Source organism: Candidatus Chloroploca mongolica, from assembly GCF_004762035.2.
Classification (GTDB): domain Bacteria; phylum Chloroflexota; class Chloroflexia; order Chloroflexales; family Chloroflexaceae; genus Chloroploca; species Chloroploca mongolica.
The window spans coordinates 1-53,003 of sequence record NZ_SIJK02000013.1 but is presented as its reverse complement, the minus strand read 5'-3'; the positions used below and the strand labels follow the sequence as shown (position 1 = coordinate 53,003).

47 protein-coding genes, 1 tRNA gene and 1 pseudogene are annotated in these 53,003 nt (G+C 57.4%); 21 read left to right on the top strand and 28 right to left on the bottom strand.

What is annotated here, in order from left to right:
• A pseudogene (locus EYB53_RS09345) lies at window positions 1-324 on the bottom strand (hypothetical protein); the annotation flags it as partial.
• A 48-nt stretch (window positions 325-372) separates the two neighbouring features.
• On the bottom strand, window positions 373-2,442 hold the full coding sequence (locus EYB53_RS09340; RefSeq protein WP_503827060.1) for a putative cobaltochelatase: 2,070 nt from the start codon (window positions 2,440-2,442) through the stop codon (window positions 373-375).
• 356 nt (window positions 2,443-2,798) lie between these two features.
• Between EYB53_RS09340 and EYB53_RS09335 the strand changes: the two genes are divergently transcribed.
• The 5 genes from EYB53_RS09335 to EYB53_RS09315 all read left to right on the top strand — a co-directional run bounded on the left by EYB53_RS09335 (window position 2,799) and on the right by EYB53_RS09315 (window position 8,118).
• A complete protein-coding gene (locus EYB53_RS09335) occupies window positions 2,799-3,878 on the top strand; it encodes a rod shape-determining protein (protein ID WP_097651796.1) in 1,080 nt (359 codons plus the stop codon).
• 109 nt (window positions 3,879-3,987) lie between these two features.
• Window positions 3,988-4,896, top strand: a complete 909-nt coding sequence (mreC, locus tag EYB53_RS09330) for a rod shape-determining protein MreC (RefSeq protein ID WP_135477925.1) — start codon at window positions 3,988-3,990, stop codon at window positions 4,894-4,896.
• 38 nt (window positions 4,897-4,934) lie between these two features.
• On the top strand, window positions 4,935-5,402 hold the full coding sequence (locus EYB53_RS09325) for a rod shape-determining protein MreD (RefSeq protein WP_209949600.1): 468 nt from the start codon (window positions 4,935-4,937) through the stop codon (window positions 5,400-5,402).
• Between the two features lie 16 nt (window positions 5,403-5,418).
• Window positions 5,419-7,764 carry a penicillin-binding transpeptidase domain-containing protein gene (locus EYB53_RS09320; RefSeq protein WP_135477923.1) on the top strand — a complete coding sequence of 782 codons (2,346 nt, stop codon included), beginning with the start codon at window positions 5,419-5,421 and terminating at the stop codon, window positions 7,762-7,764.
• Between the two features lie 66 nt (window positions 7,765-7,830).
• Window positions 7,831-8,118, top strand: coding sequence for a hypothetical protein (locus EYB53_RS09315; RefSeq protein WP_135477922.1), 288 nt, complete (start codon window positions 7,831-7,833; stop codon window positions 8,116-8,118).
• Window positions 8,119-8,195: 77 nt separating this feature from the next.
• Here EYB53_RS09315 and EYB53_RS09310 read toward each other — a convergent pair whose 3' ends face one another.
• The 4 genes from EYB53_RS09310 to EYB53_RS09295 all read right to left on the bottom strand — a co-directional run bounded on the left by EYB53_RS09310 (window position 8,196) and on the right by EYB53_RS09295 (window position 11,308).
• Entirely contained in the window at window positions 8,196-8,912 is a 717-nt protein-coding gene (locus EYB53_RS09310; RefSeq protein ID WP_135477921.1) for an SDR family NAD(P)-dependent oxidoreductase, read from the bottom strand.
• Window positions 8,913-8,914: 2 nt separating this feature from the next.
• A complete protein-coding gene (rsfS, locus tag EYB53_RS09305) occupies window positions 8,915-9,247 on the bottom strand; it encodes a ribosome silencing factor (RefSeq protein ID WP_135477920.1) in 333 nt (110 codons plus the stop codon).
• Between the two features lie 201 nt (window positions 9,248-9,448).
• Complete coding sequence (glgA, locus tag EYB53_RS09300; RefSeq protein ID WP_135477919.1) at window positions 9,449-10,672, bottom strand: glycogen synthase; 1,224 nt, start codon at window positions 10,670-10,672, stop codon at window positions 9,449-9,451.
• A gap of 12 nt (window positions 10,673-10,684) precedes the next feature.
• A complete protein-coding gene (locus tag EYB53_RS09295; protein WP_135477918.1) occupies window positions 10,685-11,308 on the bottom strand; it encodes an MBL fold metallo-hydrolase in 624 nt (207 codons plus the stop codon).
• A 307-nt stretch (window positions 11,309-11,615) separates the two neighbouring features.
• Between EYB53_RS09295 and trxA the strand changes: the two genes are divergently transcribed.
• Both trxA and EYB53_RS09285 read left to right on the top strand, forming a co-directional pair.
• Window positions 11,616-11,942: a thioredoxin gene (gene trxA / locus EYB53_RS09290; protein ID WP_135477917.1), complete on the top strand. Its 327-nt coding sequence runs from the start codon at window positions 11,616-11,618 to the stop codon at window positions 11,940-11,942.
• Between the two features lie 94 nt (window positions 11,943-12,036).
• Window positions 12,037-12,321 carry a metal-sensitive transcriptional regulator gene (locus EYB53_RS09285; protein ID WP_135477916.1) on the top strand — a complete coding sequence of 95 codons (285 nt, stop codon included), beginning with the start codon at window positions 12,037-12,039 and terminating at the stop codon, window positions 12,319-12,321.
• 72 nt (window positions 12,322-12,393) lie between these two features.
• On the opposite strand, the gene EYB53_RS09280 is transcribed toward EYB53_RS09285, so the two are convergent.
• Window positions 12,394-13,455: a ParB/RepB/Spo0J family partition protein gene (locus EYB53_RS09280; protein ID WP_135477915.1), complete on the bottom strand. Its 1,062-nt coding sequence runs from the start codon at window positions 13,453-13,455 to the stop codon at window positions 12,394-12,396.
• 154 nt (window positions 13,456-13,609) lie between these two features.
• The gene (locus EYB53_RS09275; RefSeq protein ID WP_135477914.1) at window positions 13,610-14,215 is read right to left on the bottom strand and encodes a metal-binding protein; all 606 of its coding nucleotides are present in this window, start codon (window positions 14,213-14,215) and stop codon (window positions 13,610-13,612) included.
• Window positions 14,216-14,276: 61 nt separating this feature from the next.
• Here EYB53_RS09275 and EYB53_RS09270 point away from each other — a divergent pair, with 61 nt between their 5' ends.
• The 3 genes from EYB53_RS09270 to pepF all read left to right on the top strand — a co-directional run bounded on the left by EYB53_RS09270 (window position 14,277) and on the right by pepF (window position 18,479).
• The gene (locus EYB53_RS09270; protein WP_135477913.1) at window positions 14,277-15,686 is read left to right on the top strand and encodes an ATP-binding protein; all 1,410 of its coding nucleotides are present in this window, start codon (window positions 14,277-14,279) and stop codon (window positions 15,684-15,686) included.
• Window positions 15,687-15,690: 4 nt separating this feature from the next.
• The gene (locus EYB53_RS09265; RefSeq protein WP_135477912.1) at window positions 15,691-16,401 is read left to right on the top strand and encodes an RNA methyltransferase; all 711 of its coding nucleotides are present in this window, start codon (window positions 15,691-15,693) and stop codon (window positions 16,399-16,401) included.
• Window positions 16,402-16,664: 263 nt separating this feature from the next.
• A complete protein-coding gene (gene pepF, locus EYB53_RS09260; RefSeq protein ID WP_135477911.1) occupies window positions 16,665-18,479 on the top strand; it encodes an oligoendopeptidase F in 1,815 nt (604 codons plus the stop codon).
• A gap of 57 nt (window positions 18,480-18,536) precedes the next feature.
• On the opposite strand, the gene EYB53_RS09255 is transcribed toward pepF, so the two are convergent.
• From EYB53_RS09255 to lepA, 4 genes are read right to left on the bottom strand one after another with little or no spacing between them, the layout of a single operon-like run.
• Window positions 18,537-18,746: a DUF951 domain-containing protein gene (locus EYB53_RS09255; protein ID WP_135477910.1), complete on the bottom strand. Its 210-nt coding sequence runs from the start codon at window positions 18,744-18,746 to the stop codon at window positions 18,537-18,539.
• Window positions 18,747-18,748: 2 nt separating this feature from the next.
• Window positions 18,749-19,966: a nucleoside triphosphate pyrophosphohydrolase gene (mazG, locus tag EYB53_RS09250; RefSeq protein WP_135477909.1), complete on the bottom strand. Its 1,218-nt coding sequence runs from the start codon at window positions 19,964-19,966 to the stop codon at window positions 18,749-18,751.
• 9 nt (window positions 19,967-19,975) lie between these two features.
• Complete coding sequence (locus EYB53_RS09245; RefSeq protein WP_135477908.1) at window positions 19,976-20,902, bottom strand: peptidylprolyl isomerase; 927 nt, start codon at window positions 20,900-20,902, stop codon at window positions 19,976-19,978.
• A 6-nt stretch (window positions 20,903-20,908) separates the two neighbouring features.
• A complete protein-coding gene (lepA, locus tag EYB53_RS09240; protein WP_135477907.1) occupies window positions 20,909-22,729 on the bottom strand; it encodes a translation elongation factor 4 in 1,821 nt (606 codons plus the stop codon).
• Window positions 22,730-22,925: 196 nt separating this feature from the next.
• On the opposite strand from lepA, the gene EYB53_RS09235 reads away from it, so the two are divergent.
• The gene (locus tag EYB53_RS09235) at window positions 22,926-23,204 is read left to right on the top strand and encodes an acylphosphatase (RefSeq protein WP_135477906.1); all 279 of its coding nucleotides are present in this window, start codon (window positions 22,926-22,928) and stop codon (window positions 23,202-23,204) included.
• Window positions 23,205-23,218: 14 nt separating this feature from the next.
• Window positions 23,219-24,250 carry a lysylphosphatidylglycerol synthase transmembrane domain-containing protein gene (locus EYB53_RS09230; RefSeq protein WP_135477905.1) on the top strand — a complete coding sequence of 344 codons (1,032 nt, stop codon included), beginning with the start codon at window positions 23,219-23,221 and terminating at the stop codon, window positions 24,248-24,250.
• Window positions 24,251-24,297: 47 nt separating this feature from the next.
• Here EYB53_RS09230 and secF read toward each other — a convergent pair whose 3' ends face one another.
• The 3 genes from secF to EYB53_RS09215 all read right to left on the bottom strand — a co-directional run bounded on the left by secF (window position 24,298) and on the right by EYB53_RS09215 (window position 27,579).
• Window positions 24,298-25,308 carry a protein translocase subunit SecF gene (secF, locus tag EYB53_RS09225; RefSeq protein WP_254150992.1) on the bottom strand — a complete coding sequence of 337 codons (1,011 nt, stop codon included), beginning with the start codon at window positions 25,306-25,308 and terminating at the stop codon, window positions 24,298-24,300.
• A 26-nt stretch (window positions 25,309-25,334) separates the two neighbouring features.
• On the bottom strand, window positions 25,335-26,729 hold the full coding sequence (secD, locus tag EYB53_RS09220; protein ID WP_135477904.1) for a protein translocase subunit SecD: 1,395 nt from the start codon (window positions 26,727-26,729) through the stop codon (window positions 25,335-25,337).
• A gap of 142 nt (window positions 26,730-26,871) precedes the next feature.
• Window positions 26,872-27,579 carry a DsbA family protein gene (locus EYB53_RS09215; RefSeq protein ID WP_135477903.1) on the bottom strand — a complete coding sequence of 236 codons (708 nt, stop codon included), beginning with the start codon at window positions 27,577-27,579 and terminating at the stop codon, window positions 26,872-26,874.
• Between the two features lie 130 nt (window positions 27,580-27,709).
• On the opposite strand from EYB53_RS09215, the gene EYB53_RS09210 reads away from it, so the two are divergent.
• Window positions 27,710-28,387: a hypothetical protein gene (locus tag EYB53_RS09210; protein WP_135477902.1), complete on the top strand. Its 678-nt coding sequence runs from the start codon at window positions 27,710-27,712 to the stop codon at window positions 28,385-28,387.
• 11 nt (window positions 28,388-28,398) lie between these two features.
• Here EYB53_RS09210 and EYB53_RS09205 read toward each other — a convergent pair whose 3' ends face one another.
• The 6 genes from EYB53_RS09205 to EYB53_RS09180 all read right to left on the bottom strand — a co-directional run bounded on the left by EYB53_RS09205 (window position 28,399) and on the right by EYB53_RS09180 (window position 37,037).
• Entirely contained in the window at window positions 28,399-29,670 is a 1,272-nt protein-coding gene (locus tag EYB53_RS09205; protein ID WP_371879091.1) for a hypothetical protein, read from the bottom strand.
• A gap of 109 nt (window positions 29,671-29,779) precedes the next feature.
• Window positions 29,780-30,598: a ferredoxin:protochlorophyllide reductase (ATP-dependent) iron-sulfur ATP-binding protein gene (bchL, locus tag EYB53_RS09200; RefSeq protein ID WP_097655344.1), complete on the bottom strand. Its 819-nt coding sequence runs from the start codon at window positions 30,596-30,598 to the stop codon at window positions 29,780-29,782.
• Between the two features lie 18 nt (window positions 30,599-30,616).
• Window positions 30,617-31,897, bottom strand: a complete 1,281-nt coding sequence (locus EYB53_RS09195; protein WP_135477901.1) for a Coenzyme F420 hydrogenase/dehydrogenase, beta subunit C-terminal domain — start codon at window positions 31,895-31,897, stop codon at window positions 30,617-30,619.
• Between the two features lie 12 nt (window positions 31,898-31,909).
• Entirely contained in the window at window positions 31,910-33,610 is a 1,701-nt protein-coding gene (locus tag EYB53_RS09190; RefSeq protein ID WP_135477900.1) for a ferredoxin:protochlorophyllide reductase (ATP-dependent) subunit B, read from the bottom strand.
• 23 nt (window positions 33,611-33,633) lie between these two features.
• A complete protein-coding gene (gene bchN, locus EYB53_RS09185) occupies window positions 33,634-34,914 on the bottom strand; it encodes a ferredoxin:protochlorophyllide reductase (ATP-dependent) subunit N (protein ID WP_135477899.1) in 1,281 nt (426 codons plus the stop codon).
• Window positions 34,915-35,111: 197 nt separating this feature from the next.
• Complete coding sequence (locus tag EYB53_RS09180) at window positions 35,112-37,037, bottom strand: acyl CoA:acetate/3-ketoacid CoA transferase (RefSeq protein ID WP_216863620.1); 1,926 nt, start codon at window positions 37,035-37,037, stop codon at window positions 35,112-35,114.
• A 443-nt stretch (window positions 37,038-37,480) separates the two neighbouring features.
• Here EYB53_RS09180 and EYB53_RS09175 point away from each other — a divergent pair, with 443 nt between their 5' ends.
• Window positions 37,481-38,101, top strand: coding sequence for a LysE/ArgO family amino acid transporter (locus EYB53_RS09175; protein WP_135477897.1), 621 nt, complete (start codon window positions 37,481-37,483; stop codon window positions 38,099-38,101).
• 56 nt (window positions 38,102-38,157) lie between these two features.
• Here EYB53_RS09175 and EYB53_RS09170 read toward each other — a convergent pair whose 3' ends face one another.
• A complete protein-coding gene (locus EYB53_RS09170; protein WP_135477896.1) occupies window positions 38,158-39,756 on the bottom strand; it encodes a hypothetical protein in 1,599 nt (532 codons plus the stop codon).
• 58 nt (window positions 39,757-39,814) lie between these two features.
• On the opposite strand from EYB53_RS09170, the gene EYB53_RS09165 reads away from it, so the two are divergent.
• The gene (locus tag EYB53_RS09165) at window positions 39,815-40,702 is read left to right on the top strand and encodes a phosphotransferase family protein (protein WP_167857321.1); all 888 of its coding nucleotides are present in this window, start codon (window positions 39,815-39,817) and stop codon (window positions 40,700-40,702) included.
• Window positions 40,703-40,786: 84 nt separating this feature from the next.
• Here the strand turns inward: EYB53_RS09165 and EYB53_RS09160 are convergent, their stop codons facing one another.
• Window positions 40,787-41,254 (bottom strand): MauE/DoxX family redox-associated membrane protein, encoded by a 468-nt coding sequence (locus EYB53_RS09160; protein ID WP_135477894.1) that lies wholly within the window; start codon window positions 41,252-41,254, stop codon window positions 40,787-40,789.
• 225 nt (window positions 41,255-41,479) lie between these two features.
• Here EYB53_RS09160 and EYB53_RS09155 point away from each other — a divergent pair, with 225 nt between their 5' ends.
• The 4 genes from EYB53_RS09155 to EYB53_RS09140 all read left to right on the top strand — a co-directional run bounded on the left by EYB53_RS09155 (window position 41,480) and on the right by EYB53_RS09140 (window position 45,793).
• The gene (locus tag EYB53_RS09155) at window positions 41,480-43,024 is read left to right on the top strand and encodes a diguanylate cyclase (protein WP_135477893.1); all 1,545 of its coding nucleotides are present in this window, start codon (window positions 41,480-41,482) and stop codon (window positions 43,022-43,024) included.
• A 183-nt stretch (window positions 43,025-43,207) separates the two neighbouring features.
• Window positions 43,208-44,110, top strand: a complete 903-nt coding sequence (locus EYB53_RS09150; RefSeq protein ID WP_135477892.1) for a S1C family serine protease — start codon at window positions 43,208-43,210, stop codon at window positions 44,108-44,110.
• A gap of 190 nt (window positions 44,111-44,300) precedes the next feature.
• Window positions 44,301-45,203: a S1C family serine protease gene (locus EYB53_RS09145; protein WP_254150991.1), complete on the top strand. Its 903-nt coding sequence runs from the start codon at window positions 44,301-44,303 to the stop codon at window positions 45,201-45,203.
• Window positions 45,200-45,793, top strand: coding sequence for a helix-turn-helix transcriptional regulator (locus EYB53_RS09140; protein WP_135477891.1), 594 nt, complete (start codon window positions 45,200-45,202; stop codon window positions 45,791-45,793). Before EYB53_RS09145 ends, EYB53_RS09140 begins: the two co-directional genes overlap by 4 nt.
• A gap of 35 nt (window positions 45,794-45,828) precedes the next feature.
• Here the strand turns inward: EYB53_RS09140 and EYB53_RS09135 are convergent, their stop codons facing one another.
• The gene (locus EYB53_RS09135) at window positions 45,829-47,187 is read right to left on the bottom strand and encodes an 8-oxoguanine deaminase (RefSeq protein WP_135477890.1); all 1,359 of its coding nucleotides are present in this window, start codon (window positions 47,185-47,187) and stop codon (window positions 45,829-45,831) included.
• A 36-nt stretch (window positions 47,188-47,223) separates the two neighbouring features.
• Here EYB53_RS09135 and EYB53_RS09130 point away from each other — a divergent pair.
• Window positions 47,224-47,298: transfer RNA gene (locus tag EYB53_RS09130), tRNA-Met, on the top strand.
• A gap of 69 nt (window positions 47,299-47,367) precedes the next feature.
• Here the strand turns inward: EYB53_RS09130 and glnA are convergent.
• A complete protein-coding gene (glnA, locus tag EYB53_RS09125; protein WP_135477889.1) occupies window positions 47,368-48,705 on the bottom strand; it encodes a type I glutamate--ammonia ligase in 1,338 nt (445 codons plus the stop codon).
• Window positions 48,706-48,886: 181 nt separating this feature from the next.
• On the opposite strand from glnA, the gene EYB53_RS09120 reads away from it, so the two are divergent.
• Window positions 48,887-49,513 (top strand): hypothetical protein, encoded by a 627-nt coding sequence (locus tag EYB53_RS09120; RefSeq protein WP_135477888.1) that lies wholly within the window; start codon window positions 48,887-48,889, stop codon window positions 49,511-49,513.
• Between the two features lies 1 nt (window position 49,514).
• Here EYB53_RS09120 and EYB53_RS09115 read toward each other — a convergent pair whose 3' ends face one another.
• The 3 genes from EYB53_RS09115 to EYB53_RS09105 are packed head-to-tail and all read right to left on the bottom strand — an operon-like array spanning window position 49,515 to window position 52,704.
• Entirely contained in the window at window positions 49,515-50,330 is an 816-nt protein-coding gene (locus EYB53_RS09115; protein ID WP_135477887.1) for a hypothetical protein, read from the bottom strand.
• Window positions 50,327-51,676, bottom strand: a complete 1,350-nt coding sequence (locus EYB53_RS09110; RefSeq protein WP_135477886.1) for a hypothetical protein — start codon at window positions 51,674-51,676, stop codon at window positions 50,327-50,329. The genes EYB53_RS09115 and EYB53_RS09110 overlap by 4 nt, the downstream gene beginning before the upstream one ends.
• An 8-nt stretch (window positions 51,677-51,684) precedes the next feature.
• Window positions 51,685-52,704, bottom strand: a complete 1,020-nt coding sequence (locus EYB53_RS09105; RefSeq protein ID WP_135477885.1) for an AAA family ATPase — start codon at window positions 52,702-52,704, stop codon at window positions 51,685-51,687.
• Window positions 52,705-53,003 lie beyond the last annotated feature (299 nt).

Sequence of the window (53,003 nt, the reverse complement as noted above, 5' to 3'; positions counted from 1 at the left end):
GACCGCTTCCACCTCGGGCGTGGCGACCGCTTCCACCTCGGGCGTGGCGACCGCTTCTACCTCGGGCGTAGTGACCGCTTCCACCTCGGGCGTGGCGACCGCTTCCGCCGGAGCAGAGGCATCTTCAGTTGTCACAATCTGTGCGGTGTCTGCTGAGGGAGCAGACTCAGTCAGTTCAGAGGCAGGCTGACCATCAGACGCAACCGCTTCTGCTTGCTCTGATGGGGCAACTGTGGCCTCAACTGCTGGAGTTTCCACTGCGGTGAGTGGCGTCGTCAGCCCCTCATTCTCGGTGGTCTCATCGTTACGTACCTGATCGGTCATCTCCTGCGTTCCTCCTGACGTGTGGCGTCCACTGCTCTAATTATCCATTTATATTTGCATCTGGCGACGGACAGCCTGCACCAGGCCATCATCGCTCAGGTCTTCAAGCCGATAATACGATCCTTTGAGGTGTTCAGCGAGGCGACGTGAAAGCCCCCGCTCAAAGGTTGGATGCTCGGTATCAATCACGATCGCCCGAATATCGCGGGCCGCAATCAGATCAGCAATCTGATAGGCCTCTTGTTGAGGAGGCAACTGACTAATCGCAACATTGGCCTGGCCGTCAGTCAAGAGAACCATCAACGGCAAGATTTCGCTATCCTGACGACGTGCACGTTCGAGCAACTCAAAGGCGGTCAACATACCCCGTGCAAGTGGAGTTTTGCCACCCGTCGGCATAGTCTGGAGGCGTTTCTGGGCAAGTTCGACACTATTCGTGAGGGGCAAGAGCACCCGAGCATAGTCACGCTGAAAACTGACCAGACCAACGCGATCGCGGCGCTGATAGGCATCTCGCAAGAGTGACAGCACTGCGGCTTTCGTCGCCTGCATGCGTTCTTCCGCAGCCATACTCCAACTTGCATCGACCACAAAGCAGACCGCATTACGGGTACGCCGGACGCGCACCTTCTGGCGGAGATCGCGGCGGGTGAGCAGCACCCGTAGGCGGCGACGCCCGTGGGCTGAAACCAAGGCGCGGCGCTCGCGCTGATAAATCGCGGCTTCGCGCAAGGTTGCATCAAGCGCCAGATCAGTCACACGGTGTTGCTGCCGACTCGTAATGTAACGACCCTGCTTGCGGGTTGTCCGGGTACGTGTACGCTTACCCGGCGAACGTCGCTGCTTGCGATCAGAAGTCGCCTCGAGCCGACGCGTCCGAAACATCTCATCGGCATCGAACTGCTTCCCCCCCGTCTGTTTGTCACTCGTCTGTCCACTCACGTCAGCAGTCCCCGCACTGCCAGTTGGTGTCACTGAGCCATCCGTATTGCCCTGGTCATCGCCACTCTCACCATCATCACCTGGTTCACCTAAATCAGCTTTTTTTTTTACTTCATCCTGGGCCGCAGCTTCGGCAGCCTTACCATTGCGCTCGAGGATCGAGGCAACACGCTGTTCATCAAGCTTGATCTCGGCAAAGGGTTGACGTCGCATCCGATGGGGCAACGCTAGTTCGGCAGCAGTACGAATATCTTCGACCGTCAGTTGCGTACGACCACTCCACGCAGCGTGCGTGCGAGCAGTCTCAAGGATCGTCAGATCAGCCCGATGGCCATCGACACCAAGTTCGATACAGAGGCTCGCGACGGCAGCCATATCAGACCGATCCATACGCACTGCGGGTAATAACTCACGTGCAGCGACAATGCGCGCAGCTAACTCAGTTTCAGCGGTGCGCCACTCTTCACTGAAAAGGTGGGGGTTCGTCTCATAAGCGAGACGGCGCTCGATCACAGCCACCCGGGAAGCAACGTCGGTCAGGCCGACAACCTCAACCGCAAGGCCAAAGCGATCAAGCAACTGCGGGCGCAACTCACCCTCTTCGGGGTTCATCGTGCCAACAAGGATGAAGCGTGCCGGATGCGAAATACTCACCCCCTCACGTTCAACCGTATTAATGCCCATCGCAGCAGCATCAAGCAGCAGATCAACGAGGTGGTCATCAAGCAGATTGACTTCATCAACATAGAGCAGACCACGATTAACCTGGGCAAGCAGACCAGGCTCAAAACGACGCTGACCTTCGGTAATCGCATGTTCGAGATCGAGGGAACCTACAACCCGATCTTCTGATGCTGAAACAGGCAACTCAACCAAACGAATAGTTCGGGTACGAGTTGGGGGTGGCTCGCCTTCGCCGAGGGCCTGACAGGTATGGCAAAGGCCAGCGACGCGATCTGGCTGACAGGAATAGGGACACCCTTCCACGACCGTAATTGACGGCATGAGATGAGCCAGGCCGCGCACAGCGGTCGACTTGGCCGTCCCCTTCTCACCACGAATAAGCACCCCGCCCACACGCGAATTGATCGCGTTGAGGATCAGGGCGCGTTTGAGGCGTTCCTGGCCAACGATGGCAGTGAAAGGATAAACTGGACGTAAAACCGAGGTTGTCACAACAATAAAAATCTTCCAGCCCTCAGAAGAGCCAGAAGTCCTAAGCTGCAGCGCCGGTAGAGAGTTTGAAGCGAAAACGACCCAATGACGACCACCCGCCCGATGTGTACGCGTGCTGCCAGACTTCCCCACAAGGATCTGCACTGACTTCAACCACAGCAGTACGCATTCTCTCACAACCCGGCGCAAAAGTCAAATCTTGAGGCAAATGCTACGTTGTGCCGTTGCGACAAGCGACTATGCTATAATGAGGGCGAACTCTAAGGCATCGCACATTAGAGTTGCGCACGAGAAAGCTTTATTTGGTGCTGATTTCTGTTTCCGCACATGGGTTGCGGCGATTTTTGGAGTAGAACGTGGGCTTTAACCCGATCAATTCGCTGTTTGGAGCATTTAGTCGTGATCTTGGGGTTGATCTTGGCACAGCCAATACCCTGGTGCATGTACGTGGCAAGGGCATCGTGATCAGCGAACCTTCGGTGGTGGCAATTGATGCCAAGTCCAAGCAAGTATATGCTGTCGGGGCCGAGGCCAAGGCGATGGTAGGCAAGACACCAGCCAATATTATTGCCGTACGTCCACTAAAGGACGGGGTGATTGCTGATTTTGATGTCGTCGAAAAGATGCTGGCCTATTTTATCAAAAAGGCCCACGCCTATTCGGCGATGCGGCTGATGGATCCCCGTCCGCGGGTAGTTGTTGGCGTTCCCTCGGGCGTAACCGAAGTAGAACGGCGCGCAGCCCGTGATGCGACCCTGAATGCGAAGGCTCGCGAGGCCTATGTTGTTGAAGAGCCAATGGCGGCTGCGATCGGGGCGGGATTGCCAGTTGATGAGCCGATTGGCAGCATGATCGTTGATGTGGGTGGTGGAACAACCGAGGTAGCCGTTATTTCGCTGGGTGGGATTGTCGTCAACCACTCGATCCGCACAGCCGGTGACGAGATCGATGATGCGATTGTCCAGTTCGCCCGTCGTGAATACAACCTCCTGATCGGCGAGCGGATGGCCGAACGGGCCAAGATCGCGGCAGGCTCGGCATATCCTCTTGATGAAGAAATCAAAGTGGTGCTGCGCGGGCGTGACTTACTGACTGGCTTGCCCAAGGCAGTCGAGGTTAGTTCGGTGGAAATCCGTGAGGGCATTGCCGGCCCGGTCAATGCGATTATTCAAGAGGTGCGCCTCGCACTCGAAGAGACACCCCCAGAACTTGTCGCCGATGTCATGGAGCATGGCATCACTCTGGCTGGCGGAGGATCATTGTTGCATGGCCTCGACCGGCGCATTGCAGCCGAAACCCGCATGCCAGTACATATCGCCGAAGATCCGCTCTCGTGTGTCGCACGCGGTGCGGGCAAAATGGTCGAGAATTTTGAGAACAAAGTCTATCAAGATATTTTGACCCGTTCGCAAAATTCGCGCCGCGCCAAGTTTTAAAAATCAGGGTAGCCCTAACCAGCCGATAGTCACGTACTACCTTGACAAAAGAGAGCATCATGCCTATCCGGGGGCACCCATTGTAGCTGACCTGTAGTATAGTGCAGTTATGCATGATTTGCTGAACGATAAACCAATCAAACTGCGCCGCAGCCAGATCAGGCTTCCACTCGGGCTACGGTCGCTGCTGGTGGGGTTGTTCCTCTGTGGCATGGCCTTCCTGTTGATCATCCTTGATAGTCAGGGGACTCTTGCGCCGGCTCGCGCATTCGTGCAGCAGGGGCTTGCTCCCGTGGCACAGGTGTTGACCGGCATCCGTGGGCAGGTTGATGGGTTCGCCACGGCTCCTTTTGGTGACGCCGCTGTCCGGGCGCGTCTGCAAGAGCTTGAACGGGAAAATAGTCGGCTTGCCGATCAATTGCTGCGCCTTGAGCAAGCCCAGGTCGAGAACGTTTTCTTACGCCAGCAACTCCAGATTCAACGTGAGCACCCCTGGACCTTGTTGGGGGCTGAAGTCACCGTACGCTCGCCTGATGCCGGACGACGGGTGATTGTGATTGCCCGCGGGACACGTGAAGGCGTCGCGCCAGGGATGGCGGTAATCAGCCAGTTGCCCGGTGGACCAACGGCACTGATCGGGATTGTTGAGGGTGTCGGCCCAAGTACGGCCGAAGTGCTCTTGATCACTGATATTAGTAGTCAGATCAGTGCCCGTGTGATGAGCGAAGGGCGTTCAGCACTGGGGATGATGCAGGGACAATGGCAGAATGGATCACGCTTGCGGCTCAACCAGGTTGACCGGGGCTTGCCACTCAAGCAAGGGGCATCGGTAATGACAGCAGGCATGACCGCCGCCCTCAATTTGCCACTTGATCTCGCCTCGGTGCCCTCAAACATTCCTGTCGGTGTGATCGAAGAGGTACGCACAGCCGAAAATTATCAGTATGCTGACCTACGACCTCTTGTTGATCCAGACCAGGTACGGTACGTGTGGGTGATTCTCAACCAAGACGATTAGAAGAACAGGTTGTACATGAACTAGGGCGCCTTGTGGGTATGGTTGCCATGGCGCTCATTCAGGTAACGCTCCTGAATACACCCCTCGGGTTCTCTGTTTCGCTCGTTTTGATTGTGGTAATTTCAGGTGCGCTGCTGAGCATGGGCGCGGCGTTTCCTGATGTTGGCGTCCAGCGCGTTTTGCGCTGGGCACTCTATGGAGGATTGACGCTCGATATCCTGGCGGCGACCTATCTGGGGACTCACGCCCTGGCCCTGCTCACAGCAACCCTGGTCGTCGTCGTGCTGGCGCGACGGATACGCATTGAAGGTATCATGATTCCGTTGCTGGCCGTGCTGATCGCGAGCGTGATCTATGAACTCGTGCTGGCGTTGTTGATCAATCGAGGCATGATAGAATGGTCAACATACGCCCTGCTTATTATGTTGCCGAGTATTCTCGTCACCCTGATCCCAACCCTGCCGATCTTTTTTCTGGTACGCTGGTTGCTCCGCAATCAGTTGTGATCATGTGAGCAATAGTATGCCACGCTTGATTTTGTTACGTCTCCTTGTCATCATTGTTGTGACCATTATGGTGGGGCGACTCTATCAACTCCAACTGGTTGATCAGGAGAGTCAGCGTTTTGGGAGCAACCCCGATGTCATCACCCGGCGGACGTTGACCGTCCTGCCCCGTCGCGGTGAAATATATGCTGCGGATGGCGTTACCCTGGTTGCCGAGAGTCTGCCTATCTATAATCTCTCGGTTGTGCCCGGACGCTTGCCCAATGCGACGACTGATCCTGAGCGCCGTGCTGATGTGCTCACACGGCTAAGCCTGGTGGCAGGCTTGTCGGCAACACTACGGCTCGATCCATCGGTGAGTATTGCGACCCATCCTGCCCTCTATGCCAGGCTGCAACAACTCGATCCGGTGCTGGAATGGAATACCGCCGAGCCATCAACCCTCATCGTTGCTCCAGAAGGCATCCTCGAGATCCTCGATCTCGTGAGGGCCTACGCCCCCCTGTTGGAACTCGCGAACCCGATTGAGGCAATGATTGTCCAACAGAATGTCCGTGGCTATCAATATGTCCTCGTGAAAGAGGATATTAGCCCCGATCTTGCCATGGCCATTCGCGAGAATGCCAACTATTTGCCAGGTACCGAGGTGACCGAAGGCTATCGCCGCTCGTATCCGCAAAGTGAAGTGATGCAGAGCTTGTCGCATACACTGGGGTATGTTGGACGGATCACCGAATGCGAGCTCATGCTCGAAAATCCGTCTACTTCGTGGTTGACCAGCCTGGTTGATGTCGTCAGCCGGGCTGGACGGTGTGGCCTGATCCCCAAACAGATTGATCCAACAAGCATCGGTCAGTTACCCTATCAACTTGATGATCGCATTGGCAAAGAGGGCCTCGAAGGGGCGTACGAGCATGATCTTCGCGGGCGCATTGGGATCGATACACTGCTTGTTGATGCCTTGCAACGTCCGGTTGGCCCACTCCAGCAGGTACGGCCGGTGCTCAATGGCAATAATCTGGTCATGACGCTTGACCTCGCATTCCAGGCCGAGGTTGAACAGATTATGCGCCGCTGGATCGCTGAGGGCGAACGTCGACGGGTGACGGCCCCTGAACCGTATAAACAGGCCTATGATCCGATTATCGCTGGCAGTGCCGTCGTCATTGACCCGCGCGATGGGCGCATTCTGGCGATGGTCTCATTGCCAACGTACGACAATAATGTCTGGGTGACTCCAGATCGTCAGGCCGAATTGCAAGCGCTCTTGACGCGCAGCGATCCAGAAGAACTAGCCGAATTGTTGCGCCTCGCCCCACTGACAAATCGGGCCATTGCCGGTCAGTATCCACCGGGTTCAACGCTCAAGCAATTTGTCGGTGCCATCGCCCTGCAAGCAGGAGTCATTACCCCCGAGACCAGATTGCGTGACCCGGGCCTGCTGCAATTGATTGAGCGGAGCGGTGCGCTCTTTGAGTTGCCCAACTCGGTACGTAATCGCGACAATGGCGAATTAACGGTCATTGATGCAATGCGCCTCTCGTCGAATGTCTTTTTTGCCTCGATTGCCGGTGGGAATGATCAGGCATCAAATCTGAGAGCAAGCGATCTGCGGGTGAATGGCCTGCAAATAGATCGCCTGGTCGAGGGCCTCGAGTGGTTTCAACTCGGACGCCGCACCGGTGTTGATCTGGTTGGTGAGGCGAGTGGGCTTGTGCCAACCCGCACCTGGAAAGTTCAGGCAAAACGAGAAGTCTGGACGACTGGTGACACCTATAATACGGCCATTGGCCAGGGTGATATGCAGGTGACGCCGTTGCAACTCGCGGTTGCGGCAGGGGCAGTTGCCATTGATGGTACGATTTACCGACCGCATATCGTGTCGCGGATCGTGGATACCAATGGCAATCTGGTGCGCGAAATCACCCCTGAGGTGCTCCAGCGCGTCCCCATTGAACCAGATTACCTGAGTGTTATGCGTGAAGGCATGCTAGAGTCGATCATCAATGGTCTGGGTGTTGCTGCCCGTCCTGAATGTTCTGGATTGGTGATTGCCGGCAAAACTGGCACCGCGGAGTTTGGGCCATTGATCCAGCGTACCGATGGTCGTCTCATACGTCAGAGCCATGCCTGGTTTGTCGGTTTTGCCCCGTATGACAACCCAGAAGTGGTGGTCGCGGTGCTCATCGAGGGCGTGGGCGACCTGAGTGACGGATCTTCGACGATGGCCGTACCTGCAACAACCCAGATTATGCAAGCTTATTTTGGCGCGAGTCGGCCAGAAGATGCCCCGATGAGTTGCCCAGTTTTGCCCGTTGAACCGACTGAGCCTGGCCTTGACACCGTTGGGCATACCCCTTAGTGGCAGTTTGCGTTATAATACCAATAGCCAGACAGCATACTGCATCCCTAGAAGGAGCGACTTGAGATGGCAGGCAGGACGACAACGGCGATGGATCCAGGCCAGATCTTGACTGATGCCGGGGCCGACACCTTTCGCGGTGAACTGCTGAGTGCCCATGCTGTACGCTGTCAGAACCTCTGGTTGGCGACGGCAACCGTCTATCATGACGGTGCGGCAGAGATTGCTATTTTGTGCAGCCTGAATCCAGCGCATGGTCGGTGGGACGCCGAAATCTACTACTTTTCATTTGAACAGGCTGTACGTGCCTTGCGCGAATACGAAGAGACTGGGAATATCCCTGAGGGTGAGTAGGAGGGTTCTGTTCATGTGCCGAGGTACGCTCTCCGCGTACCTCGGCATATGAACGATAGAGGGAGTGCCTGGGTCGTTCAGGCGGCACCATAGACAGGGATATGCGCCCCACTGATGATGCGTGCGTCGGGGCCAACCAGGAAGAGGACGACGCGTGCAATTGCCGCGGGGGGCACCCATGCATCGTAGTCCGCATCGGGCATCGCACTCCGATTAGATGGTGTGTCGATGACACTCGGCAAAATGGTATTGGCCGTAATGCGGTGTGGTTGCAATTCGGCAGCAAGTGCTTCAGTAAGCTGCAAGATAGCCCGCTTTGATGCAGCATAAGCGGCCAGATTGGCACCCGGTTGCGTCGCCGTGCGGGTTCCCACATTGACAATCGCACCGCCACCGCGGGCCATCATATGGGGCACAGCCGCAGCACACGAAAGCACGGCTGTTTTTAAATTGAGATCAAGTTGTGTTTGCCAGATCGCCCAGCCGCTCTCATGGACTGGTTTACCCCCGGCGAAACCTCCAGCCACATTGACGAGGATATCAAGGCCACCGTAATCCTGCGCTACCTGGTGATAGTAAGCCATCACCGCCTGCTCATCAGTGAGATCGACCTGTGCGCCGATGAGGGCAGCGTGGGGCGGAAGCGCGAGGCGATCACGTAAACGGTCAAGATCCTGCTCGCGGTGGAAGGGAACCACAACCGTGGCCCCGCCAGCGAGCAATATCTGCACAATTGCACTGCCAAGCGCACCTGTGCCACCTGTGACGACCGCTATTTTTTGTTCCAGATTCATTATCACTGCACCACCACCACTGGCGGAACGAGACTCCAGAGACGTTCGAGGCGATAGTAGTCGCGCTGAAGTTGATTAAAGACATGCACGACCACATCGCCATAGTCAAGCACAATCCATCCGGTGTCAGCCGCACCCTCGATCCGAGGATTCTGGCCATATTCCTGCTGGATTTTTTCATCAACGTGTTCAACAATCGCCTTAATCTGACGATCATTGTCGGCAGAACAGATCACAAAATAATCAGCGATGGTACTCTGCAGTCGGATATCGAGCAAGACGATTTCGTGCGCCTGCTTATCCTCGGCCAGTTCAACCACGCGTCGGGCAATCATTCCAGTCTCGATGGTCTTTGCTCCTCTCTTTGCATTGCTTCCTAACGGAATCATAACATACTTTATTGTGCTTGCCAGTTACGCTGTGTCAGGGCTGTCGCCCTCCAAAATCCTGCGTATGCTGGCGCAAACGGCCAGTTTCGCTGGCCGTTTGCGCCAGCATACGCAGGATTCCTGGGGGCCTGCGGCCCCAGCTAGAAGCTACCCTTGCACCCCCTCGGCAACCAGCGACTCGTACAAAGCAACCGTCTTCTGGGCAATCGCGTCCCAGCTAAAATGCTCTTCAACGCGACGCCGTCCGGCGAGCCCAAAACGCTCGCGCAGGGCCGCATCACCTGCGATGCGATTGATGGCCGCCGCTAGATCGGCCGAGAAAGCCGCTGGATCGTCTGGCTCGAAGCTATCTGGCTTGAGACCAGGATCAACCAGCACACCGGTCTCTTCGGGGACGACAACCTCTTTGATGCCACCAACCGCTGAGGCGACAACTGCGGTCTCACAGGCCATCGCCTCAAGGTTAATAATGCCAAAGGGTTCGTACACCGAAGGGCAACAGAAGACAGCGGCATGCGAATAGAGCTGAATGACATCGGGGCGGGCCAGCATCTCGCGGATCCAGATCACACCGGGGCGACCGGCGCTTACCATAGCCACGCCTTCTTCCATCTCTTTGCCAATCTCGGGTGTATCGGGGGCACCGGCACAGAGCACGACTTGCAACTCGGGATCGATGTGCGGAATGGCGTTGACTAGGTGAATAATGCCCTTTTGACGGGTGATGCGTCCGACGAAGAGCACAAATGGACGGTCAGGATCGATCCCGTAACGCTCCAACGCATCAGTTGCGGCAGTGCGGCGATACTCTGCCAGATCGATACCATTGTAGATCACATGAACCTTTTCAGGGGCAATGTTAAAGAAGCGCAGCACATCAGAGCGTGTCTCGTTTGAGACAGCAATAATCGCACTCGCTTGCTCGATGGCCGTGCGTTCCATCCAGGAACTGAGGTGATAGCCATTGCCCAGTTGCTCAACCTTCCACGGGCGTAACGGCTCGAGCGAGTGGATGGTCAACACATAGGGAATGCCCCAGAGTTTGCCAGCAAGCAAACCACCCATATCGGTATACCAGGTATGGCAATGCACCACATCGGCAGCGAGATTATCTTTGGCCATGATGAGTGAACGGACAAACGCATCAACGGCACCAGAAAAGCGGGGGTCGGTATTGCGTTTTGTCTCCTCCCACTGGGGATAGCCACGCACCGTGAGGGCGGGGTCATCAACGACCTGATCGCCAAAACAGCGCACCTCTACCGACACAAGTTTAGCGAGGGCACGGCTCAGATACTCAACATGAACGCCAGCACCACCATAAACATTGGGCGGATACTCATTGGTAAAAAGGGCAACTTTGCGCAGCATAACTACTCCATGTCACCATTCAGCATGGCCGTAAAAATCGGCGGGGCGTTGTCGAGCGAGAAATTGCTCGATCAGCGGGCGAACTTCGCCGAGACGAAACGCGGGGCCATGGCCGGGATAGCAGTGCGCCGTATCAGGCCAGGGCAATACAACGGTACGAAGGGTCGCAAGCGAAGTCTGAAAATCTCCGGCTGACCAGGTACGTCCCGGGCCACCGGCAAAGAGGGTATCACCAACCAGGATCGCTTCGCCACCAATAACAGCGAGGCTCACCTGATCGGCGCAGTGGCCGGGGGTGGCATAGATACGCACCTGGCCTTCACCAATGTTCAGCGTCGCATCGTGATGCAGGTGCGCATCGAGTTCGAGGTGCAGATCGTTGGCGTGCGGGCCAGGGTGGGCAGAAAGAGGAACGTGCAGGAGGGCACGCATCTCTTCTAGTGCGCCGATATGATCACGATGGGTATGGGTCAAAATCAGCGCGACTGGTTGCGTACCCTGCAGCAGCGCCAGCAAGCGTTCAGGGTCGGCCCCGGGATCAACCAGGGCACTCGCACCAGTCTGCGGGCAGACCAAGGCATATGCATTCATCGGCCAGGGGCCAACTTCACAGGTACGAACAAGCAATGGCACCATTGGCAGCACCTCACGTTGGTTCATGGTATGTGAGGATAGTATAACATGGCCCTCAGCGGCTGAGGGCCATGGGTGCTTGGGTGGGACCTGCGGCACCCAGGAATCTCGCTTGTGCTGGCGAAAACGGCCAACTTCGCTGACCGTTTTCGCCAGTACAAGCAAGGGTTTTTAGGTCGCCAGGCCTAAAGTTCATGACTTGACAAGAGAAAAGGCTCCGGGTATACTATACCCCAGGGGGGTACCCCGAAGGATACTTTATGAAAGCTATATTGCGGGTCGGGATGGCCCGTCTTTGAGAGGAATTCTAATGGCAAAGCCAATCGTGGTCACGGATGCTAATTTTGCGCAGCAGGTCTTGCAGGCTGAGACGCCGGTTGTCGTTGATTTCTGGGCACCCTGGTGTGGGCCGTGTCGCGTGATCGGGCCAATCCTTGATAAACTGGCCGGTGAGTACGAGGGACGCCTGACGATTGCCAAGGTCAATACCGATGAAGAGGTTCAGAATGCCAGCAAGCTGGGTATTCAGGGCATTCCGACCCTTATAATCTTCAAGGATGGCCTTGAGATCGGGCGGATGGTTGGTTCACAGCCCGAGGCTCGCTATCGCGAGGCCTTCGATAAAATTCTCGCCTGATTGATGTCGATAGTCAAGGTTGCATGTCAATCTGCGCATGTAGATCGGAATAAGTAAGATATTTCGTTTCTATCTCAGATCGAGAGAGACTATTATGGCCGATCAGGATCACGTACATACCCTTAGTGACCCTCGGCGTGATGACGTTCTGTTGCGCCTGCGCAAGATTGAGGGCCAGGTGCGTGGTGTCCAACGGATGGTCGAGGCTGGCCGTGACTGCCGCGAGATTGTCACTCAGGTGGCGGCAGTCAAGTCGGCGCTCGCGAGCGTGAGCAGTGTAGTGCTCCAGTGTTATGCCCAGGGGTGCCTCGGCGATAGCGAGGTACCACAAGAGCAAACGATTGCCGAGTTGATCGCACTCTTTCAGGGCGCAAAGTAATGCTCGGGTGATGCGCGGCGAGGCCAGCAAAGCTGGCCTCGCCGCGCATCACGTTTTTTGAGAGCGAGGAGCTTATTCTTCGGTGGGCCAACCGCGTTGATGGGCCAGTTCACGCAGCCCACGACTGAGGCTTTCGAGTTGCTTCAAGAGGAGTCGGAGCTTGAAGGGTGCACCATCGTCGTGCTCGACCCACTTGTTGAGATCGCCCTCAACATAGGCGCGTGAAAGGCGATCAGTCTCGTCGACCATCTGGTCAAGCGAGCGAATGCGAAAGACGCGCGCTTTATTTTTGGGCTGATTCTCGACGGTCTCTTCTTCGACCCGTAGATACTGGTCATCGTCGTTAGCTTCGTCATCGTCCCAGAGATCGGCGTCACGTTCGACCTCCTCCAGGACAACCCCACTCGTTTTGGCGAGCGGGCCTCCGGCACTTCCATGCTCGGCAGGTGAAGGTGTCGTACGCAATTGCTCGCCAGCCTCGAGGGCCTGCAACGCCGTTTCAAGCGTCAGGTTAGGATTGGCCGCAAAATAGGCGGTCAGACGGCTCAACTCAGACGCCGACATGCCTTCATCGGCGGCAAAGCGGGCCAGTTCAAGCTGGGTTTTCGGACTCGGCACCCGGCGGAGATGCTGGGCTTGCGTGACATTCAACTCACCACGGCGTACCATCAACTGGACTTCTTCAGGCAATTCGAGCAAACCGAGATAGCGGCGAACCGTGCGACCCGTCATACCAACGAGTTTGCCCACGGCCTCATCCAGTTCACCTTCGGGTTGTTTGCCATGCTGCTCGATCAGATGGGCACGCAAACGCGCATAGGCACGTGCCTGTTCAAGATCATTCAGATCCTGGCGCTGCACATTTTCGATCAACTGGCGCAGCAAGAGATCAGGATCATCGGCATCCAGTACGATGCATGGGACTCGTTCGAGCCCGAGCTGCACCGCTGCCGCACGGCGACGGCCACCATAGACAACCCGATACCGTCCGGTACCAATTGCGACCACACCAAGCGGTTGCAGCAGACCACGGTCGGCAATCGTTGCGGCGAGACCAGCAATATCACCCGGATCTTCACGGACGCCCTCAGGATCGAGTTCAAGTTGTTGCGGATCAAGATAGAGGAGTTGCATACCCTCCTGGCCTTCTCACTGCAAAGTGTTCCCATAAGACGCACAAGTGTACCACAGATCGTGCCAGGGAGCAATCTGGGCATGCGTCCGTGCATCTGCCCCACCTCCCATGGCGGTTGTGGGCGGCAAAGCCGCCCACAACCGCCATTCCAACCTACCAACGCACGCGACGCTGATGGATGGAGCCGTCGTGTCCACGATAGCTGCGCGTGATGCGAATGCCAAAGATCCGGAGGAACCGCTGCCCGTTGGTGACACTCCAATCAGCAATGGTATGCGCCGCGCTGCCCGTGCAAAAACCCAACAAGACGGCAATGCTGACCTCGGGGTTGGCACTCAGCCAGGCACGCATATACTGGTACAACTGCATGTGATAATCGGGCACAACGAGACCCAGTTGTGCCATCACCCAAACCCAAAAAAAGAGGAGCAAAGTCACCACCAGATAGAAATAGGCAAGACGGAGGAGCGGAGAAAAAATCAGACTATGGCTAAAGAAGTGGCGATGAGGGATGATACGCATATACGGACGCCAGATCCAGTAGAAAACACCCCAACGATTATCAATTTTCGAATCAAGATCAAGATCTGGTGAAAAGAGGATGCCCGAAACGAGATGCGACCCGACAAGCCAGAGGGTCAGCGTAACCGCATCGGCATGCCCTCGTTGCATCGCTTCGCTCAGATAGCCATACACCACCGGTGTCATCACCGCGCCGGTGGCAACAGTAATCAGATCGTGGGTACGTGCATCAGGCATTCGCCAAACTCCTCACATGTATGCTACAATATATACTAAGCATAGCTCAAGTGTGCGTTTTATGCAAGTATTACCTGAACTGACCATGATCCTGGCCGCAGGCGAAGGGCCGCACGTGGCCTTTGCGCGTGAACGGGCGCGTGTTGATGAGGTGGCCGAGATCCTCGTGGCCTTTGCGAATAACACTGGTGGGACGCTGGTGCTTGGCGTGAGCGGGCGCATCCGGGCCAAGGTTGAAGGGCTCACTGATGCTCTCGCTGCCCGCGAGTTGTTGCTCGACGCGGCGCTCGCCTGTACACCACCCTTGATTTTGCCGTTGCCCCGCGAGGTACAGCACGACGGCAAGCACCTGCTGATCCTCACGGTGCCTGCGGGCCTTTCGCAAGTTTATGCGCTGCACGGCAAGTATGTGCGCCGCGAAGGTGCCACGAATCAGCCGCTCGCCCCGGATGCCCTGCGGCGCCTGTTGCTCGAGCGCGGCGAGGTAAGCTGGGAACGCTCGGTGCCCGACGGGGCAACGCTTGACGAGCTTGATCCGGTTAGCATCGAGGCCTATGCCCGACGGGTGGGGCTTGATGCCACCGAGGAGGCGCTCGGCTTGCTCTACCGGCGTGGGGCTGTCGTGCCGATGCAACCCCTGTCTGAGGCGCATCCGACGTGGCAGCCGACCAATGCCGGGTTCCTGCTCTTTGCCCGACGTGTCGAGGCTCGGTATCCCCAGGCTGAAATGACGCTTGTGCATTACCGTGGCTACGATATGGCCGATGTTTTTGAGCGTGAAGATATTCGTGCGCCACTTGTTGAGATGATTAGACGCGCTGAACGGTGGCTGAGCGAACATATCCGTAAAGGGAGCCGGATGGCCGGCTTTGAACGCCAGGATTGGACGCAATTCCCGCCGGGTGCGGTGCGTGAGGCGCTGGTCAATGCTGTGGCCCATCGTGATTACAGTGTGCGCGGCGAGGGCATCCGGGTCTCACTCTTTAGCGACCGGCTTGAGGTCTACTCACCAGGGCGCCTGCCCGGCCATGTGACGCTGCACAATCTGGTCGAAGAACGCTACTCACGCAACGAGAGTCTGGTGCAGGTACTGGCTGATTATGGCATGATCGAGCGCCTCGGCTATGGCATTGATCGTATGTTGCGCCAGATGGCCGAGGCCAATCTGCCGCCGCCGGTCTTCCGCGAAACGGCGGCCGGTTTTCTCGTTAGCCTTCAGGGTCAACCGCTTGAGGCCTACGGGCCAGACGGCTTTGATACCCGCGAATGGGTGCGCCTCGGGCTCAACGAGCGCCAGATTGCCGCGTTGATGCATCTGGCCGCCGAGCATCGCATCACCAACCGCGATCTGCAAGAGCAGTATGCCGAGGTCAGCCCCGAGACGATCCGCCGCGACCTGGCTGACCTGGTTGACCGTGGGCTCTTGTTGAAGGTCGGCGACAAACGGGCGACCTACTATATTCTGAAATAAGCCGATGATCATTGTCTTGCAGCGCCCACAGGATGTGCGCAATATTGGGGCCGTTGTGCGGGCGATGCTCAATTTTGGCTTTGCCGAGCTACGCCTGGTTGAACCAACCCCCTTCGTCGAAGCTGACCTGCTCGGCATTGCCCATCGGAGTGAGGCATTTGTTGCGCGCATCCGGTATGAGGCGGATCTCGCCGTGGCCCTCGCCGAAGCGCGGTTTGTCGTCGGAACAAGCGAACGCAGTCACCCTGGGAGGGTGATGCGGCATGATCTGCGCCCTTTTGCCCGTGAGCTCGTGGTGCGCAACGCAACTGCCGGGCCAGTCGCCCTTCTCTTTGGCCCCGAAGATCACGGGCTCGACAACGAGGCCCTTGACCGTTGCGATTGCGTGGTCAGTCTGCCGACGGAACCAGGCTACCCATCGCTCAATCTGGCGCAGGCTGTTATGCTCATTCTCTACGAATTGCGTATGGCCAGAGATGAATCTGTTGCAATGCCTGAACGCATGCGCAAACCAGCCACGCTTGCCGAACGCGAACGCTTTGCCGCCGTCTTGAGCGAGTTGGTCGCAACGGTTGGCTTTATCAAATCGGGCGACGGGGCAACGACACTGCGGCGGCTCCGCAATCTCATCACCCGCGCTCAACCAGAGCGTCATGAACTTGCCCTGCTGACGGCGCTCTTCCGTGAGGTACTCATTGCCTTACGGCGTAGGTAGGGGGCTACGCCCCAAATGTATGAGATTTAGGGCTGACGCCCTAACAACCCAGGTTTCTTCTGAGGGCCTACGGCCCCCAAGAATCTCGCTTGTGCTGGTGAAAACGGCCAGCTTCGCTGCCGTTTTCACCAGCACAAACAAGGGTTTTAGAATGTGCTATATACTTAGACAAATGTCACAGGCTATCAAAGGAACTGCGACCATGACAGGGCGTGTCGCAATGGTGACCGGTGGGGGAAGCGGGAGTTGAAAGGAACTTTTGTATGAGTCTTGTGGAACGTAGTGCTCTTCCTGTCGCGTATACGTGGGATACCCAGAGTGTGTTTGGTGATGATACAGCGTGGCAAGCGGCACTTGATGAAGTGACTGGTCACATTGAGGTATTGCAGGCCTTTCAGGGCCGCTTTGCTGAAGGGCCTGCGGTGGTAGCCGATTACCTTGAACTCGCCGAGCGCGTCCTGCGCCTGAGTGGCAAGGTGACGGTCTATGCGCGCATGTTTTATGCGGTTAATACGCTTGATCAGGCGGCCAAAGCACGAGTCGATCGTACGGCAGCAACCCTGGTACGCCTGGGGTCAGCGACCGCATTTACTGAACCCGAATTGCTCGCACTTGGTGCCACCACCCTGCAGCAGTGGGTCGAGCAAGAGCCGCGCCTGGCGATCTTTGCGCATCACTTCGACCGGCTGAGTCGGCGTGAACCCTATGTGCGCTCGGCTGAGGTCGAAGCGCTGTTGCGCCAGGCCAGTGAACCCTTTGATGCCGCCGCAACCATCCATGGCATCCTGACCAATGCCGATCTGAGGTTTGAACCTGCGCGCGACCAGACAGGCGAGACCTACGAGATTGCCCAGGGCAATATCAATGCGCTGGTGACCCATATCGATCCGGCGGTGCGCAAGAGTGCATGGCAGAACTATGCCGATGCGCATCTGGCGCTCAAGAATACGATGGCCGCCTGTCTCGCCACCGAGGTGCGCCGCAATGTCTTCAATGCCCGCGCCCGCGGCTATCGTTCGGCACTTGATGCGGCGCTCACGCCCAACCACATTCCGCTTGAGGTCTTTCACCAGTTGATTGCGACCTTCAAACGGCATCTGCCGACCTGGCACCGCTACTGGCGTCTCCGCCGACGTGTGCTTGGTGGGCAACCGTTGCATGTCTATGACAGCAAGGCACCTCTGACCCAACAGCCACTCAAGGTACCCTATGATCAAGCCGTGACCTGGATCTGTGAAGGCATGGCCCCACTTGGCGAGCAGTATGTGAGCACGATGCGGCGGGGCCTCGTCGAGCAACGCTGGGTTGATGTCTATCCCAACCGAGGCAAACGGGCCGGAGCCTTCTCGATGGGCTCGCCAGGGACACATCCCTTCATTATGATGTCGTACAACGACGATATTTTTGGGCTCAGTACGCTGGCCCACGAGCTCGGGCACTCGATGCACTCGTACTATACCCGTAGCACCCAGCCCTACGTCTATAGCAACTACGGGCTCTTTCTCGCCGAAGTCGCCTCGAATTTCAATCAAGCCCTGGTACGCAAACACCTGCTTGAACGTCTGACCAGCCGCGACGAGCAGATTACGCTACTCGAAGAGGCGATGGCGAATTTCCATCGCTACTTCTTCATCATGCCGACCCTGGCCCGCTTTGAACTGGCGATCCACGAGCGCATCGAGGCGGGGCAGGCGCTCACCGCCGATGACCTGATCAATCTGATGGCCGATCTTTTTGCCGAAGGATATGGCGACGAGGTCGTCGTGGATCGTGAACGCGTCGGGTCAACCTGGATGCAATTCTCGACGCACTTGTATGCCAATTTTTATGTCTATCAGTATGCAACGGGCATTTCAGGTGCCCACGCCCTTGCCGAGGGTGTCCTGGCGCAGCACGAGGGGGCTGTCGAGCGCTACCGTGATTTTCTGACAGCAGGGAGTTCACGCTACCCACTCGATACCCTGCGTCACGCCGGGGTAGACATGAGCAGTGCGGAACCCGTTGAGCAGACTTTTGCAGTGATGGAAGGGTATATCGAGCGCCTCGAAGGGTTACTTGTACCGCTGGAAAAAAGCTAACTGCGCTAGCTTTTTTCCAGCGGTACAGCTTCCTGGGGGCCTGTGGCCCCCAGCATTTCAAGCCTCATCATTTGCACGTCGCACAAAGCGTTTAATGCGGCGTTCGCATTCTGCCCGGGGGAGCATAATTTTGCGCCCACAGGTTTCGCAACGCATGCCGATATCGGCACCAAGCCGCACGATCCGCCACGTATCACCACCGCACGGATGCGCTTTGCGCGTCTGTACAATATCGTCCAACTGAAGTTCAAGCGGTGGTTTCGACACGACTATTTCACGGTTTGCCAGAGCCTGATCATCTCGTCCAGACTCAATGCGTGCATCTGGTGTCCTTGCGCAGCGACGGTTGCTTCGAGTTGCCCGAAACGACGACGGAATTTGAGGTTAGCGTCGCGTAAGGCGAGTTCGGCATCAATCTGGAGCCACGCCGCCAGACGGGTCAGGACAAAGAGGGTATCACCAAACTCTTCGGCGATGTGAGCAGGATCAGCACTGGCAGCGGCGGCCCGCAGTTCGTCCAGTTCTTCATTGATCTTGGCCCAGACCTGGTCAATGCCCGTCCAGTTGAAACCGGTGCGTGCAGCACGTTTGCCAATCTTTTGGGCTGTAGCCAGCGCCGGCAGCTCGGGCGGGACACCATCAAGCGTCCCAGCGCGTGTACGGCCTTTCGCGGCCAACTCGGTCGCCTTGATCTGTTCCCAGTTCTGCAACACCTGATGCTCGCCGTCGACCACCAGGTTCCCAAAAACATGCGGGTGGCGCCCGATCAACTTGCCTGTGACCTGGGCAAAAACGTCCTCGAACGTGAAATATCCAGCCTGTCGAGCCATTTCGCAATGCGCAAAGATCGAAATCAGCAGGTCGCCGAGTTCCTCCTTCAGCGCCTCCATATCACCCGTATCGAGGGCTTCCAGAACTTCACACGTCTCCTCGATCAATGCACTGCGCAGATCCGCGTGGCTCTGCCGGACATCCCAGGGACAGCCTTCAGGCCCAAGCAAACGGGTCATCACCCAGCGCAAGCCGTCGGCACTCCGTTGATCCTCATTGACCGGCAAGTGGTCAACGGCCAGCAAGGAGGTCTCACCGGGTTGAGCGACCAGTTCAGGCCAGGTCGTGAGCGAGCCTTCAACGAGGTCGCGCAGTCTTCCCTGGGAATCAAGGATTGCCAGACGGATCAGATGATGGGGAGGATAACGCAGCGCCAGCAGATCATGCAGAGGCACTGACGGATCATCGTGGTGCCACCAGATCAGTGCCGGGGCGACAGGCTGGAGGGGAAAGGGCATCACAGGCACACGATAGGAGCCTGCCTGCATCGTCTCGGCCCACGGACGAACACCTAACGCGTGCCCGACCTGGGGCAAGCCAGGCGGCTGAGAGGCCGCCAGCAGAGCGTGCGCCTCCCAAAACTGGACGCCAGACGTCCCTTCGAGAGCAAAGATACGCAATGCAGCGTCAAGCAACTGACCTGGTGTAACATTCATAACGAAGAATTACTGAGGAAATGGCAAAGGCACCATATTCGGATCGAAATTTTCGGCAATCTGAAGATCGCCACTTGCCTGTGCATCAAGGAGCAGGGCCTCATACCAGGGCGCAAAACTCTGCTCATAGAAGACCTGGGCATTCTGGCTCGAGCGCAGCATCTCGAAGGAGTCGAAAGGACGCTGCTCGGCACGTTCAAGAACCTCAAAGACATAGACACCGCTGGTTGTGCTGACTTTACCCGGGGTCTCGAGAGGAGCACTAAAGACAACGCTATCGATTTCGGGCGGAAAATCACCAGTGGGAACCCAGGTGATGGCCGCATCATTCATGGGAGCCCCGATATCAAGGCCACGTTCACCGGCGAGGGCATAGAAATCGCCGCCGGCGGCAAGCAGCGCCAGCACCTCATCGGCCTGCGCCTCATCGGGCACCAGCATCAAGCGCGTGCGCACCATTGGGGCGACAGTATTGCGTGCGACCACCTCGAAACTGAGCTGGCTTTGCGCGCTTTGCAAACGTGCATCGGTGGTAATCAGGAAAGGGCTATCTTCAGCAGGCTGGACAATTGCCAGCACCTCGGCATCAATTGCCGCTGCATCAACGCCGATGCCATGCTGGCGCGCATAGCGACTAAGCAAGGCATCCTGGAGCATTTGGTCAAAAATCTGTGTCCGGATCTCAGCTTCGACGGCAAGTTGCTCGATCTCAGCGGGAGTCTGGCCCTGGGCAAGCAAACCTTCAATTGCAGGCCCAATATCGCGTGTAAGGCGCTGCGAAAAATCGGCTATGGTGAACTGTTGCCCCCCAACCCTCATCATCACCGGGCTCTCAGGCGCACCGAGGTTTGCCTGGCCTTGCGCGGTACTCTGGCAAGCCACCAGTAGTGGCAAGAGCAGCAAGATCACCAGCACACCAGCATAACGCATACTCATGACAGCCTACCGACTTTCAGGCACATCCTCACCAAGCGAGAGGATAGCCATAAAGGCTTCTTGCGGGATCTCGACATTACCGACCATCTTCATACGACGTTTGCCCTCTTTCTGCTTTTCGAGCAGTTTGCGTTTGCGGCTCACATCGCCACCGTAGCACTTCGCCAGCACATCTTTCCGCATGGCCCGCACCGTCTCACGAGCGATCACCTTGCTACCAATGGCCGCCTGGATCGGCACCTCAAACATCTGGCGCGGGATCAACTGACGCAACCGTTCGACCAGATCGCGCCCGCGCTGATAGGCAAATTCGCGATGCACAATCAACGAGAGCGCATCAACAGAGGCTTGATTGACCAGCACATCAAGTTTGACCAGATCGGCCTCAAGATAACCAGCCAGGGTATAGTCAAGGGAAGCATAGCCCTGCGTACGGCTCTTGAGTTGATCATAAAAGTCAATCACAATTTCAGCCAGGGGCATCCGATATTTGAGCACCACCCGTGTTGGATCGAGGTACTCCATGGTATCAAAGATACCGCGCCGCGTCGTCACCAACTCCATAACCGTACCGATATAGCGCGACGGTGCAATGACACTAATCTGGACAATCGGCTCTTCAATCGCCACAATCTTGCTGAGATCGGGCATTTCCGAGGGATTGGCGACGGTCAGGATTTCGCCATCGGTACACAACACCTGATACTCGACGCTCGGCGCCGTAATGAGCAGATCGAGATTATACTCACGCTCGAGGCGCTCACGCACAATCTCCATATGGAGGAGACCGAGGAAGCCGCAGCGAAAACCGAACCCAAGCGCTGCCGAGCTCTCAGGTTGATACGAAAGAGCGGCATCATTCAACTTCAGTTTCTCGAGCGCATCACGGAGATCAGGGTAGGCATTGCTCTCAATGGGATAGAGGCCAGCAAAGACCATCGGCTTGGCGGGACGATAGCCGACAAGCGGCATCTCGGCGGGATTATCGGCGAGCGTAATCGTATCACCGACCTGACACTCCTCAATCGTCTTGAGACCAGTGGCGATATAACCGACCTCGCCGGGATTGAGGGCGGGCAACGCTTGCATCATTGGCCGAAAACACCCGATCTCGAGCGTCTCAGCTTTTGCACCAGTACCCATCAACTGCACCCGTGAGCCTGACAGGAAGACACCATCAACCACACGCACAGCGGCAATAACCCCCTTATAGGGATCATAGTGTGAGTCGAAGATCAGCGCACGAGCGGGCCGTGATATCTGCCCGTGAGGTGGCGGAACGCGTGCAACAATCGCCTCGAGGATCTCGGGCACGCCGAGGCCCTCTTTGGCCGACGCCATAATCGACTCTTCGACGGGGATGCCGATCACCTTTTCAATCTCTGCGGCGACCTCATCGGGATGGGCACCAGGCAGATCAATTTTATTAATGATGGGGATAATTGCCAGATCATGCTCGAGGGCCAGATAGACATTCGCCAGCGTTTGAGCCTCGATTCCCTGAGCGGCATCCACGACCAGCAGGGCACCCTCACACGCGGCAAGTGAGCGTCCGACTTCATAGTTGAAATCGACATGACCGGGGGTGTCAATCAGATTGAGCATATAGGTCTCACCGTCAGCAGCATGATACTGCATACGGACAGCCTTGAGCTTGATCGTAATACCCCGTTCGCGCTCGAGATCCATCGAGTCAAGGTGCTGCTCACGGCGATCGCGATCGGCAATCGTGCTTGTTGTTTGCAACAGACGATCCGAGAGCGTCGTCTTACCGTGGTCAACATGGGCGATAATACAGAAGTTGCGGATTTTTGCCTGATCAATCATAGAGTCTATGTTCAAGGCTATAGCCCTGAAATCTATTGCCTCGCTGAGAAACCAGCCAACTAAGCTGGCTGGTTTCTCAGCGAAGGAGAAATGCTGAAAGCAGTATACCATTATTGTGCGATGCTCGCTGCGTGCGGTATACTATTCTATGCAACGAAGCACCCTTGAACAAGAAAAAGCTAGAGGCAAAAGAGCTATGGATCTGGTACGTGCGCATGTATTTATCGCGGGGCGCGTGCAAGGTGTCAGTTTCCGCGCCTATGCCCGTGATCGGGCACGTGCAACCGGGGTAGAGGGATGGGTTCGCAACCTCCCTGATGGCCGCGTCGAGGCGGTCTTTGAAGGAACACGCCCAGCCGTTCAACGGCTCGTCACCTGGTGCTATAGCGGACCAATCCAGGCCCAGGTTGAAAAAGTTGACGTTACCTGGGAAGAACCAACCCGCAAAGAGGGTAACTTTAGTATCGTCTGGTAATTCGAGGAAGACAGATGCGTCGTACCCGCTGGAAGTTACTCACCAGTCTGCTGATCAGTCTGGCACTGCTGGTTCTCGCCTACCTGAATCGCGCATGGCTTCTCGAAGCCTTTGAGCTTCTTGATGATGCTCGTCCGGAATGGTTACTCCTGGCGATGGGGTTGATTCCAATCGGGTACCTGATGAGCGCCCAGGTCCTCAATCTTGTCCTGCGTTCACTAGGCTATCGTATGAATCTGATGCGGCTCTGGGCGATTGCCCTTGTCGCCATCATTATCAGTCAGTCAGTGCCTGCCGGTGGGGTTGGCAGTTATGCCTTTTTGATCAGTACCTTCAACCGTCGTGGCATCAGCCAGGGGCAGTCGGCCCTGATCGCCTCACTCGAGACGATTAGTTATGTCACCGCAATGCTGATGATGTTTGCCTTCAGCCTGATCATCCTGGCCCTCCAACACCAGGCTACCGGCGAGGCAAGTTATATCGCGGGGAGTATTGCCATCACGCTTGTAGGCGCGGCCTTCTATGTCCTGACCCGACCGGGGGCGCAACTACGTGCGTGGCTCGCACATTTTCAACACACCGTCAGCCGCCTGCTGCGTCACCCCTGGAAGAGCACGTGGCTCGAAGGTCTGCTCGCCGAATTGATTATTGGTCGCAGGCTGCTTGCCAGTCGTCGGCGTGATGTCATCGTGCTGGTGCTGATCCAGTTGACGGCCCTCATCACCCATAGCTTCGGGATGCTCTGCGTGCTCTGGGCTTTTGAGGTGGAAGCTAGTCTCGTGACGGTCATCGTCGCTTTTGGCATTGCCCTGATTACCTCGACCTTCAACGTGCTACCAGGGGGCGGCGGCACCGTCGAGGCGGCTCTGGTCGCAACCCTGCTGCAACTTGGGGTCGGGCCTGCTGCGGTACCCGCCGCGATCATCTTCCGGCTCTTCAACTACTGGCTGCTGACACCAGTGGCCGCAGGATGTTACTACTGGTTGACCCATGAACCAGTTGTTCCGCTGCAAGCCACCCATTCGAGCATGGGCGATACGCCATAAATGACGAAAACGACCAGCTTCGCTGGTCGTTTTCGTCAACAGCAGTGTTAGACGGTCGCCGGCTTTTCGTGATCACCGCGCCCACGACCAAACCAGTTCTTCCATTCACGGTATTCCCAGACCACCAGGATCTGAGCGGCATTGAAGATCGAAGAGTAGGTGCCTACAACCAACCCGATCAAGAGGATCAAGACAAAATTCTGGATTGTCTCGCCACCAAAGAAGAGCAGCGCAGTCAACGTAAACAACGTCGTCATCTGGGTATTGATCGAGCGCGGCAGCGTCTGCACAATGCTATGATTGACGAGATCACTAAAGTGCTGATCGGGTTGACGGGCCAGCAGATTCTCGCGAACGCGGTCAAAGACGACAATCGTATCGTGTACCGAGAAACTCAGGATGGTTAGCAAGGCCGTCAAGAAGAGGGCGTCCACCTCAAACCGGGGATTGAACGTGCTGAAGATCGCAGCTACCCCAATAATAATAACCACATCATGCACCATCGAGATAATGGCACACATCCCATACCGAAACGGATGGGGCGCCTGGCGAAAGGCCCAGGTCAGATAGAGCAAGATTATCAACGATGCACCGATCACGGCAATCACGGCACTGCGGGTTGACTCTTGACTAACTGTCGGCCCAACGCTTTCGAGGCGTTCAATCGCCGCAGCGCCGATCTGATCATTAAGGGCAGCCTCGACTGCCTGACGATCCTGCAGGGGCGACTGCTCGTTCAGAGGGCGCGTACGCACAAGGGCAGTCACAATCAGGTTTCCATCCAGGTCGACCTGACTCATCTGCACCTGGGCATTGTCGAACCCTGCGGCAGCGAACGCAGCCCCGACCTCAGAGGAACCCAGTTCACCGGGGGCGCGTTCAGCAAAACGCACCTCCCAGAGGGAACCACCACTAAAGTCAATGCTCGGGCGCAAACCAAGCCGGGGTTGCCCGGTGGTAATGAGAGGATGCAGCAAAAGAAAATAGAGCCCGGGCAAAATCATGGCGAGCGAAAGCACAAACCACCAGTAGCGGCGCTTGACAAGCTGTTCCAACATACGACGTACCACTCCACAGAAGGATATCAGATCGCCTCAGCGGTGGAGGGTGCCACCGCAGGTTTGGTGCGATCAATGCCAAAGATCCATGCCCGGTCATCCCGAAAGATCGGCGTCGAGAGGCGCAGGAAGGTACGTGTCACCACCACAGCCGTAAAGAGACTGAGCAGAATACCGAGACCCAGCGTCAGGGCAAAACCCTGAATAATGCTCACGCCAAAGCTATTGCCAAAGATAAAGAGCACGATGCTCGTGATCAACGTCGAAACACTCGAATCACGGATTGCAGACCATGATTCCTCAAAGCCAAATTCAAGGGCACTATGAATATCGCGCCCACGTCGATACTCTTCGCGTAACCGTGAAAAGATCAGCACATTGGCATCAACCGCCAGACCAATCGAGAGCACGAAACCAGCGATGCCTGGTAGCGTAAGCGTAATGGGAATGAGGCGATACAGGGCAAAGCTAATCAAGACATAGAGCGCCAGCGCCAGGGTTGCCAGCAGACCAGGAAACCGGTAGAAGGCGATCATATAGATGGCGACCAGACTCAACCCGATCGAACCAGCTATAACGCTTGACTCAACCGACTCTTGACCAAGGGTTGCCGTAACGCTGCGGCTTGTTTCGACAACGAGCGGCACTGGCAACGCGCCGTACTTCAACTGATTGAGAATATTGTCGCGGTCATTGACATCATTGACCTCAATGACACCCGAGCCATCACGGAGGGCCGCGTTGATCTGGGGGCAACTGATGACAACATTGTCGAGCACAATACACATTGGTTGGCCAACATTCTGGGCAGTAAATGCAGCCAGACGTTGAGCCGACTCACCAGTAAAGGCAAACGACACAGCCGGACGACTCCCAGCGACCCCACCCTGCGAAAAGGCTGGCTGGACGGAACTGGTATCAAGGTCAGCTCCATCAGTAATGCTCTCAAAAATTGGCCCAAGATCGTCAAGCGTCTGGACCTCTTCAACTCCCTCAGGCAACACTGGATTGGGGCTGCCCGTCGTGCGGATCAACGCACCCGGAGGTAGATACTGGCCCTGCGAGTCAATGAATTCAAGGCGTCCGGTACCACGCAGCGTCTCAACGGCCTGCTCGGGATCATCAACGCCGGGCAACTCAACGATCAGGCGATCATTGCCGGCGACCTGCACGAGCGTCTCACCGACACCGAGGGCATTGACCCGGCGCTCGATCACCCCACGGGCAATCTCCATCTGTTCGCGATCAACGTCAGGATCTGTTGCTCGCAGCAAGACTTGAATACCGCCTTGCAAATCGAGGCCCAGGCGAAAACTCACATCGCGACCAAGCGCCATCTGGTTAGGGGCCAGATTGATCCAGAGGGCCAGGGCCGCAATGATCACAATCCCTAAGATTGAAATGATTTCTCTGCTACGCACGGCGTTCAACTACTCCTCGTGCTCAGGTTTCGTAACCACGGCATTATAGACCTCTGCTGATATGATGTCAATTGCAAAGCGATGCGGTTGCCCTAAGGGCAACCGCATCGCTTTGCACAAGGTCGCTTATGCGGAACAACGCTTATTGGCCGGCAGTGCGCAGCGCTGCCTCAATGGCGCCAGGCAGGCCATTCATATCGACCAGTTGCCCATTCACATCAAACGAGGGGGTGCCCGTCACGCCCCGGGCAACCGAGCTCTCGACGGCAGCGAGAATGGCTGCATTGTGCGTACCTGCGCTCATACAGCTATCAAAGGCCGCCCGATCCAGGCCAAGCTGACCTGCATACCCCGAAAAGACATTGTTGACATTATTCAGTTGTGCCCACTGACCTTGATTGGTCATCAAGAGATGGTTCATTTCCCAGAACTGGCCCTGATCACCGGCACAGCGGGCGGCTTCCGCCGCTGAAATCGCCTGCGCATTATTGTTCAAAGGAAATTCATGAAAGATCATCTGGATTTTGCCGGTCTCAACATAGTCACGCGTAATAATTGGCGACATGTTCCGATCAAAAAACGCACAGGCAGGACAACGATAGTCGGCATATTCCACAACCGTAACCGCCGCCTCGGGATTCCCCTTAAACCAGAAGCCCTCGGGCGTCTGCCCAGTTTGCGCATTGATCGTTGGCACTTCGCCGCCACCGAACCCACCCCGCACCGCAAAGGTGATCAAAAAGGCCGCCCCTACAACAACCAGAGCACCGATCGCCCAGTAGAAGGGGATCAGTGGATTACGCTTTCGTTCGGCGACTCTACGTCCACGCCGACTCTGTGGCTGACTCATGAAACTTACTCCTCGTCCTGCGATTCAGGATATTCATGGCATTATAGCGAGGGCAGAGTCGTGCGTCAAACCCGAGTTTTTGGTATACTGGATAAGATTGCCTCCAGCACAAGAGTTGTGGTCACAAACGTTGGATACGACCTTTCACGCGAAACCTGACAGTGAGTTGCTTTACAATCTAGCCTTACAACTTGGATCAATCCAGGAACTGAGTGAAGCAGCGCAGGTAACACTCGAAACCTTTGCCCGCTGTACGCAGGCAAAGAGTGGTCTGCTGCTTATGCCTGACATCGTGCCACTCAGCATCGGGATGTCGGCCCCCACCGCTGACGAAGTTGTTGCCATCTATGCCTTGCCAGCCGTGCAGGCCGCAATGCAACTCGTTGGCATTACCGTGCTACCGGGGGGCCTAGTGCCTCTGGACGGTAGCATCCATATTGCCGGTATTTTACCGACACGTCACGGCCCACCCGGGCTTCTCTTGCTCGGCTGTGAGCCACCCTTAAACCATTCTGTCCGCCGTACCCTCGCGGCAGCGATGCCTTTGCTCCGCCAGACCTTTGAGCGCCTGCGCGAGCAACAACACCGTCAACAAACACGCCCCACCATCGATCCACGTCTTGCACAAGACCTGACCCAACTTCAGGCCACCCTCAACAAGATCCACGAACGTCTCTTGCACGCAGCGAGCATCCTGTACAACGAAGCCATGCCCGAGCCTGAAGTAACCTTTGCGCTAGCACAAAGCCTGGAACAACTACAACAGGCCCTCGATCTCTGCACAAAGATGCAGGTACACGAAGCGTGATACCTTTCAACTCAGACAGCACTGCCAGGGGCAGAAATGCGCTGTGTACCGCGACGCAAGGCCCGCATCAACAGCGACAAGCCGGCGAGGATGCTCACAATGCCGTATTCGAGGATTGGCACCCGCAGAATGTCAGGCAAGCGATGCATTTCGCGGCGCAAACCATACCAGGCAAGGGCTGAGGCTGCATACGTCGACCCGATACCAATACGAGCCTCTTTGCTCAAGCCGAGACCGTGCATCTGCGCCAATACAAACATCCCGAGAAAACCGAAGGTGAACATGCCTTCGAAACCACTACCTTTTTGTAGGGTTGTGATCACAGCATGCGGCAAGACCATCATCTCGAGCGCCAATGTCCAGCGCGGGTCACGGTGCGCATTGGTATAGAGCAAGGAAGATTGCACAAAGAGAAGCATCATATGGTAGAGCCCACCAAGATGCGCGGGCAGGGGCTCCATCGGATGGTACCAGAAGGTATAGACGGTCGCCCAGCTAAAGATATACCCGTGGTAACGTCGCACAAAACGAACCAATTCAGGTGGCAGGCCCGGACGCTTCAGCCCCATGATCAAACCGCGGCGGGGCGTCTCCATCGCCAGAATCAGCATAAGCATAAAGGCCGCCGAGCCAAGCGAGGTACCTTCGGGCACATCGACCGCGAGGCCATCGTAATACCGGCGCGTCTGAGCATAGTGCAACCCGACCCCAGCAGCATTGACGGCGAGCGCCGTCCAGTTGAGGGGTCGCATCCCATTATCGTAGGATGGGCGAGCGCGTTGGGCAGCATAAATGCATCCCCAGACAGCCAGTTGATGCAAGAGATAGCCGCTCCAGGCGGTGATCCGGGCAGCGGTATGCGGTCCTTCAGAGATCCAGCGATAATGACCAGGCTTGCCATTGTAGGGCGCATACGTAATCGGCGCACGCCCCCCAAGGGCAACGGCACCAACAACGGCACCACAGACTGCTGCGGCTGGAACCAGCAGATCGCGTGCATCGGGTGGGGCAGGTGGGCCATCGCGCTGCTCAACCCAGGTAACAAAACGCTGCAGCACCAAGCCGGTCACCGCTGCACCTGCGGCAGCCAGCAAGCCGGTGCCAACCGCACGCAACGGCTGCTCACGCGGCGAGGCAAGGGCAGCACAGGCGGCTCCAGCAGCACTCACAAGCGCAAGACCAACCCCGGGCTTGCGCCCACGTACGACATCAAGCCAGTAGACGGATGCCATCGGATTAAAGAGCGCAGCTCCAGCGAGCGCATAGTTTCGTGATGGATCCACAGACGTTACCTTTTGAGGGACATCGTCCCACCTAAGAGGCTCCAAACCAGGTTTTTCTGAGCGAAGGATGCCAGCTTTGCAGGCATCCTTCGCTCGAAAAAAACATAATCTACTTCCATCCACCCACCACGTCGAAGATCGCACGGTCGTGCATTGGATTCGGGATCGTCGATTCGGGTTGACCAAGGAGATATTCGGCCATTTCATTGAAGGGACGGAGGCAATCCTCTTTGCCTTCACCCTCCATATCAAAGAGGGTCTTGCCTGCCAGGCGGGAGCGACGGATCAGGTCGTGATAGGGAACTCGCCCGATAATCTTGGTACCAACGGTCTCAACAAACTGCTCAAGGAGGCCAGTTCCACCAAAATCAGGATCGACCCGATTCGCAATCAAGCCAGCCATCCTCACTTTATGGCGTTGACTCTTCTGCTGGATGGCGAGACAGAGGCGGTTGGCGGCAAAGATGCTATCAAAATCATTGCATGCAATGATAATGCCATAATCGGCATAGTTGAGCGGGGCCGAAAAGCCACCACAGACCACATCCCCAAGCACATCAAAGAGAATCACATCATACTTATGATAGAGGCCAAACTCTTTGAGCAACTTCACCGTCTCGCCAACCACATAGCCGCCACAGCCACTGCCAGCAGGCGGGCCACCCGCTTCGAGCGTATCGACACCGGCAAAACCGGTCAGAATCACATCCTCGCGGGCGACATCCTCAATATGGAAATCAACCTCTTCGAGCACATCAATCACGGTAGGCTGGAGCAAGCCGGTCAAGGGGAAGGTACTATCATGTTTCGGGTCACAGCCAATCTGCAACACCTTCGCCCCTTTGAGGGCCATCGCCGCCGAGAGATTGGCACTGGTCGTTGATTTGCCAATCCCGCCTTTGCCATAGACAGCAAGAATCAGGGACATGAAGCTCTCTCCTTCAACTCAAGCCTCGCTTCTGGTCGCTGCCTCGGCGGGGGCATATGCGAGGGGGCGACCGAACTCACGGGCATAGACATCGGCGGTATAGGCGAGGGCACGATAGACATACCCAGGCACAATACGCTGTTCGTGGCGGGGGAACTGGTCACGGACATAGACGAGATTGCGCAGCAGTTTCTGTTCGATCACACTGCGGGCAAACTCAACCCCTTTGGGGCCTTTGGAGCGCTGGAGCCAGGCGACAAATTTGCGCACCGGCAACGGGGGCCGTTTACGGGGCTTGCGCAGCATCCCCACATAGGCCTGAATACCCGCCCGACGGTCGCCACCCTCGGTACGTTGACCGAGTTCAAGCGAGGGACGGATCAACTCAAAGAGCTCTTCGCCGCGCTCGTTACGGACAAACATCCACTGCCAGCGTTCATCGGGGGGCAAGGGGGCTCCGAGATAGCCCACCGTGAGATCGGCCAGGCCATTCTGATAATCGAAACAACTGAGGCAGGCTGCCGGGAAGACGCCGCGCTCACCGCCGAGGGCGCTGACATCAAGATCAACAAAATTGATCGTCTCGGTATGACCATCTTCGTGGCGCATCCAGACGCGAAAATCCTGCATAAACTCGTGATGCACAATCGTCTCGGGCGACTTCGAAGCAACCTTCAAGAAGCGCTGGAGATCGGGATAGGCCGTATTATCGGTACAGGGCAACCCGATCACATACAACTGCTCGAGGCCAAGTTCCGGCTCAAGCGCGCGCAGCGCATGAACCTGGCAACCGGTGCCAATGAAAGCAAGGCGCTTGAGGCCAGCGGCCCGCACCTCATCGAGCACCTCAAGATTCGGCGAGAGGCAGGGCTTATTGCCGGCGCTCGCCCGCACCTCTTCCGGCGTACGCGCCAAGAAGGGCAGCGGTGCCCAGCGGGTCCCGGGGGCGGCTTTCGTCGTAATGACGCCCTCGACCAGACCACGCTCGAGCAGCAAAGCGGCAAGCGACGTAATAATGCCACTCCACTGCGCTTCGAGATTGGGCGTGCGCATCCGGGCGATATGGATGGCCCGATGTACCCCAAAGAGCAACTCATCGCCATCGCGACGGTTGCGCCCGTGGAACTGACGTTCAAACACCTCGTGCTTATTGTTGACAAAGACACACGAAGCGGCCATCTTCGGGCGCAACTCACCGCCACAGACCCCGCAATCACTACACAGCTTCGGGCGACCTTTGAACCGCTCGGCCTGCGAAAGCAGGGTAATCTCGTGGAGCGGTCGGGCTGTCATGGTCATACTTCACCTGATCTAGGCACCGAGATGCTCTTTGGCAGCGAGCAGCACCTCGGCGGTAATCGTCGCGATTCCATGTTCACGGGCATACTTCTCGATATTGCCCCGTGCGCGGCCACGAACAAAGAAGGGGATCTTCTTGAGCATCGCTTCGCCATCAGCCGTCCAGACCGGATTCACAGCGGGCACCGCAGCGGTCTGACCAGATGGCGCAGCACCGGTGGGTAGAGCGGATCCGTTGCCGTTGGAAGATTGCTCTTCAGGCGCATGGCCGTTTGTTGGCTTGACCAGCTCAGCGACCACAGCAACTGGTGCCACAGCGGCATTGCCATTGCTCGCAAGCACTGGTTCAGCCGACTCAGCGGCGGCGGGTTCAACAAGTTCCAGCCCGGCATCACCAAACATATCGATGAGATGCTTCTCCATGCCGAGTGTACAGGTTGTTGAGACCTCATCGGCAATCACATCGGCCCCATCAAAACCGAGGAATGGGCGATAGGCAAGCAAGTGATTTTCGATATGTGTTGGCGACGAAATAACCATCACATTCAGATCGTACCGACGACCGGTATGCCGTTCCATCTGCGTCCCACAGACAAGTTCAGGGCGCAACTGACCGATCCGGTCAGCGACCTGTTGAAACTCATCGGTGGCGAGGAAATCCGCATCGCTGACATAACCCTGGAGTTGCGACCGCACCCAGTCGGCCTCCTTCACGAGATAGGTACCGGCACCCGCAATTGGCATACCCAATTCATCGGCAAGAAACTTGGTGACACCGACGGTATGGGTTGCATCGCCAAAGACAAACGCCTTCTTACCCGTAAAGCTCTCCATATCGGCCGTACGGGCAAACCAGGGCACATTCGAAGGTGCCGACATGCCATCAAGCGAAAACTCGGTCAGTGGGGGCAACTTGAGCGGCGATGGCGGCACAGCAAGCCGCGAGCCAACCGTATTGAGGGTCTCGAGCAAAGCATCGAGCCAGCGCAGCGTTGGCTGCACCCCAATCGGCGCATCATAGAGCGCAGCCGTACCAAACTGCGCCTCGAGGTGTTCAGCGGCGAGCCGACCGAGCTCGCGGTAGGGCGCAATGGTGAGCCAGGCCGCCGGCAAGCGACGGAGATCATCAACACTCGCCCCCCAAGGGGCCACCACATTGACGGCCACCCCGAGCGTTTTGAGGATGCGACGGAGACTGATGAGATCGTGGCGGGCGTGAAAGCCGAGCGACGAAGGTCCAAGGATATTCACACTCGGCAGCGAGGTCAGGGGTTGAGGGGTTGCATACTTCTTCACCAACGCAGTAAAGAGCCCCTCGGCGGCGGCGGTCTCTTGCATCCGATAGGGATTCGCATCATAGACCATCACCTCGCAAGCGAGACCAGACTGATGCGCGGCAATCTCCAGATTTTCTTGCAGCAAAATCGTCGAGCACGAGGCAACCACCACAATCAGATCGGGATGGCGGGTCGCCTCGACCTGCCGCAGCGTCTCGGGAAGGCGAAGCGTCCCACGGGCGAGATCGGTACCACTCACCACACTCGTCGTCATCGCCGGAAACCCGGGCGTCCGTTCGAGCATCGTAAAGATCGTATTCACATACCCATCACCCTGCGGGGCATGAAAGACGGCGTGGGTATTGCGCATCGAGTTCATCACCCGACCGACCCCGTGATGGGCCGTACCTTCGTACATCCAATAAGCCAGTCGCATGCGCTCACTCCATCAGCATAGGCTCACCCGCGGGTAAGCGGAATGATCTCAGGGGCACCCGGCATCACACCAGCCATCCAGACCGGATCACTGCCAAGGGGGTCAAGGCGGGCGTGACGGCGGAGGGCTCGGGTAAAGAGGCCAACGAGCGTATTGACGCCAGCCCAGCCGTGAATAGGGGAAAAGATGAACTCGGTGCCCCATTTCGCGACCACGCCGTGACCAATGAGTGGATTAGCGGTAATAATATTGGAGATCACGAGATCGGGCTGTTCTTCGGCGATACTGCGCAACTGGCGTTCGAAATTCGCCTGTTCAACAAGGCGCACCCCATCGAGCAAGGCCAGTTCGCGGGCGTGGAAGCGGCGGTTAATATAAGGGGTCGAACACTCAAGCACCTCGGCACCAGCGGCACGAATAAAGCGGGCCAGGGGCAATTCAAGCAGCGTATCGGCGGACAGAAAGACCTTCTTACCCTTGAGCAGATCGGTATGCTCTTTGATCCGCGCCCAGGACGCCGCTTCACGCTCACTCAGATCAACTTTCAGATCAAAGTGAGCCGCGAGGTCTTCCCAGAACGCACGGCAGCCATCGGGACCAAAGGGAAAGAGCGACGACATCACCGTCGCGCCACGATCATTCGTCAACTGATTCGCCACTTTGGCAAGGAAGGGTTGCAGGGGCGCAATGATTGTTCCTGGGCCAATCGGCGGCAGTTCGTGGAAATGATTGGCCGGCAGAAAACCAGCGACCGGAATACCCAGACGCGAGGCCTCAAAGAGAAAATCATCGGCAATCGCATCATTGACCGAACCGAGGAAGACAACCCGTTTATCATCGGGCGGGGCCTGGGGACAGAACGGGATCAACGCCTGCAACACCGAATCTTCGCTTTGGGAGAAGGTAAAATCGAGGCCGGAAGCAGGCACAAAGAGCACCGGCACCTCGGGGGTACTAACCGACTGCGCGAGGCCCTCAAACTCAACCTTCATCACTTCGGGGGTACAGGAGGAGAGCAAGAAGATCACGGAGGGGTGGTGTTCACGGGTAATCTCGGCGATCTGGTCAGCAATGGCAGGCTGAGCCGAAGAGAGATCAGCTTCTTCAAGCAATGAAATGGCGAAGCGTGGGCGGGCAAAAATCATCACGCCCATCGTATTTTGGAGCAAATGGGCGCAGGTATGGGTACCAAGAATGAGAAAGAAGCTATCCTTGATCTTCTGATACAACCAGCCAACACTGACCAGGCCACAAAACGAATGATAGATCCCATCTTCGCGTGTGAACTGTGCCTTTGGGGGCATAGGGGGGCTCCTTGCCGCTACATGGAGGCCCAAGAGGGCAATGTAGTTTACAGTGCGTACTACGATCAACGGGGGCCATTATACCACTCGACGAAAGTTCCTGGTATATAAACAAGTTCCGTGCATAGGGTGTGCGCTCGTTTTAAGCGAACAATAGGCCCTTGAAGCGCAGCAAACACCAGCATTGTTAGCATGTCTTAACCAAGCCCTTCACGGGCCTCGTCGAAACTGCGATAGATCTCCTGCGACATCTGCATGACTTCGAGACTTGCTCCGAGTTGACGGCGGAAGAAGGCGTGGGTGGAGTAGCGGGTCGACGAGAGGAAATAGCGTTCGGTATTGTGTCGCACCATCGCATAAAACGCATCGGCGGCATTGGGGTTCAGATTAAAATTGTCATAATTGACGATCACATTGGTCTGGCAGCCAATACTAGTGAAAAACCCATCGAGATAGGCAGCAAGTTCGTGAACATCCTCTGGCGTTATCAGGTTCAGCCCTTCGAAATTGACAAAGGTGAGATTCGCATCAGGATCATAGCGCGTCCGTTCTTCAAGGCTCAACACCGAGCGTTGACCGAGGCCCATCGGGCGTTCGGCAAAAATACGCTCGTCCATCACGCGCAAATCGGGGCTGATCTGCGGGCGGAAAGCGAGCATCGCTAGCACATCGCGTTCGAGATCGAGCCCGGGGGCAATTTCGATCAACTCAAGACCCTCAGGCGTCAGACGAAAGACCGCACGCTCGGTCAGATAATGCACCTGCTGACCCCGCGAGACCGCATAGGCTCCGCTAAACGTAACCTGCTCGACCTGTTCGACAAACTTGCACGTCGTCCCTTCCTGCACAATGCACAGCTTGCCATGTTCAACGCTGACCACAGCATTGCCCATCATCGTTCCAACAAAATAGAGATTGCGCGCCGTCTGGCTAATATTGATAAAGCCGCCCGCACCAGCAAATTTCGGCCCAAAGCGACTCACATTCACATTGCCATGGACATCAACCTGAGCCATGCCCAAGAAGGCCTGATCAAGACCACCGCCATCATAGAAATCAAACTGATAGGGCTGATCAATAATCGCCTGCGCATTCGCCGTTGCGCCAAAGCTCAGCCCACCGGCGGGAATCCCGCCAATCCCACCGGGTTCGACGGTCAGCGTAATCAGATCGAGGATGCCCTCTTCATTAGCAACCGACGCAATGCCTTCGGGCATCCCAATGCCAAGGTTCACGATCGCATTGATGCGCAGAAACTGCGCAGCGCGGCGTGCGATCACCTTGCGTGCCGTCAACGCCATCGGAACAAGCCGCCCGCGCCCAACGCGCACTTCGCCTGTATAGGCTGGATTATACGGTTCCCCAAAGGTCTGCGGATGCAACTCAGGCGGGGCCACCACGACACAATCCACAAGAATGCCGGGGATCTTGACTTCTTTCGGACTCCGCAGATGTTGCGTGGTTACGCGCTCGACCTGCGCAATGACGACCCCGCCGCTATTCTTGACAGCCTGGGCAAGCGAGAGGCTTTCGAGCGTCAACGCTTCACGCTCCATCGAGATATTGCCCTCTTCATCGGCGGTTGTCCCGCGAATCAGGCCCACATTGATCGGAAACGCCTTATAGAAAAGGTACTCCTGGCCTGCAAGGGTGACAACCTCAACAATCTGCTCGGTCGTCACCTGATTCAGGCGACCGCCCTCAAGACGGGGATCAACAAAGGTACGGAGGCCCACGTGGGTAATGACCCCCGGTTTGCGTCCGGCGATCGCCCGAAAGAGGTGGGAGATAACCCCCTGGGGCAAACAATAGGCCTGGATGCGCCCCTCAAGCGCCATTCGCCCGAGCGCGGGGGCGAGGCCCCAGTGCCCACCAACGGCACGTCTGACCATGCCATCGTGGGCAAAATGGTTGAGCCCACGCAGACGGCCATCACCCTGACCAGCCGCAAAGACAAGACTGAGATCACGTGGATGGCCCGTCGTCTGAAAGCGCTCTTCAAGGGCAACTGCCAGCGCCTCGGGGAACCCAATGCCAACGAAGCCGCTGGTGGCGATGGTATCGCCATCCAGAATAAGGCGAACCGCTTCGTCAGCCGAAATAATTTTGTTGCGTTTGATCATTGCTACTGCTCTTCTAAAACTGGCCGTTTTCGCCAGCATAAGCGAGATTCCCAGGGGTCACCGCCCATCAAAGGGTTTCACCTGCCCTACGCAAGGCTGCCTGATGCAGCCCCCCACCGCAGCGGTGCGTGCCACGCCGTGTTTGGCGCAGGATGGCCCAGACCTGGGTTCCCGCGTGTGCGGGAACGACATGGTACCTGTCATGCCCATGTCATGCCCACGCAGGCGGGCAGCCAGCGAGCCATGGGAGTGAAGCCCTTTGAGGGCTGCAGTCCACCCAAGAACCAAGACCACCTGAATTATACTCAAATCATGGCGCTTGTCGCCTGAGAGATCAGCATTCCGACTGAGGTGTGGAGGCCGAAAGAGCAGCATACTAGCCTGATGTTACGCTTTGTGTGCTAACATGAACGCTTTGACGCAACACACTATGGGGTACGGGTATGGATTATGGCTTGTTTGCGCGTGGAGCTTTATTCGGCCTGGCGATTGCGGCCCCGGTGGGGCCAATCGGTGTCTTGTGCATCAAACGCACCCTGCGTGATGGGCAACTGACCGGCTTTGTTTCGGGGTTGGGGGCAGCGACCGCTGACCTGATCTACGGGACGATTGCCGTGCTTGGCCTGAGCATGCTCACGAGTCTGCTGATCGGGCTGAGTTTCTGGACACGTCTGCTCGGCGGGCTTTTCCTCATTTATCTGGGGATACGAACCATGCGCGAACAACCATCAGACAAAGCAGCCCAGGCCACAGCCCGCGGTCTCCTAGGCGCATATGGTTCAACCCTCTTCCTGACGATCACGAACCCCGCGACAATCATTGCCTTTGCGGCAATCTTTGCGGGGCTCGGCATTGGGAGCAGCGCCGAGACACCAGGCGAGGCCATCTTGCTGATTGCCGGCGTCGGAACAGGCTCGGCGCTCTGGTGGTTGATGTTGAGCAGTGCAGCCGGCTTGCTCCACGGACGCCTGACGCCCAGAGTACTGCGCATCGTCAACCTGGTTTCAGGCGTGATTATCACCGGCTTTGGCCTGGTAGCGCTAGTCTCGTTGATCGAAGTATGAAGGGGTGATATGGCTACGCGGAGCCAGACCACCCCTTTCCACATCCGACAGAGCTACTACAACTCAACCTTGCCGAGTTCAGCCTCGAAGCGTTGCACAACGGTACGGAGCACCTTGATACGAGCAAAGCGTTTATCCTCAGCCTCAACGACCGTCCAGGGGGCGGCTGGCGTAGAAGTACGCAAGAGCATCTCATCAACGGCTTCTTCATAGAGCGGCCATTTGTCGCGATTGCGCCAATCCTCATCGGTGAGTTTCCACGCCTTATAGGGCACCGTCTTACGGGCCTCAAAACGACGAAGTTGTTCTTCGGGGCTAAAATGGAGCCAGAATTTACAGACGACGGCACCAAAATCGATCAACTGGCGTTCGAACTCATTGATTTCGGCATAGGCGCGCGACCATTCATCGGGGCGGGCAAAGCCTTCGACACGCTCTACAAGCACCCGCCCGTACCACGAGCGATCGAAGATCGCAAACTGACCACGGGGGGGCAGGCGACGCCAGAAGCGATAGAGATAATGATGGATCTTGTCTTCACCTTCAGGTGCCGCAATAGTATGGACAACATAGCTACGGGGATCAATCTCAGCGGTGAGGCGTTGGATTGTCCCGCCCTTGCCAGCGGCATCCCAGCCCTCAAAAACGAGCACCGCCGGGCGGCGCTTGTGATAGAGTTGCAACCCAATGCGATAGAGTTGGGCCTGGAGTTGTTTGACCTGTTTGCCATAACTCTTTTCATCGAGGGTCAGCGTCAAATCAACGCGGCGCAGAATATGGGCGACCTCAGTTCGCATCGGCTCAAAAGGAATAGCACTTGGCACAACAGGAGGTTGGGGGAGGGGCGAGGTCAGGCCATTGGGCATTGAACGGCGCTGGCGACGGAAGGCGGCACTCGCGTCGTCAAGGCCCGCATCACGTACATCATCAGCAACGGGAGTTGCTTTACGACCGAGGCGATCCTCAATACCGGCAATCACGGCCTGCATCACCGCAACGCGGGCGTAGTACTTATTCGTTGCCGGGATGACGTGCCAGGGAGCATAACTGGTACTGGTACGTGCGATCATATCTTCAACCGCATCGGCATAGGCATGATAATGGCGATGCTGGCGACGATCCTCACCAGTGACCTGATGGGCCGTCAGCGGATCTTTGAGGATGCTCTTAAAGCGATGAGCTTGTTCACGTTCAGAGATATGCAACCAGAGCTTGAGGATCACCGTGCCATCATTCGATAGATGGCGCTCAAAAGCGGCTGCATTCTCACAACGCACCCGCCAGCGTTGGGGATCGGCATCTGAAGCAGTACGCTCGGCGAGCATTTCACGGTACCACGAGCGATCAAAGATTGCCATCCGTCCATAGCTTGGGATTTTTTGCCAGAAACGGTAAAGCCAGGGGTATTGCATTTCCGAGGTACGTGGCGGAGTAATCGAATGCACCCGTAAACCACGCGGATCGAGGCGACGCACCATCACCCCAATCGTACGCGCTTTGGCCGTACCGGCCCAGCCCTCGAAAACAACAATGACCGGCACCCGTGCTTCGAGCATCGCCTGCTGTAAGGCGTACAGACGCAACTGGAACTGCGAAATCTGGGCGCGGTATTCAGCCTTATCGAGCGCCACCGATAGGTCAATCTGGTCTAACATGGGGTATATTGTACCATGACTCATGCACCTTATGCAGGTGAGACGAAGGCAGACAACCATGCTTCCCACTGCAATCGCCAAACGTTTAGAGGAGCACTTTGCCGGGCAAGCGATCACGTCAATCAGGCCAACCTTTGGTGGCGTTTCGAACATGAGTCTCGCCCTACGCATTGGCACCACACCATGTGTCTTGAAAGCTGCCGAGCAACCTGGCAAGCGCAATGACCTGCGCCACGAAGCGACCATCCTTGGCTTGCTGGCAGGCAAACGGCTCGGTGCGCCGACAACGCTCGCCCTGCTTGACGATGATGCATGGAGCATCCTGGTCATGCGGCGTCGGCCCGGCCTCCCGGGGCTGCGGTTTGTTACCCGACCAGCAGCAGATCTGATCCCAATCTATCAAGCCCTCGGTCACACCCTGGCCCGCCTTCATCAACAAACGCCGGCGGACAGCCAGATCCCGCCGACAGAGGGGCTCGCGATCCATGTGCAAATAGGCAACCTGGCACCCCGGCTGGCTGAATTACCCCTGCCCGACATGCTCACCCGCAACCTGATCGCGGCCATTGCGCATCCTGTCTGGCAGCCAACAGCACCACGGTTGATCCACGGAGACGCGGGGCTCCACAACATTCTCTGGGGGGCGCGTGGGCTGAGTCTGCTCGACTGGGAATGGGCGGGGTGGGGGGATCCACGGCTTGATCTCGCGTGGGTCGACTGGACAATTCGGTTTCGCCAACTGCCACGAGTACTCTGGGAGGTCTTTCTCGAGCGGTACATCATGACCAGGCGTGAGTCACCAGACCTCGAACCAGCGACCCACAACGCCCTGATTATGGGACAGATTACCGCACTGCTTGTCCGATCGGCGGGGCAAGCAGCAGCCTGGGAAGAGTGGGTGCGGCGAGCCTCGTGGACACTAGCGCAGGGAGAGATGGAACCTTGAGACCTGTTCTTCTTCTGGCCGAGGGCAACCTTGCTTCGCTCGCAAAAAAGCCAGCTAAGCTGGCTTCTTTGCGAGCGACAGAACTTACTTAAACCAAGGCGCATCGGGATAACGCTCGTGGAGTTGCTTGTCAAGGCCCAGCCATTGGCCCGAGGGGGTCGCCATCAACACGAGCGAAGCGGCAAAAAAGGGCGGCATGGTCACATTATAGAACGAGCCAGCCGAGATATTGGTCAGCAAAAAGAGCGACAGGGCGGCACTTGCCCGCACCGACAAACCGAACAACATCCCAATCGCCACAACCACCTGCCCAAGGGTCAACACCCAAGCGACAGGGCGATACCATGGAATAGCAAACATGCGCAGATACGCTGCCGAGAAAGAGTCGGGATCAATTTCGGAAAGACGCTGGAGAAAATGCTCACGCATCACCGGGCTAGAGAGCCAACCGCGCGTAATCTTGTGGTAAGCTCCATAAAGGAAGAATGCTCCAAAGCTATAACGAAGCACCAGCACCGAGCCACGAGCAGCCCGTTTGAGACGACTATCCACACGTAACCTCCATCCTCGCTGAATGACAGCCCACCGACCAAGGCTGACTGACGATCATCGGACATATGATACAAGATTTTCTCAATGTTATAATGCAAAGACACTGAGATGTCGCAAACCGAATGCAAAGACACTGAGATGTCGCAAATCGAACGAACGGGTCTGTCAAGGTATTTGTGGTAGCTACTTACGGCTACGTCGCGATCAGCCGCCCGGTTCTTCACAATGGTTCAATCATCACAGGCATCAACGCACAACGACATTTTAATTGTCGACGATACACCGGCCAACCTCCGCTTACTGCTCCAGGTACTCCAGGGGGCTGGATATCGCGTGCGTGCCGTCACGAATGGGGAACGTGCCCTAGCTGCGGTCAGGCATAGTCAACCAGAGCTTATTTTACTCGATATTCGCTTGCCTGATATTGATGGGTTTGAGGTTTGTTCGATCTTAAAAACAGATTCTATCAGTCATCAAATTCCGATTATTTTTATCAGTGCCCTTGATGACACGAACGCCAAAGTCAATGCATTCCGTGCTGGCGGGGTAGACTACGTCACCAAGCCGATTCATCCCGAGGAAGTGCTTGCACGTGTTGCAACCCATCTCGCCCTGCGACAACTGAACCTCCAGTTGCAACAGGCGAACAAGAATCTAGCGATCAGGCTGAATGAATTAGAAACAACCAACAGACTCCTGGGGCAAGAGATTGTTGCGCGGCGTGCAGCTGAAGAGCGGAATGCGCACCTGCTGGCACACGAGCGGGAACGAGTGTTACGGCTCGATCAGTTGCTGAATGAAATGATGATCATCAGCGGCCCACTCGATCTCACCAGCGTCTATCAAGCTATTGTCAACGGTGTCACGAGAGTGCTCCCTTGCGTATCAGCTGCGCTGGCACGTGCCCAACAGGCCAACACCTATCTGGAAATTGTTGCCGTCGCTAATTTGTCGCCGGATGTGGTCGGCATCCAGATACCCTGGCAAGATCCGTTTCTTGGCCGCGTGGCCGCCGAGAAGATCATGCTGCAGTGGGAGACCAGCCCACCCGAACTGCAGAGCACAGGCGAGACCCTGGCGGCCCCGCTCATTGTCGGCGATCGCCTTGAAGGCATCATCGTGGTCGTCGAGGCTACGTCAAAAATCTCGTTTGATCACGCGGATTTTCAATTACTGAGGCTCTTTACCCAGCAAGCAACGATTGCCATCCAGAATACGCGCCTCTTTGAGGAGGTACAACACCTGGCCCGCATTGACCCTCTTACCGGGCTTTTCAATCGACGTTATTTCTATGAAATCGCGCAACGTGACCTTGAACGTATGCGTCGTAGCCGTGGTTCACTAGGGCTCATGTTGCTTGATATTGATCACTTCAAACAGATCAACGACCAGTATGGGCACCACGCAGGCGATCAAGCGCTCCAACTGGTGGCGGATCTGTTACGTCAGCGGGTACGCACTGCCGATGTCAGCGCCCGTTTTGGCGGTGAAGAGATGGTTGTCTTGCTCCCCGATGCAAGCCTTGAGCAAACGCTGGTTGTGGCCGAACGCATCCGAACAAGCATTGCCACCCTGACCATCGAGAGTGAGCATGGCTCGTTTCAACTGACCGTCAGTATTGGCGTAACCATTGTCTCGGGCAAGCAGCTTGATTGCGAGCTTGATGACCTGATCATCTATGCCGATCAAGCCTGTTATGCCGCCAAGCATGCTGGACGCAATCAAATCAAGGTCTGGAACGAGTCAGTGATCACGATCCAGCCGGAATAACCTCTACCGTCACCTCATCAATTTTCCAGGTCGCGGCTAACCAGGTTGCCGATGGCGTGACGCTGCGTGCCGGTTTATAGTATCTGTAGATCCTCGAAGGGGCTGAGGTCGATGGCCTGAGCCCCTTCGAGGAAAAGAGCGCTTTTTTAGCGTGATCGGCTTAACAAGAAAGCATACAATCTTATGGAAACAAATGAAGCTTCGGCCCTGGCAATGATTTCGACCCAAATGGCGGATGCAGTTGAACGCATCGGAATGAGTCTGGTGCAGGTACGCGGGCGTACACGCGGCCCGGCTACCGGCATTGTTGTCACAAACGATACGGTGCTGACGGCCGACCATGTGCTAGAACGCGATGATGATCTGACCATTGCAACGCCTGATGGCCGTATCCTGCCAGCCCAACTGGCTGGGCGTGACCATGCGAGTGATCTTGCCTTGCTGCGCATTGATAATCTCGGGACAACTCCGGCGACGTTTGTTGAAAGTCCGGCCCGTGTGGGGCAGTTGATTCTCGCCGTGGGGCGGCCTGGCAGCAGTGCAATGGCCTCGTTTGGGATTATCAGTGCCACCGGCGGCCCTTTGCGCGGGCGACGCGGGGCGATGCTTGAGCAATATGTCCAGACTGATGCGATTCCCTATCCTGGCTTTTCCGGGGGAGCCTTGATTGATGCCGAAGGCAAGGTGGCCGCAGTCTTGACCACCGGGTTGATCAACGGGGTCGCCCTTGGTGTTCCAGCCGCACTGTCCTGGCGGATTGCCACAACCCTTGGGGCAACAGGCTATATCAAACGCGGCTTTCTTGGCATTAGTAGCCAACCCGTCGAGTTGCCCGAAGGCCAGCGCGGTGGACAGAGTCAGGCACAGGGGTTGCTCATTGTTCGCGTCGAACCAGGCAGCCCGGCGGCCCAGGGCGGCCTGTTACTCGGCGATGTCTTGATCACCTTTGACGGACATCCACTTACCGACACCGACGAATTGCAGGCCTTGCTGGTCGGTGAGCGGGTTGGCAAGCAAGTGCCGGTACAGGTTTTGCGGGGAGGCTCACTCTTTACGGCCCTCGTCACGGTGGGCCAGCGAAGTTAACAAACGCACACGACGCATTTGTCGGTGAACAAAGTTTTCCGGGTTTTGTCGCCCTGGGCAAAGCGAAGGGTCGCAGGCCTCCCGACGGCAGAGATGCTTCGCTGCGCTCAGCATGACAAAATTGTGCGCAGAGCAAAAATTCCCTTGACCGACGACAAAACTCAGCGCTCGTTGCAAAGGATAAAAAAAGATGACCCTTGTTGAACAAAACTCAGCTGCAATGCTGATTGGCATAGAAGCTGCCACGCTTGCCGCACAGGCCCGCGCCAGTGTGGTGCAGGTGCAAGGACGTCGGCGTGGGGCCGGTTCAGGTGTGGTCTGGCGTGATAGCAAGACGGTGATGACCAATTTTCATGTCATTGCCGGCGTTGGCGAGCGGGTTGAGCTTGTAGCGGCGGATGATCGCCGCTATCGGGCGAGTCTGATCGCAGGCAATCCACGGCTTGATCTCGCGCTGCTTGCCGTTGAAGAGAGTCTGTTGCCGCCCGTCGTTGTCGGTGACTCAACGCACCTGCGGGTTGGGGAACTCGTCTTTGCGGTCGGCAATCCGTGGGGCATGCGGGGCATCGTAACCGCAGGCATTGTCAGTGCAGTTGGTGAAATTCCGGCTGAACAAGGCGAGCAAGCTGCCAGTTACATTCGGTCTGATGTTCGTCTGGCCCCAGGCAATTCAGGTGGGCCACTGCTCAACGCACGCGGCGAGGTCGTTGGCATCAATGCGATGATCTTTGGGGGCGATCTGGCGGTCGCCATCCCCAGCCATGTCGCCCAGGCCTGGGCCGCGAGTCTGCCCCGCCGTCCGGTCTTTCTCGGCCTGGCGGTGCAACCGGCCGTTGGTGGCGAAAATAATCAAATCCAGGGCTTGCTGGTGGCAGCCGTAGCGAACAACGGCCCAGCTGCCGCTGGTGGCTTGCAGGTTGGCGATCTGCTCCAACGCTTTGATGACCAACCCCTGCCCAATACCGAAGCCCTGCTTGCGGCATTGCAGGTGCGAACACCCGGTGATACTGTGCGCATCGAAGGCTTGCGCGGCGGGCAACCACTCACCACCGCGATCCGTCTAGCGGCGCAAGCCGCCCAGGCCACCCCATGATCACCGTCTTTATCATTGCCCCAACGCCTGCGCTGCGGGCAGGGCTACGAGCGATGGCAGCCAGCGACACCATTGAGATCATTGGCGAAGCGGCGGGGGCAGTGCTTGCCCCCGCCGCCGATGTCATTCTGGTCGCCGGTGACAACGTGGCCGCCATCGGGCGCGCCCTGGCAGGCAACGAGGGCGTTGCCCTCGTTGCGCTCAGCGATGATCAGCGACTGCCCGGCCTACTGCGTAGCCTTGCCCTCAGCGGGTGGGCCGTTGCCCTGCCCGAGGCCGGGGCTGAAGAGGTGCAGGCGGCCATCTATGCCGCCGCGCACGGCTATGTCGCGCTGCCCCAGCGCTTCGCCGAGCAATTACCCGGTACGAGGTTGACCGACGAACCCCCTGCTGAACCATTGACGCCACGCGAGACCGAGGTCTTGAGCCTGCTCAGCCAGGGGCTCCCCAACAAACAGATCGCACTGCGGTTACAGATTAGCGAGCATACCGTCAAATTTCATATTGGCTCGATCTTCACCAAGCTTGGGGCCACCTCGCGTACCGAGGCCGTGAGTATCGGGGCGCGTCAGGGATTGTTGACGCTCTGAGTCAGTGACATTGGCTGAGCGTCAACAACCTCGCGTCACATCTGGTTGGCAAGTTCGCGGGCAATGGCGTTGTGCCGTTCGATCTGGACGGGGAGATCGAGACCGAGGATGTGGCCCTCAGCGACGCGGACACGCCCATTGATGATGCTGAGGTCAACCGGCGGCGGCGTGCAAAAGACGAGGGCCGCGACAGGATCATGCACCGCACCCCCGGCGAACGCGAGTTGATCAAGCCGATAGCCAATCACATCGGCACACAACCCTGGGGCCAGTTGCCCAATGTCGTCACGCCCGAGTACCTCGGCCCCGCCTCGCGTCGCCAGCCACAGCGCTTCACGCGCACTCATGGCCGCCGGATCGCCCTGCACACGTTGCAAGAGCAAGGCCTGGCGAGCCTCGCCGAGCATATGCGAACCATCATTCGACGCCGAACCGTCTACGCCCAACCCGACACGCGCCCCCGCACGCCGCAGCGCCCCGATGGGCGCAATGCCCGAGGCAAGCCGCATATTTGAACACGGACAATGGGCGACCCCGGTATGCGTGCGCCCTAGACGCTCGATTTCCGCTGCCGAAGGATGCACCATGTGCGCGTGCCAAACATCCTTCCCCACCCAGCCTAGATCTTCACAGAGCTCGACCGGACGACGCCCGAACTGAGCCAGACAATACCGCTCTTCGTCAAGCGTCTCGGCAAGATGCGTATGAACGTGTACCCCGTAGCTCCGCGCCAGTGCCAGACTCTCGCGCATCAAAGCGGGGGAAACACTAAACGGCGAACAGGGAGCCAGCACAATGCGAAGCATCGCCCCCGGTGCGGGATCGTGGTACTGCTCGATGAGGCGCTGCGAATCAGCGAGAATATGAGCCTCATCTTCAACCACCTGGTCAGGCGGCAACCCGCCTTTGCTCTGCCCGACCGACATGCTTCCGCGTGCCGCATGAAAACGCACCCCCATCGCGACAGCCACTTCGATCTGATCATCGAGACGCGCCCCGTTGGGCCACAGATAGGTATGATCGCTCGTCGTCGTGCAACCCGTCAGCAACAACTCGGCCAGGGCCGTCCTGGTTGCCACCTGCACCGCCTCGACGGTCATCCTGGCCCAGAGCGGATAGAGCGTCGTGAGCCAGCCAAAGAGATCACGATCCTGCGCCATACAGCGCGTCAGCGTCTGACAAAAGTGATGGTGGGTATTGACCAGGCCGGGCATGACCAGCATGCCACGTGCATCAATGATCTGATCGGCTTCCTGAGGCAGCAAAGCAGTCGGCCCGACATGGGTAATCACCCCATCAACCGCATACAACGCCCCATCGGCAAGCTCAGTCCTGGCAGCATCCATCGTCACCAGCCGATCAGCATGTTTAATCAAGAGCGAAGTGCTTGACATGACCTCTCCACGTTGTTATAATTTAATGGTGACTAACGCGGCGTGGAGCAGTGGCAGCTCGTCGGGCTCATAACCCGAAGGTCGCAGGTTCGAATCCTGCCGCCGCTACCAATCGTAGACAAAAAAGCGGGACTGTGTTTACACAGCCCCGCTTTTTTGTCTCTTTCAGCCTGCTCCACCCTAAAAAATCGCCAGGTAGCGCTGGATCTCCCACGCTGAAACATGCTGGCGATAACTCTCCCACTCTTGCTGTTTGGCATCAACAAAACGCTCAAACGCATTCGGGCCAAGCGCCTGCACAATGACTTCATCTTCGCGCAGGGCATCCAGCGCCGCGCCGAGCGACGACGGCAGCGTCGCCAGGCCCCGAGCCCGTGGATCAACGTGAAAGAGATCCTCTTCCGAGGCTTCACGCAACGAGAGCTTGCGTTTAATACCGTCAAGCCCCGCGACCAGCATGACGGCGTACGCCAGGTAGGGATTACAGGCCGGATCAGGACAACGCAATTCGACCCGTGTGCTCTGGTGGCGCCCGGTGGTAATGCGCGGCACGCGCACCAGCGCGGATCGATTGGTACGCCCCCATGAGATATAGATCGGTGCCTCGAACCCCGGTACCAGGCGTTTATACGAATTGACCAGAGGGGCCAGGATCGCGCACATACCACGGGCGTGAGCCAGCAAGCCGGCAATAAAATGGTGCGCTACTGGCGAAAGGCCGTAGGGATCATCCGGATCATTAAAGATATTCTGCCCGGTCACCAGATCAACCAGACTCTGATGCACGTGCATACCATTGCCATTGACGCCGGCCAACGGCTTGGGCATAAAAGTTGCATAGAGCCCATTGAGTTGGGCAATGGCTTTGAGCGCGACCCGTGCCGTAATTGTATGGTCAGCCGCCCGCAGCGCCCCGTCATACCGCAGGTCGATCTCGTGCTGCCCTGCCGCCACCTCGTGATGGGCAGCCTCGGCGGTAATGCCAAGCTGGCTCAGCGCACGCACCATCTGACGCCGAATCAACGTCGCCTGATCGGTCGAAAGATCAAAATAACTCGCCTGATCATGCACCATCGGTGTCGGCAGACCGTCGGCATTGCTCTTAAAAAGGAAAAACTCGAGTTCAGGTGCAACATTGAAACCGTAGCCCATCGCAGCAGCCTGGTTCAGTGCATTCGTCAGGACATGCCGCGGATCGCCCGCAAACGGTTTGCGATCGGGTGTATAAATATTGCAGATCAACCGTGCGGTTGTCAGGCCCTCGTGTTTATCCCACGGAATCAACGCATACGTCGCAGGGTCAGGTACGAGATACATATCGCTCTCGACCATTCGGGCAAACCCTTCGAGTGACGAACCATCAAACCAGACCCCATGACCAAGGGCATCTTCAAGCTCACTGACCGGAATAGTGACCGTCTTCACCATCCCCAGCACATCAGTAAACTGAAGATTCACAAAGGCAACACGCTCTTCTTCGGCACGCTCAAGCAAAGTTTGACGGAGATCATCACTCATAGGATGGGGTCCTCCCCAGAAGTCCTGGAAGACGGGCAATGCACGCTCATCGCCAGATGCACACTGACCAGGATGTTGCCAACACTCTTGTTGCATTGTATCACATGCGCTAGGAGCCTATTGCCCTGAACCCCCAATCAGAGTACAATAGCGCAATATACCGTGATACAGGGAGTTGACGATGTTGACTTATGACGATCTTGTGGCCGGGTTGGAGGATGCCTGGCTGGCAGTTGGTCTGCACGAGCATCTCTTTCTTGAAAGCATTACTCCATCAACCCATGATCGCACCTGCAAGATCGAGCTCTTTCCCGATCACGATGAGCCGCTCAGCAGTACCAATATGCCCCCCTATCTTGAGCTCAGCTTCGCCTGGTCACCCGTGCATCAGTTGATCGCCGAGGGGCGCAACCTCGAGGTTGAACCACTCGATCTTACGTGGACCTACATTGCCACCCTGGGCGATCGTCAGGATCATACCGATGCAGAACTGGTGCGCATGTTTCAACGTGCCGTGATCCACGCCTTCCAGCGCTACTATCCCGCCGAAGCCACCGAGATGGAACCAGTTGCGGTGGAAGTGCGCCGGATTTATCTCCCCGGCAGTCAACCACTGCATCTCGATTATATCCAGATTGTCAGCAGCACGATGACCGATATTTTTGAGCAGTGGGCTGAACGGGATCTCATCGGGTTGCGTATGTTGCTCCGCCTGGAGTTTCAACTCGCTGCGGCAATTATCGGCAATCTTGCGGATGCCTTCTCGCCTCGTGGACGCGGTGGCTACAAGAGTGTGGATGCCGCCTGACCTACACCAACCAGGCGACGCTCTTCGACACCAGAAGAACCACGACCAGCACTACCAGCAGGCCTACATAGAACCGCTGCAACCACGGTGCCATGCGCAATTGCACGCCCAGCAGCAGAGCCGTGACGACGCCAACCAGCGGGGGCAAGAGCCAGCCCGCCTGCGTAGCCGTTAGCCACGGTTCTGAGCGCACTGACGCAAATCCCAGCAAGGCGAGCATCCCGATTAGCACTAACCCGAGCGCTCGCAGCCGTGCAGCCAGCGACGCAAGCGGCCATTCTTTCGACCCATCGCCAGCACTGTGGTCATCTTCAGCGGCGCAAGGGTTCATCAAGAGCTGCGGAAGACTCGCCAGCCAGAGGAGCGCACTGGCAAGCAGCAAAGCGCGTGCGACCGGGGCCTCGGGCACAGTCAGGAGATTGCTCAACCCGAGACTCGCATTCGCCTCGGCCATGCCTCCTCCGGCGAGCAGCAACGGCCCGTACATCCGCAGCAACCGCGCACGATCAACCTTCCCGATCCCTGCTACGCCTCGTCGCAGATACGGCCACTCAAGCAAACCCAGGGCCACCACAAGATCGAGGCCATAAGGAAAGCCACGTGCCGGGGCAAGCGGCATCAAGGCAAGCACGATCATGGGAGGGAGAAGACCGGGGAGGCTCGCCAGCATCACTGGTCCTGCGCACGCGGGCCGCTGGCGTGAAACCCATGCAAGCCACCGGCAGAGCATCCAGCTTGCCCCGAGCGCAAACAGCCCCCCTGGATACAACAAGAGACGCGGCCAGACCTGACCGAGCGCCGCGAGCAACTCGATCATAGATCTGGAACCTTCGGCTTGTCTGTGGAACGATTCATATCAATTCCGGTTGGACAGACTGCACGATCGACGTCATCTCCCGGCCCCCTTTCCGCTGCAGAGAGGGGCAGCCAGGCATCGTCGCGGTCAGGCCAGAACTTCGCCCATACTCGCAGGATCAGCCAGCCAGCCGCCGCAAGCACCATGCCCAGGGCAACCAGCACAAAGACCGGCAGGCTCGCCACATACTCCTTTTCCGCATTGTAGACAACAAGCAAGCCTGTCCAGGGCGAAGCCACCAGTTCACCATACGGCGACAACCCCGCTTGCAACTGAGCAACAAGTGGGCCAGCGAGCGTCCCGACAAAGAGCGGGGCACCAACGGCACCAACCAGCGCCAGTCCCTGTCCAGCCCGACCAACATGAGCACTGCGCAGCGGAGGTACCGCCCAACGGGCGAGCGCCAGGACCAGCAAAAACCCGGACAGGCCCAGCAGGATCGCCAGCACCGTCAGCCGTGCAGCGACCGCAGCGGCCACGGCCATCCAGACGAGCACCAGCAGCGGCCAGTTGGGCAAGGGGAACGACGGACGCCGAGCGAGCAGCACCAGTGGCCCGATCAGCAACACATACGAGGCCATCACAACCCCGGCGCCAGCCCCAAGGCCAGCCCCGACCAGCACGAAACCCGCCATCACAAGCTGCACCCAACCCGGAAGCAACGCACGAGCAGCAACCGTCGCGTGCCAACTTGCCCAGAGCGCCAGCGCTGCCCCGGTGACAAGGGCCACAAACAGCCATTGAAGTGCCCACGGCCCCAGGCTAAAGGTACGCAACAGCGCATAACAGGCCATGGCAAACAGAAGGTGTGGCTGTGCCTTTGATGCCAGCACGGTGCCGACCAGCAACAACACCAGGCTTCCCCCAACCAACCCCGCCCCTGCACCGGGGGCCGCATAGAGCCACTCGCCACTCATCACACCAATCAGCACGAGGCCACCGGCGGTAGCCAAAGCCGAGGCCAAAGCCAGGCGGCGTTGAGCCAGCGCGGCAGGTTGCAACGCAACGCCAACAATCACCAGGGCAGCAATGAGGGCCAGGTGCCCGGTCAGCGCAGCCATCCCATAGCACCAGGCCACAACTGCGGTGCGCCAATGATCGGCCTGAGACACGACGACTGCGGCTAGCCCATAACCAGCCAGCAGCAACAGCGTCAACGCACTCAGCAGATCGGCGCGCAGCCACCCGTGTGCAACCTGCGGCGCGAGCGGACGATCATGCGCAAGCCATGCCAGCATCAAGCCGACCAGGAGCAACCCTGTCAGACCGACAATGGACAAAATCGACGGAAAACGGAAGCGTGCCACCGACTGCATCATCGACGAGGGCCAGAAACAAGCTCTTGCTGGCGATAGCGGCAGTGATCGCAATACGCGACCCGATAGCCTGCGACGGTCGCACGCTGCAGCGGCCCACCGCAGATCGGACAGGTTGACGAGAGGATATTGCCAGCACCGGCAACAACCGGCGCAGGGGTAGAGGCCGAAGCGGCAGAACGGAGCGGGGCAGGTGTTAGGGGGTGAACCTCAGGTGAAGCAACGGGGGCCTGCGCCCCATTCGGCGAAGGAGCAGAAACCGGCGCAGCAGGTGGCTTGAAATTCCATAGCGTACTCAAGGTTTCAACCAGCACCGCATAATCACGTGCGCCACGCGAACGAGGATCAAACTCATAGATCGTCTTGCCCTGAGCGGACGACTCTGAAAGGCGCACATTGACCCGGATCGGAGGGGTCACCTGGGCACCATACTGAGCCTGCAATTGCTCGAGGAGCGCAACAGACTGGCGGGTACGCGGATCATACATCGTTGGCACAATCGCCCGCAGGCTACTCGTGCTACCCTTCAACTGAATAATCTGCTTCACCAGCATCTCAAGGCCCTTGATCGAAAAAGGCTCAACCGTCGTTGGCACCACCACATCGCTGGCCGCAGTGAGCGCATTAAGATTCAGCACAGTCAGCGAGCCGCCGCAGTCAATCAAAATAAAATCATACTTCGAGCGTACTGGACGCAGCGCCTGCTCGAGCACCCGCGCCCAATCAGGACGTCGTGCAAGCTCGGGTTGGGCAGTCAAAAGCGACTCATTGGCAGCCAACAGATCGAGGTTAGGACGAGCGTTGACCAGGCAATCTTCGGGGCGCTTGCCATCAACGAGCACATCATAGAGCGTCCGGCGCGGCTTGAGGCCAAGCGCCATCGCCAGATTGCCCTGGGCATCAACATCAACAAGCAACACCTGAGCACCCTTCAGCGCCAGGCCGGCACTCAAATTGACTACCGTAGTCGTCTTGCCGATGCCACCCTTGAGATTGGTAATCGCAACAATGCGGCCCATAGAAGTATCCAACTCAGCGAAGACTGCAAGCACGCTTTGTGCAACGGTTGTTACATCGTGTTCAGTGTAGTGCAAGCGCCAATCCATGTCAACCAGTGGTACGTAGCAATGCTGCCCGTGGGCATGGCACCTGCAAGGGCACCCGCACGGGGTGCCCGTACACCGGATTCGGCCCCCGCCCCTGTAGGGACACGGCGTCGCCGTGCCCCTACATCCATCCCCACGTAAACATCGGTGGGCATGGTAAGGTGGACCCATTTGTCAAGACACAACATTTGGCCGTTTTCCGTGCGGGTGCC

Coding starts and splice junctions, on each gene's coding strand:
- EYB53_RS09245 (WP_135477908.1), bottom strand. CDS start 20,902: ATGAGTATGCGTTATGCTGGTGTGCTGGTGATCTTGCTGCTCTTGCCA.
- EYB53_RS09285 (WP_135477916.1), top strand. CDS start 12,037: ATGGCCGATCAGGATCACGTACATACCCTTAGTGACCCTCGGCGTGAT.
- EYB53_RS09320 (WP_135477923.1), top strand. CDS start 5,419: ATGCCACGCTTGATTTTGTTACGTCTCCTTGTCATCATTGTTGTGACC.
- EYB53_RS09135 (WP_135477890.1), bottom strand. CDS start 47,187: ATGTCAAGCACTTCGCTCTTGATTAAACATGCTGATCGGCTGGTGACG.
- glnA (WP_135477889.1), bottom strand. CDS start 48,705: ATGAGTGATGATCTCCGTCAAACTTTGCTTGAGCGTGCCGAAGAAGAG.
- EYB53_RS09280 (WP_135477915.1), bottom strand. CDS start 13,455: ATGCAACTCCTCTATCTTGATCCGCAACAACTTGAACTCGATCCTGAG.
- EYB53_RS09170 (WP_135477896.1), bottom strand. CDS start 39,756: ATGTTAGACCAGATTGACCTATCGGTGGCGCTCGATAAGGCTGAATAC.
- EYB53_RS09120 (WP_135477888.1), top strand. CDS start 48,887: ATGTTGACTTATGACGATCTTGTGGCCGGGTTGGAGGATGCCTGGCTG.
- secF (WP_254150992.1), bottom strand. CDS start 25,308: ATGTTGGAACAGCTTGTCAAGCGCCGCTACTGGTGGTTTGTGCTTTCG.
- EYB53_RS09155 (WP_135477893.1), top strand. CDS start 41,480: ATGGTTCAATCATCACAGGCATCAACGCACAACGACATTTTAATTGTC.
- EYB53_RS09310 (WP_135477921.1), bottom strand. CDS start 8,912: ATGAATCTGGAACAAAAAATAGCGGTCGTCACAGGTGGCACAGGTGCG.
- EYB53_RS09325 (WP_209949600.1), top strand. CDS start 4,935: ATGGTTGCCATGGCGCTCATTCAGGTAACGCTCCTGAATACACCCCTC.
- bchN (WP_135477899.1), bottom strand. CDS start 34,914: ATGCCCCCAAAGGCACAGTTCACACGCGAAGATGGGATCTATCATTCG.
- EYB53_RS09105 (WP_135477885.1), bottom strand. CDS start 52,704: ATGGGCCGCATTGTTGCGATTACCAATCTCAAGGGTGGCATCGGCAAG.
- EYB53_RS09140 (WP_135477891.1), top strand. CDS start 45,200: ATGATCACCGTCTTTATCATTGCCCCAACGCCTGCGCTGCGGGCAGGG.
- pepF (WP_135477911.1), top strand. CDS start 16,665: ATGAGTCTTGTGGAACGTAGTGCTCTTCCTGTCGCGTATACGTGGGAT.
- EYB53_RS09115 (WP_135477887.1), bottom strand. CDS start 50,330: ATGATCGAGTTGCTCGCGGCGCTCGGTCAGGTCTGGCCGCGTCTCTTG.
- EYB53_RS09180 (WP_216863620.1), bottom strand. CDS start 37,037: ATGATCAAACGCAACAAAATTATTTCGGCTGACGAAGCGGTTCGCCTT.
- EYB53_RS09230 (WP_135477905.1), top strand. CDS start 23,219: ATGCGTCGTACCCGCTGGAAGTTACTCACCAGTCTGCTGATCAGTCTG.
- bchL (WP_097655344.1), bottom strand. CDS start 30,598: ATGTCCCTGATTCTTGCTGTCTATGGCAAAGGCGGGATTGGCAAATCA.
- trxA (WP_135477917.1), top strand. CDS start 11,616: ATGGCAAAGCCAATCGTGGTCACGGATGCTAATTTTGCGCAGCAGGTC.
- glgA (WP_135477919.1), bottom strand. CDS start 10,672: ATGCTGCGCAAAGTTGCCCTTTTTACCAATGAGTATCCGCCCAATGTT.
- EYB53_RS09275 (WP_135477914.1), bottom strand. CDS start 14,215: ATGCCTGATGCACGTACCCACGATCTGATTACTGTTGCCACCGGCGCG.
- EYB53_RS09175 (WP_135477897.1), top strand. CDS start 37,481: ATGGATTATGGCTTGTTTGCGCGTGGAGCTTTATTCGGCCTGGCGATT.
- EYB53_RS09190 (WP_135477900.1), bottom strand. CDS start 33,610: ATGCGACTGGCTTATTGGATGTACGAAGGTACGGCCCATCACGGGGTC.
- mazG (WP_135477909.1), bottom strand. CDS start 19,966: ATGAATGTTACACCAGGTCAGTTGCTTGACGCTGCATTGCGTATCTTT.
- EYB53_RS09150 (WP_135477892.1), top strand. CDS start 43,208: ATGGAAACAAATGAAGCTTCGGCCCTGGCAATGATTTCGACCCAAATG.
- EYB53_RS09215 (WP_135477903.1), bottom strand. CDS start 27,579: ATGAGTCAGCCACAGAGTCGGCGTGGACGTAGAGTCGCCGAACGAAAG.
- EYB53_RS09235 (WP_135477906.1), top strand. CDS start 22,926: ATGGATCTGGTACGTGCGCATGTATTTATCGCGGGGCGCGTGCAAGGT.
- EYB53_RS09315 (WP_135477922.1), top strand. CDS start 7,831: ATGGCAGGCAGGACGACAACGGCGATGGATCCAGGCCAGATCTTGACT.
- EYB53_RS09145 (WP_254150991.1), top strand. CDS start 44,301: ATGACCCTTGTTGAACAAAACTCAGCTGCAATGCTGATTGGCATAGAA.
- EYB53_RS09195 (WP_135477901.1), bottom strand. CDS start 31,897: ATGACCATGACAGCCCGACCGCTCCACGAGATTACCCTGCTTTCGCAG.
- EYB53_RS09165 (WP_167857321.1), top strand. CDS start 39,815: ATGCTTCCCACTGCAATCGCCAAACGTTTAGAGGAGCACTTTGCCGGG.
- EYB53_RS09265 (WP_135477912.1), top strand. CDS start 15,691: ATGATCATTGTCTTGCAGCGCCCACAGGATGTGCGCAATATTGGGGCC.
- EYB53_RS09270 (WP_135477913.1), top strand. CDS start 14,277: ATGCAAGTATTACCTGAACTGACCATGATCCTGGCCGCAGGCGAAGGG.
- EYB53_RS09295 (WP_135477918.1), bottom strand. CDS start 11,308: ATGGTGCCATTGCTTGTTCGTACCTGTGAAGTTGGCCCCTGGCCGATG.
- lepA (WP_135477907.1), bottom strand. CDS start 22,729: ATGATTGATCAGGCAAAAATCCGCAACTTCTGTATTATCGCCCATGTT.
- rsfS (WP_135477920.1), bottom strand. CDS start 9,247: ATGATTGCCCGACGCGTGGTTGAACTGGCCGAGGATAAGCAGGCGCAC.
- mreC (WP_135477925.1), top strand. CDS start 3,988: ATGCATGATTTGCTGAACGATAAACCAATCAAACTGCGCCGCAGCCAG.